The organism is Pseudomonas sp. NPDC087690, from assembly GCF_044743175.1.
In the GTDB taxonomy this organism is placed as follows: Bacteria; Pseudomonadota; Gammaproteobacteria; order Pseudomonadales; family Pseudomonadaceae; genus Aquipseudomonas.
The window spans coordinates 53,969-110,416 of record NZ_JBIUVX010000008.1; the positions used below are offsets into that span (position 1 = coordinate 53,969).

General features: G+C 60.5%; 53 protein-coding genes (2 of these 53 only partly in view). 20 read left to right on the forward strand and 33 right to left on the reverse strand.

All coding sequences use genetic code 11. The features are described from left to right. Positions 1-204: the 3' portion of an aldolase gene (locus ACIPIZ_RS11985; RefSeq protein WP_064388534.1), read on the forward strand. 579 nt of this gene lie to the left of the window's left edge; 204 of the gene's 783 nt are visible here — the last part of the coding sequence; its start codon lies off the left edge, out of view; it ends in the stop codon at positions 202-204. Between the two features lie 23 nt (positions 205-227). Then, positions 228-1,109 carry a dihydrodipicolinate synthase family protein gene (locus ACIPIZ_RS11990; protein ID WP_401165452.1) on the forward strand — a complete coding sequence of 294 codons (882 nt, stop codon included), beginning with the start codon at positions 228-230 and terminating at the stop codon, positions 1,107-1,109. 129 nt (positions 1,110-1,238) lie between these two features. Here ACIPIZ_RS11990 and ACIPIZ_RS11995 read toward each other — a convergent pair whose 3' ends face one another. From ACIPIZ_RS11995 to ACIPIZ_RS12005, 3 genes are all read right to left on the reverse strand, one after another. Continuing rightward, positions 1,239-1,583 carry a YegP family protein gene (locus ACIPIZ_RS11995; protein ID WP_064388537.1) on the reverse strand — a complete coding sequence of 115 codons (345 nt, stop codon included), beginning with the start codon at positions 1,581-1,583 and terminating at the stop codon, positions 1,239-1,241. 192 nt (positions 1,584-1,775) lie between these two features. Then, positions 1,776-2,081 carry a ribbon-helix-helix domain-containing protein gene (locus ACIPIZ_RS12000; protein WP_007916314.1) on the reverse strand — a complete coding sequence of 102 codons (306 nt, stop codon included), beginning with the start codon at positions 2,079-2,081 and terminating at the stop codon, positions 1,776-1,778. A gap of 13 nt (positions 2,082-2,094) precedes the next feature. Further along, a complete protein-coding gene (locus tag ACIPIZ_RS12005) occupies positions 2,095-2,676 on the reverse strand; it encodes a DJ-1/PfpI family protein (RefSeq protein WP_064388539.1) in 582 nt (193 codons plus the stop codon). Between the two features lie 271 nt (positions 2,677-2,947). Here ACIPIZ_RS12005 and ACIPIZ_RS12010 point away from each other — a divergent pair, with 271 nt between their 5' ends. Further along, entirely contained in the window at positions 2,948-3,838 is an 891-nt protein-coding gene (locus tag ACIPIZ_RS12010; protein ID WP_105708396.1) for a DMT family transporter, read from the forward strand. Between the two features lie 95 nt (positions 3,839-3,933). On the opposite strand, the gene ACIPIZ_RS12015 is transcribed toward ACIPIZ_RS12010, so the two are convergent. The 4 genes from ACIPIZ_RS12015 to ACIPIZ_RS12030 all read right to left on the reverse strand — a co-directional run bounded on the left by ACIPIZ_RS12015 (position 3,934) and on the right by ACIPIZ_RS12030 (position 7,609). After that, positions 3,934-5,151 (reverse strand): SAM-dependent methyltransferase, encoded by a 1,218-nt coding sequence (locus ACIPIZ_RS12015; protein WP_122662732.1) that lies wholly within the window; start codon positions 5,149-5,151, stop codon positions 3,934-3,936. 323 nt (positions 5,152-5,474) lie between these two features. Then, entirely contained in the window at positions 5,475-6,092 is a 618-nt protein-coding gene (locus ACIPIZ_RS12020; RefSeq protein WP_064388544.1) for a TPM domain-containing protein, read from the reverse strand. A gap of 33 nt (positions 6,093-6,125) precedes the next feature. After that, positions 6,126-6,884, reverse strand: a complete 759-nt coding sequence (locus tag ACIPIZ_RS12025) for a TPM domain-containing protein (RefSeq protein ID WP_401165455.1) — start codon at positions 6,882-6,884, stop codon at positions 6,126-6,128. A gap of 116 nt (positions 6,885-7,000) precedes the next feature. Beyond that, positions 7,001-7,609, reverse strand: a complete 609-nt coding sequence (locus tag ACIPIZ_RS12030) for a LemA family protein (RefSeq protein ID WP_064393025.1) — start codon at positions 7,607-7,609, stop codon at positions 7,001-7,003. Between the two features lie 262 nt (positions 7,610-7,871). Here ACIPIZ_RS12030 and bglX point away from each other — a divergent pair, with 262 nt between their 5' ends. Next, positions 7,872-10,163, forward strand: a complete 2,292-nt coding sequence (gene bglX, locus ACIPIZ_RS12035; protein WP_105707528.1) for a beta-glucosidase BglX — start codon at positions 7,872-7,874, stop codon at positions 10,161-10,163. A gap of 176 nt (positions 10,164-10,339) precedes the next feature. Here the strand turns inward: bglX and ACIPIZ_RS12040 are convergent, their stop codons facing one another. From ACIPIZ_RS12040 to ACIPIZ_RS12080, 9 genes are all read right to left on the reverse strand, one after another. Continuing rightward, entirely contained in the window at positions 10,340-11,497 is a 1,158-nt protein-coding gene (locus ACIPIZ_RS12040; protein WP_401165457.1) for a phosphatidylserine/phosphatidylglycerophosphate/cardiolipin synthase family protein, read from the reverse strand. A gap of 1 nt (position 11,498) precedes the next feature. Next, a complete protein-coding gene (locus tag ACIPIZ_RS12045) occupies positions 11,499-12,089 on the reverse strand; it encodes a YceI family protein (protein ID WP_122662741.1) in 591 nt (196 codons plus the stop codon). Positions 12,090-12,342: 253 nt separating this feature from the next. Then, positions 12,343-13,113: an IclR family transcriptional regulator gene (locus ACIPIZ_RS12050; RefSeq protein ID WP_150647022.1), complete on the reverse strand. Its 771-nt coding sequence runs from the start codon at positions 13,111-13,113 to the stop codon at positions 12,343-12,345. 59 nt (positions 13,114-13,172) lie between these two features. Then, a complete protein-coding gene (locus tag ACIPIZ_RS12055) occupies positions 13,173-14,630 on the reverse strand; it encodes an amidase (protein ID WP_401165459.1) in 1,458 nt (485 codons plus the stop codon). Beyond that, entirely contained in the window at positions 14,627-15,937 is a 1,311-nt protein-coding gene (locus tag ACIPIZ_RS12060) for a citrate-proton symporter (RefSeq protein ID WP_064393031.1), read from the reverse strand. The genes ACIPIZ_RS12055 and ACIPIZ_RS12060 overlap by 4 nt, the downstream gene beginning before the upstream one ends. 81 nt (positions 15,938-16,018) lie before the next feature. After that, on the reverse strand, positions 16,019-17,194 hold the full coding sequence (locus ACIPIZ_RS12065; protein ID WP_064393032.1) for a M20 aminoacylase family protein: 1,176 nt from the start codon (positions 17,192-17,194) through the stop codon (positions 16,019-16,021). A 274-nt stretch (positions 17,195-17,468) separates the two neighbouring features. Continuing rightward, positions 17,469-17,765 carry an amidase gene (locus ACIPIZ_RS12070; protein ID WP_122853620.1) on the reverse strand — a complete coding sequence of 99 codons (297 nt, stop codon included), beginning with the start codon at positions 17,763-17,765 and terminating at the stop codon, positions 17,469-17,471. Beyond that, a complete protein-coding gene (locus ACIPIZ_RS12075; RefSeq protein ID WP_401165462.1) occupies positions 17,762-18,835 on the reverse strand; it encodes a serine hydrolase domain-containing protein in 1,074 nt (357 codons plus the stop codon). The genes ACIPIZ_RS12070 and ACIPIZ_RS12075 overlap by 4 nt, the downstream gene beginning before the upstream one ends. Positions 18,836-19,002: 167 nt before the next feature. Beyond that, positions 19,003-19,881 (reverse strand): acyl-CoA dehydrogenase, encoded by an 879-nt coding sequence (locus ACIPIZ_RS12080; RefSeq protein ID WP_401165464.1) that lies wholly within the window; start codon positions 19,879-19,881, stop codon positions 19,003-19,005. 153 nt (positions 19,882-20,034) lie between these two features. Between ACIPIZ_RS12080 and olsB the strand changes: the two genes are divergently transcribed. Further along, on the forward strand, positions 20,035-20,790 hold the full coding sequence (olsB, locus tag ACIPIZ_RS12085; RefSeq protein ID WP_007916280.1) for an L-ornithine N(alpha)-acyltransferase: 756 nt from the start codon (positions 20,035-20,037) through the stop codon (positions 20,788-20,790). Then, on the forward strand, positions 20,790-21,584 hold the full coding sequence (locus tag ACIPIZ_RS12090; protein ID WP_401165466.1) for a lysophospholipid acyltransferase family protein: 795 nt from the start codon (positions 20,790-20,792) through the stop codon (positions 21,582-21,584). The genes olsB and ACIPIZ_RS12090 overlap by 1 nt, the downstream gene beginning before the upstream one ends. A gap of 102 nt (positions 21,585-21,686) precedes the next feature. Here the strand turns inward: ACIPIZ_RS12090 and ACIPIZ_RS12095 are convergent, their stop codons facing one another. After that, entirely contained in the window at positions 21,687-22,271 is a 585-nt protein-coding gene (locus ACIPIZ_RS12095; protein ID WP_064393037.1) for an ACP phosphodiesterase, read from the reverse strand. Positions 22,272-22,440: 169 nt separating this feature from the next. Between ACIPIZ_RS12095 and ACIPIZ_RS12100 the strand changes: the two genes are divergently transcribed. Genes ACIPIZ_RS12100 through ACIPIZ_RS12110 form a run of 3 tightly spaced genes read left to right on the forward strand, consistent with a single transcriptional unit; the run spans position 22,441 to position 25,023 of the window. Further along, positions 22,441-22,743 (forward strand): helix-turn-helix transcriptional regulator, encoded by a 303-nt coding sequence (locus ACIPIZ_RS12100; RefSeq protein ID WP_007917068.1) that lies wholly within the window; start codon positions 22,441-22,443, stop codon positions 22,741-22,743. A gap of 34 nt (positions 22,744-22,777) precedes the next feature. After that, the gene (locus tag ACIPIZ_RS12105) at positions 22,778-23,944 is read left to right on the forward strand and encodes an MFS transporter (RefSeq protein ID WP_064119748.1); all 1,167 of its coding nucleotides are present in this window, start codon (positions 22,778-22,780) and stop codon (positions 23,942-23,944) included. Positions 23,945-23,973: 29 nt separating this feature from the next. After that, positions 23,974-25,023 carry an alkene reductase gene (locus tag ACIPIZ_RS12110; RefSeq protein ID WP_064393038.1) on the forward strand — a complete coding sequence of 350 codons (1,050 nt, stop codon included), beginning with the start codon at positions 23,974-23,976 and terminating at the stop codon, positions 25,021-25,023. Between the two features lie 401 nt (positions 25,024-25,424). Here ACIPIZ_RS12110 and emhR read toward each other — a convergent pair whose 3' ends face one another. Beyond that, complete coding sequence (gene emhR / locus ACIPIZ_RS12115; RefSeq protein WP_064393039.1) at positions 25,425-26,057, reverse strand: efflux system transcriptional repressor EmhR; 633 nt, start codon at positions 26,055-26,057, stop codon at positions 25,425-25,427. Between the two features lie 266 nt (positions 26,058-26,323). Between emhR and ACIPIZ_RS12120 the strand changes: the two genes are divergently transcribed. The 5 genes from ACIPIZ_RS12120 to ACIPIZ_RS12140 all read left to right on the forward strand — a co-directional run bounded on the left by ACIPIZ_RS12120 (position 26,324) and on the right by ACIPIZ_RS12140 (position 34,862). Next, positions 26,324-27,481, forward strand: a complete 1,158-nt coding sequence (locus ACIPIZ_RS12120) for an efflux RND transporter periplasmic adaptor subunit (protein ID WP_401165469.1) — start codon at positions 26,324-26,326, stop codon at positions 27,479-27,481. A 3-nt stretch (positions 27,482-27,484) separates the two neighbouring features. Then, entirely contained in the window at positions 27,485-30,634 is a 3,150-nt protein-coding gene (emhB, locus tag ACIPIZ_RS12125) for an efflux RND transporter permease subunit EmhB (RefSeq protein WP_064393041.1), read from the forward strand. Beyond that, positions 30,631-32,091 (forward strand): efflux RND transporter outer membrane subunit EmhC, encoded by a 1,461-nt coding sequence (gene emhC, locus ACIPIZ_RS12130; protein WP_064393042.1) that lies wholly within the window; start codon positions 30,631-30,633, stop codon positions 32,089-32,091. The genes emhB and emhC overlap by 4 nt, the downstream gene beginning before the upstream one ends. 441 nt (positions 32,092-32,532) lie before the next feature. Beyond that, positions 32,533-33,792, forward strand: a complete 1,260-nt coding sequence (locus ACIPIZ_RS12135; protein WP_401165472.1) for an OprD family porin — start codon at positions 32,533-32,535, stop codon at positions 33,790-33,792. Between the two features lie 266 nt (positions 33,793-34,058). Then, positions 34,059-34,862, forward strand: coding sequence for a methyltransferase domain-containing protein (locus ACIPIZ_RS12140; protein WP_401165474.1), 804 nt, complete (start codon positions 34,059-34,061; stop codon positions 34,860-34,862). 106 nt (positions 34,863-34,968) lie between these two features. Here the strand turns inward: ACIPIZ_RS12140 and pcaC are convergent, their stop codons facing one another. The 11 genes from pcaC to pcaR all read right to left on the reverse strand — a co-directional run bounded on the left by pcaC (position 34,969) and on the right by pcaR (position 46,038). Beyond that, positions 34,969-35,361, reverse strand: a complete 393-nt coding sequence (gene pcaC / locus ACIPIZ_RS12145; protein ID WP_025110738.1) for a 4-carboxymuconolactone decarboxylase — start codon at positions 35,359-35,361, stop codon at positions 34,969-34,971. A gap of 10 nt (positions 35,362-35,371) precedes the next feature. Next, a complete protein-coding gene (gene pcaD / locus ACIPIZ_RS12150; protein ID WP_401165476.1) occupies positions 35,372-36,163 on the reverse strand; it encodes a 3-oxoadipate enol-lactonase in 792 nt (263 codons plus the stop codon). Positions 36,164-36,175: 12 nt separating this feature from the next. After that, a complete protein-coding gene (locus tag ACIPIZ_RS12155; protein WP_401165478.1) occupies positions 36,176-37,540 on the reverse strand; it encodes a 3-carboxy-cis,cis-muconate cycloisomerase in 1,365 nt (454 codons plus the stop codon). 45 nt (positions 37,541-37,585) lie between these two features. Next, the gene (locus ACIPIZ_RS12160; RefSeq protein WP_064393047.1) at positions 37,586-38,881 is read right to left on the reverse strand and encodes an MFS family transporter; all 1,296 of its coding nucleotides are present in this window, start codon (positions 38,879-38,881) and stop codon (positions 37,586-37,588) included. Between the two features lie 263 nt (positions 38,882-39,144). Next, positions 39,145-39,711, reverse strand: a complete 567-nt coding sequence (gene pcaG / locus ACIPIZ_RS12165) for a protocatechuate 3,4-dioxygenase subunit alpha (protein ID WP_064393048.1) — start codon at positions 39,709-39,711, stop codon at positions 39,145-39,147. A 1-nt stretch (position 39,712) separates the two neighbouring features. Then, positions 39,713-40,417 carry a protocatechuate 3,4-dioxygenase subunit beta gene (pcaH, locus tag ACIPIZ_RS12170; RefSeq protein ID WP_105707497.1) on the reverse strand — a complete coding sequence of 235 codons (705 nt, stop codon included), beginning with the start codon at positions 40,415-40,417 and terminating at the stop codon, positions 39,713-39,715. Positions 40,418-40,453: 36 nt separating this feature from the next. Beyond that, a complete protein-coding gene (gene pcaF, locus ACIPIZ_RS12175) occupies positions 40,454-41,659 on the reverse strand; it encodes a 3-oxoadipyl-CoA thiolase (RefSeq protein ID WP_401165481.1) in 1,206 nt (401 codons plus the stop codon). After that, a complete protein-coding gene (locus ACIPIZ_RS12180; protein WP_064393051.1) occupies positions 41,656-42,435 on the reverse strand; it encodes a CoA-transferase subunit beta in 780 nt (259 codons plus the stop codon). Before ACIPIZ_RS12180 ends, pcaF begins: the two co-directional genes overlap by 4 nt. Next, positions 42,435-43,292: a CoA transferase subunit A gene (locus tag ACIPIZ_RS12185; RefSeq protein ID WP_064393052.1), complete on the reverse strand. Its 858-nt coding sequence runs from the start codon at positions 43,290-43,292 to the stop codon at positions 42,435-42,437. The genes ACIPIZ_RS12180 and ACIPIZ_RS12185 overlap by 1 nt, the downstream gene beginning before the upstream one ends. A 262-nt stretch (positions 43,293-43,554) precedes the next feature. Continuing rightward, complete coding sequence (locus ACIPIZ_RS12190; RefSeq protein ID WP_103307045.1) at positions 43,555-44,901, reverse strand: MFS transporter; 1,347 nt, start codon at positions 44,899-44,901, stop codon at positions 43,555-43,557. A gap of 294 nt (positions 44,902-45,195) precedes the next feature. Next, the gene (gene pcaR, locus ACIPIZ_RS12195) at positions 45,196-46,038 is read right to left on the reverse strand and encodes a pca regulon transcriptional regulator PcaR (RefSeq protein WP_007917109.1); all 843 of its coding nucleotides are present in this window, start codon (positions 46,036-46,038) and stop codon (positions 45,196-45,198) included. On the opposite strand from pcaR, the gene ACIPIZ_RS12200 reads away from it, so the two are divergent. The 3 genes from ACIPIZ_RS12200 to ACIPIZ_RS12210 all read left to right on the forward strand — a co-directional run bounded on the left by ACIPIZ_RS12200 (position 46,027) and on the right by ACIPIZ_RS12210 (position 48,740). After that, the gene (locus ACIPIZ_RS12200) at positions 46,027-46,230 is read left to right on the forward strand and encodes a hypothetical protein (protein WP_163024158.1); all 204 of its coding nucleotides are present in this window, start codon (positions 46,027-46,029) and stop codon (positions 46,228-46,230) included. The two genes, pcaR and ACIPIZ_RS12200, sit on opposite strands and share 12 nt — an antisense overlap. 459 nt (positions 46,231-46,689) lie before the next feature. Beyond that, a complete protein-coding gene (locus ACIPIZ_RS12205) occupies positions 46,690-46,890 on the forward strand; it encodes a hypothetical protein (RefSeq protein ID WP_008080067.1) in 201 nt (66 codons plus the stop codon). A gap of 374 nt (positions 46,891-47,264) precedes the next feature. Continuing rightward, positions 47,265-48,740: an inorganic phosphate transporter gene (locus ACIPIZ_RS12210; RefSeq protein ID WP_105707491.1), complete on the forward strand. Its 1,476-nt coding sequence runs from the start codon at positions 47,265-47,267 to the stop codon at positions 48,738-48,740. Between the two features lie 1,165 nt (positions 48,741-49,905). Here ACIPIZ_RS12210 and ccoM read toward each other — a convergent pair. From ccoM to ACIPIZ_RS12225, 3 genes are all read right to left on the reverse strand, one after another. Then, positions 49,906-50,019, reverse strand: coding sequence for a cytochrome c oxidase subunit CcoM (gene ccoM / locus ACIPIZ_RS12215; RefSeq protein WP_003222396.1), 114 nt, complete (start codon positions 50,017-50,019; stop codon positions 49,906-49,908). A 144-nt stretch (positions 50,020-50,163) separates the two neighbouring features. Next, a complete protein-coding gene (locus ACIPIZ_RS12220) occupies positions 50,164-50,325 on the reverse strand; it encodes a hypothetical protein (protein ID WP_007918490.1) in 162 nt (53 codons plus the stop codon). 118 nt (positions 50,326-50,443) lie between these two features. Then, positions 50,444-50,785: a hypothetical protein gene (locus tag ACIPIZ_RS12225; protein ID WP_003222394.1), complete on the reverse strand. Its 342-nt coding sequence runs from the start codon at positions 50,783-50,785 to the stop codon at positions 50,444-50,446. Between the two features lie 251 nt (positions 50,786-51,036). On the opposite strand from ACIPIZ_RS12225, the gene rapA reads away from it, so the two are divergent. Next, positions 51,037-53,883 carry an RNA polymerase-associated protein RapA gene (rapA, locus tag ACIPIZ_RS12230; protein ID WP_064393054.1) on the forward strand — a complete coding sequence of 949 codons (2,847 nt, stop codon included), beginning with the start codon at positions 51,037-51,039 and terminating at the stop codon, positions 53,881-53,883. 162 nt (positions 53,884-54,045) lie between these two features. On the opposite strand, the gene ACIPIZ_RS12235 is transcribed toward rapA, so the two are convergent. Then, on the reverse strand, positions 54,046-55,395 hold the full coding sequence (locus tag ACIPIZ_RS12235; RefSeq protein ID WP_401165485.1) for a spinster family MFS transporter: 1,350 nt from the start codon (positions 55,393-55,395) through the stop codon (positions 54,046-54,048). A gap of 301 nt (positions 55,396-55,696) precedes the next feature. Here ACIPIZ_RS12235 and ACIPIZ_RS12240 point away from each other — a divergent pair, with 301 nt between their 5' ends. Further along, entirely contained in the window at positions 55,697-56,065 is a 369-nt protein-coding gene (locus ACIPIZ_RS12240) for a YkgJ family cysteine cluster protein (RefSeq protein ID WP_105707487.1), read from the forward strand. A 149-nt stretch (positions 56,066-56,214) separates the two neighbouring features. Beyond that, positions 56,215-56,448, forward strand: the 5' portion of a protein-coding gene (locus ACIPIZ_RS12245; protein WP_401165487.1) for a putative bifunctional diguanylate cyclase/phosphodiesterase. 2,049 nt of this gene lie beyond the right edge of the window; only the first 234 of its 2,283 coding nucleotides appear in the window; the start codon lies at positions 56,215-56,217; its stop codon lies off the right edge, out of view.

Sequence of the window (56,448 nt, forward strand, 5' to 3'; positions counted from 1 at the left end):
GAAGAGGCGTGTGTCATCGCCCAACTGATCGAACGTGCGGCGAAGTTGCAACTGCTGGCGATGGCGGCGGGCACGATCAAACCGATCATCCCCGAGCTGGGCCGCGAGGCTCATGACTGGATTGCCAAGCCGAAACGCCACGCCGCTGCCTTCAATTACTACGCCCGGCAGAACCTGCGCCAACACGCCGATTGCCTGAACTGAACCCCCATTACGGAGACAACCTCATGTCCGATATTCACGGCATCATCGGCTACACCATCACCCCGTTCGGCGCCAACGGCGAAGGACTGGATCTGCCCGCCTTGGGTCAATCGATCGATCGCCTGATCGACAGCGGCGTCCACGCCATCGCGCCATTGGGCAGCACCGGCGAAGGCGCTTACCTGAGCGACGCGGAGTGGGATCAGGTCGCCGAATTCAGTATCAAGCATGTGGCCAAACGTGTGCCGACCATCGTCAGCGTTTCCGACCTGACCACCGCCAAAGCCGTACGCCGCGCGCGTTTCGCCGAAGCCCATGGCGCCGATGTGGTGATGGTGCTGCCGGCTTCGTACTGGAAACTCACCGAGGCGGAAATCCTCGCCCACTACCGCGCCATCGGCGAGAGCATCGGCGTGCCGATCATGCTCTACAACAACCCGGCCACCAGCGGCACCGACATGTCGGTGGATTTGATTCTGCGCATCGTCAACGCCGTGGAAAACGTGACCATGGTCAAGGAGAGCACTGGCGATATTCAACGCATGCACAAGCTGCAATTGCTCGGCGAAGGTCAGGTGCCGTTCTACAACGGCTGCAATCCGCTGGCGCTGGAGGCGTTTGCCGCCGGGGCGAAAGGCTGGTGCACGGCGGCGCCGAACCTGATCCCGCAGTTGAATCTGGATCTTTATGACGCGGCCATGGCCGGCGATCTGGATCGGGCGCGGGATCTGTTCTATCGCCAGTTGCCGCTGCTGGATTTCATTCTCAAGGGTGGCTTGCCGGCGACGATCAAGGCTGGCTTGCGGCAGACCGGGCTGGAGGTTGGCGATCCACGCTTGCCGGTATTCCCGCTGAGTGACGCGGGCCAGACTCAGCTGCAGACGATCCTGAAGACCCTGCGCTGATCTCACTGACACCGCAAAAACCACTGTAGGAGTGAGCCTGCTCGCGATAGCGGTGGGGCAGTTGAGCATGTGTCGACTGGCCCACCGCTATCGCGAGCAGGCTCACTCCTACAGGGGGATGTGGTGAGTTCAGAGGACAGGCAAGGTCTTGTCCTTGATCACTTTGCTCGGACCGTTCGTCTTCACACTGGCAATGCCCTTGTCGCACGCCGACTCCGAGGAATACGCCTCGCTGCTGCCGATGATCTGATGATTGGCCGCTTTCAGATTGAAGTACGGATGGCCGTCCTTCGTCGATTTCTTCTCGTAGCGCTCATCCAGCGGGCTATTGGTTTGCACCGCAGCGATGCCGCCGTCGGCCGCTGCGCGAGTGGTGTACAGCTCGCTGGTCAAAATGGTTTCGGCATTCGCTGCTTTCAACACGAACCTGAACTGGCCGTTGCTGCTTTTACTGATTTCGTACCATCCGGACATGCTCGTTTCTCCTTGGCAATTGAGAGATTTCGCGCTTCAGAGTAAAGACCAGTCCTGACTATCTGTCGCCTGTACCGGCCCTATCGCTGGCAAGCCAGCTCCCACAGGGGTCTCCTGTGTGCTCACTACCTGAGCCTCACCGCTAAACCTGTGGGAGCTGGCTTGCCAGCGATGGGGTCAACCCGGTCTCGACTATTTCACCACCGCCCGCACCACCGATAACTCCGGCGCACTCACCCGCCGCTGACTCAGATAGCGCATACAACTCACCCGCAAGAACGAGGCAAAATTCACCACCTCGCCGCGATAATCCATCACCTCTTCATACAGCTTGGCGATCAATTGATTGGTGGTCATGCCGTCGACTTCGGCGATTTCGCTGAGGATGTCCCAGAACTGATTTTCCAGGCGTAGCGTCGTCACCACGCCGCAGATGCGCAGCGAGCGCGAACGTGATTCGTAGAGAATCGGGTCAGCCTTGACGTAGAGCTCGCACATCGGCGATTCCTCGTTACAGGGTGATTTTGGTGCCGAGCAAACCGAGGAACCCGGCCAGCCAGTGCGGATGCGCCGGCCATGCCGGGGCAGTGGCCAGATTGCCTTGAACGTGGCCTGCCGTCACCGGGATATCGATGTACGTACCGCCCGCCAGTCGCACTTCCGGGGCGCAGGCCGGATAGGCGCTGCATTCGCGACCTTCCAGAACGCCCGCGGCTGCCAACAGTTGCGCGCCGTGGCAGACCGCGGCAATCGGTTTGCCGGCCTTGTCGAAGGCGCGCACCAGGTCGAGGACTTTTTCGTTGAGGCGCAGGTACTCCGGGGCACGGCCGCCGGGGATCAGCAGCGCGTCGTAATCGGCCTCGCCGACCTTGGCGAAATCGAAATTGAGGGCGAACAGGTGACCGGGTTTCTCGCTGTAGGTCTGGTCGCCTTCGAAATCATGGATGGCGGTGCGCACGGTCTGGCCGGCGGCCTTGTCCGGGCACACGGCATGGACGGTGTGACCAACCATTTGCAGGGCCTGGAACGGCACCATCACTTCGTAATCTTCGACGTAATCGCCGACCAGCATCAGGATCTTTTTCGCGGCCATGGGGAGGACTCCTCTGGGGGAATGCTTGGGAGTATTCAAGGTAGACCTTATCCGCGAGGTCGGGTAACAACCGGCTACTACCGAGTTGACGCCATCGCGAGCAGGCTCACTCCTACAGGGGGAACGCATTTCAAATGCAGGAGTGAGCCTGCTCGCGATGACGCCGGCAAACTGTACGCCTAAGTCTGTGCCCAGCTGTAACAGCCCGAACCACCCGGTTTATGGCTTTATAAAGGTCATTCCCTGCCACCTTCAATTCTGGTCCGCCATCATGTCCTCGCGCGAAAACACCGGCATGGCCCTCGGCCTGCTCGGCGTGGTGATTTTCAGCCTCACCCTGCCCTTCACCCGCATCGTGGTGCAGGAACTGCATCCATTGCTCAACGGTTTGGGTCGCGCATTGTTTGCAGCGATCCCGGCGGCGTTGCTGTTGCTGTGGCGTCGCGAGAAATGGCCGACGTGGCGGCAGGTCAAAGGCCTGAGCCTGGTGATCGCCGGAGTGATTCTCGGTTTCCCGGTGTTGTCGGCGTGGGCCATGCAAACCTTGCCGGCGTCCCACGGGGCGCTGGTCAACGGCTTGCAACCGCTGTGCGTGGCGCTATACGCCGCGTGGTTGTCCCATGAGCGGCCGTCGAAAGCCTTCTGGGCCTGCGCGGCGTTGGGCAGTGCGTTGGTGCTCGGTTATGCGCTGTACACCGGGGCCGGCAGTATTCAGGCGGGCGATCTGCTGATGCTCGGCGCGATTGCGGTCGGTGGGCTGGGTTACGCCGAAGGTGGCCGGTTGGCCAAGGAGATGGGGGGCTGGCAGGTAATCTGCTGGGCGCTGGTGCTGTCGACACCACTGTTGATCGGGCCGGTGCTGTATCTGGCGCTGCAGCATCACGGCGCGGTGTCGGCCAAGACCTGGTGGGCGTTTGGATATGTGGCGTTGTTTTCGCAGTTTCTTGGTTTCTTTGCCTGGTACGCGGGGTTGGCCATGGGCGGGATTTCCCGGGTCAGTCAGGTGCAGCTGTTGCAGATCTTCTTCACCATCGCGTTTTCGGCGTTGTTCTTTGGTGAGCATGTCGAGCCGATTACCTGGGTGTTTGCCTGCGGGGTGATTGCCACCGTCATGCTCGGCCGCAAAACCGCGGTGCAACCGGCCCGCATCGCCACCACATAAGCTGTAGGAGCTGCGGCACGCTGCGATCTTTTGATTTTGCCCTTAAAAACAAGATCAAAAAATCGCAGCGTGCCGCAGCTCCTACACGGATCGGATCAGGCCAGGAAGCCGTCGGCGCGCAATAGCGTTTCCAGGCAGTGCTCGCTGATGTTGTAGAAGTCTTTCAACTCCTGAATCTTCACCAACAGCTGAGCCGGATCCACCGGCTCGGCGCGTTTCACCGCCAGAATCATCTTGTTCTTGTTGGTGTGGTCCAGCGAGATGAACTCGAAAACCTTGGTTTCGTAACCGCAGGCTTCCAGAAACAGCGCACGCAAGCTGTCGGTGACCATTTCCGCTTGCTGGCCCAAGTGCAAACCGTATTGCAGCATCGGTTTGAGCAGCGCCGGGCTCTGGATCTGCAGGCGGATCTGCTTGTGGCAGCACGGCGAGCACATGATGATCGACGCACCCGAGCGAATACCGGTGTGGATCGCGTAGTCGGTGGCGATGTCGCAGGCATGCAGGGCGATCATCACGTCCAGTTCGCTCGGCGCCACGCTGCGCACGTCACCGCACTTGAACACCAGCCCCGGATGCTCGAGCTTTGCTGCCGCTGCGTTGCACAGGTTGACCATTTCCTCACGCAACTCGACGCCGGTGACTTCACCTTCGGCCTGCAAGGTATTGCGCAGGTAATCGTGAATCGCAAACGTCAGGTAACCCTTGCCCGAACCGAAATCGGCCACGCGCACCGGTTTGTCCAGCGCCAGCGGCGACGAGGTCAGGGCATGGCTGAACACTTCGATGAACTTGTTGATCTGCTTCCACTTGCGCGACATCGCGGGGATCAGCTCGTGCTGCGCGTTGGTCACGCCCAGGTCCCTGAGGAACGGTCGGCTCAGTTCAAGAAAACGGTTTTTCTCACGGTTATGCTCGGCGGACGGTGCTTCGCGCAATTGCTGAGGTTTGCTCTTGAACAGCGAAGATTTGCCCTTTTTGCTGTATTCCAGCTGAGCTTCGTCAGTGACCGCAAGTAAATGCGCATTTTTGAACGAGGCCGGCAGCAGCGCGGCAATCGTCGCCACGCCTTCGCTCAACGGCAGATTCTTGGTGATATCGCGAGTCTTGTAACGATAGACAAAGGACAGATTCGGCTGCGCCTTGACCGTCACCGCTTTGATGATGACCCGCTGCAGATCCGCTTCTTCACCGACGTACTTGGCCAGCACCAGTTTGATGAAGCCGTTCTGTTCGAGGCTGGTTTGCAGCAGCTCGATGAACTGGGCGTGGTGATCGGGCGCAGGCTGGGTGGCAGGGGCGGTAACGGACATGAAAAAGCGGCCTCGGACGGGCGAAATCGGGAATGGCGGGTATTTTAGGGGGGATGGGGGTTGGGGACACGCTCTTATTTACCCAACGGTTGTCAGAAGCACCCTCACCCTAGCCCTCTCCCAGAGGTAGAGGGGACTGATCGAGGTGTTTTCACGAGTTACGCCGACCTGAAATACCGAGTCGAACTCGGGTATTAAAAGCATCAAATCAAACGATCATCTGTTGATCCATAATCGACTCGGTCTTTCAGGTCGATGTCGAGCGCAAGACACCTCGGTCGGCCCCCTCTCCCTCCGGGAGAGGGCTGGGGTGAGGGTTTGTCTTACCCCAGCACAATCAACCGATTCGGCAACTCATTCCGAACCTGCGTCACCGGCACATGCACCTTCAGCAATTCCCCACACGCCTCGATACACGTCACAAACCCTTCCAGCGTGCGCCCCTGCCGCACCTGCTCAGTAAACGCCGCCACAATCGCATCCCAACTCTTGTTATCCAGCCGTTTGGAAATCCCCTCATCCACCAGAATCTCCACATACCGCTCCGCCTCACAGACAAAAATCAGCATGCCGGTACTGCCCACCGTGTGATGCAGGTTCTGCTCGAGGAACTGCCGGCGTGCCAGGTTCGACGCGCGCCAATGCCGCACGCGACGCGGGATTAGATGGGTAGTGATTTTCGGCAAACGAAACAGCAGGCACAGCACGATAAACGCGCCCCACTGCACCAGCAGCAAGCTGTGCATGGTCAACCACCCGGTCAGGTAGTGCACGACGCCGGGCACCACCAGCGCGAAAAGGCTCGCCCACAACAGCGGGATGTAAGCGTAGTCATCAGCGCGGGCGGCGAGTACCGTCACCAGTTCGGCGTCGGTGTCGCGCTCGACCCGGGCGATCGCTTCGGCGACTTTGCGTTGTTCGTGTTCAGTCAGTAATGCCATGTTGAAAAGTGCCTGCTCATTATTCTTTTAATGTCACCAGCCGCCGGATGAACCACCGCCGCCGAAACTGCCCCCGCCGCCGCTGAAGCCCCCGCCTCCACCACCGCCGCCACCAAAACCGCCACCACCGCCAAAGCCGCCCCCGCCTCCGGAGCCGCCACGGCCGGCAGGCAGGATACCGAGCATCTGGCAGACAAACACCGTCAGGATGAACAACATCACTAAAAACACGAACAATGCCGGATGCCGCGAGACGAAATCATCGGACGGATCACCGCTCGATTCATACACCGTCGACGGCTCATCCAGCGGATTGCCGCCGAGCACTACCAGCATCGCCGCGACGCCGTCGCTGATGCCTTTGCTGAAGTTGCCGGTCTTGAACGCGGGGGTGATGACTTGATGGATGATCACCGAACTCTGCGCATCGGTGAGCCGGTCCTCCAGACCATAACCGACTTCAATGCGCAGCTTGCGCTCGTCACGGGCGACGATCAGCAGCGCGCCGTTGTTCTTGTCCTTCTGGCCGATGCCCCAGTGCCGGCCCAGCTGGACGCCATAATCTTCAATGGTGGTGCCTTGCAGATCCGGCACGGTGACCACGACCAATTGCTCGCCGGTCGCCTGCTCGTGGGCCTGCAACTGCTGGCCCAGTTGCGCGCGCACCGACGGCTCGAGCATCTGCGCTTCGTCCACCACCCGCCCGCTCAGCGCCGGGAACGTCAACTCGGCCCGGGCGCTGAAGGTCAATACCCACAACAGCAACACCAGCCCCATCTTCAACACACGCATCTATTACCCCCACCGTCCGCTGTAGGAGCTGCCGCAGGCTGCGATCTTTTGATCTCGTTTTTACAAACCAACGTCAAAAGATCGCAGCCTGCGGCAGCTCCTCCACAGGTGTGTTTTCAGAACTTGACCTGAGGTGCCTTATCGGCATCCGGCGTGGTGGCTTCGAAGGTTTCGCGGATCGGCAGGTCGCTGTACATCACGCTGTGCCAGAGACGACCGGGAAAGGTGCGGATTTCGGTGTTGTATTTCTGCACCGCCAGAATGAAATCGCGGCGCGCCACGGCAATGCGGTTCTCGGTGCCTTCGAGTTGCGATTGCAGGGCGAGGAAGTTCTGGTTGGCCTTCAGGTCCGGGTAACGCTCGGAGACCACCATCAAACGGCTCAACGCGCCGGTCAGTTGATCCTGCGCCTGCTGGAACTGTTTGAGTTTCTCGGGATTGTCGAGGGTGCTGGCATCGACCTGGATCGACGTAGCTTTCGCCCGAGCCTCGATCACCGCGGTCAAGGTTTCCTGCTCATGAGCGGCGTAACCCTTCACCGTTTCCACCAGGTTGGGGATCAGGTCGGCGCGGCGCTGATACTGGTTCTGCACCTGGCCCCATGCGGCTTTGGCCTGTTCGTCGAGGGTCGGGATATTGTTGATGCCGCACGCGGTCAACAGCGTGGCCAGCACCAGCAGTGTGGCAACCTGCAAACGCGAGCGATTGGTTGGGCTTACATTCATCGCAGTGATGCTCCTTGGCACATTTCATTATAAAAACCGAGCGCGAAACATTCTCCGCCGGCTCTTGGGGCATAATCGGCCGCGCTGCTGGATTACGACGCGCCAATGGGCTAAAAAGTGCCCTGCGCGATCACGCTGCCGCCGTGTCGGCTGCCGTTTCTGGCTCTGCTTTTTTGAGCCTGTACCCGAACAACAATAGTCGCTCCCTAAATTTTGGCTGGCCGGCATTGCATTGCCGTTTGTGCCCTTGAGAAAAATATTCATGAAGAAGCTGTGTTTGCTGGGTCTGTTCGTCAGCCTGGCCAGTCATCAAGTATTGGCCGCCACGACCCCGGTCCCCCTGGAAAACAAGGACGCGTTCATCAGCAACCTGATGAACCAAATGACCCTCGATGAAAAGATCGGCCAGTTGCGCCTGATCAGCATCGGCCCGGAAATGCCTCGCGAGCTGATCCGCAAAGAGATCGCGGCCGGCAACATCGGCGGCACCTTCAACTCGATAACCCGCCCGGAAAACCGTCCGATGCAGGACGCTGCCATGCGCAGCCGCCTGAAGATCCCGATGTTTTTTGCCTACGACGTGATCCACGGTCACCGGACGATTTTCCCGATTCCGCTGGCCCTCGCCTCGAGCTGGGACATGGATGCCATCGGCCAGTCCGGCCGTGTTGCCGCGAAAGAAGCCGCCGCCGACAGCCTCGACATCACCTTCGCGCCGATGGTCGACATCTCCCGCGACCCACGCTGGGGCCGCAGCTCCGAAGGTTTCGGTGAAGACACCTACCTGACCTCGCGCATCGCCGGCGTGATGGTTCGTGCCTATCAGGGCGCCACCCCGAGCGCCGCCGACAGCATCATGGCCAGCGTCAAGCACTTCGCCCTGTATGGCGCGGTCGAGGGTGGCCGCGACTACAACACCGTCGACATGAGTCCGGTGAAGATGTATCAGGATTATCTGCCGCCGTACCGCGCCGCAATCGATGCCGGCGCCGGCGGCGTGATGGTCGCGTTGAACTCGATCAACGGCATTCCGGCCACGGCCAACACCTGGCTGATGAACGACCTGTTGCGTCGTGACTGGGGCTTCAAGGGCCTGGCGGTCAGCGACCACGGCGCGATCTTCGAACTGATCAAACACGGCGTCGCCCGCGACGGTCGTGAAGCAGCGAAACTGGCGATCAAGGCCGGTATCGACATGAGCATGAACGACACCCTCTACGGCAAAGAGCTGCCGGGACTGCTCAAGGCCGGCGAGATCGAACAGAAGGACATCGACAACGCGGTGCGTGAAGTGCTCGCCGCCAAGTACGACATGGGCCTGTTCAAGGATCCGTACCTGCGCATCGGCAAGGCTGAAGATGATCCGGTCGACACCTACGCCGAGAGCCGTCTGCACCGCGCCGAGGCCCGTGAAGTGGCGCGACGCAGCCTGGTATTGCTGAAGAACCAGAACGAAACCCTGCCGCTGAAGAAAGACGCAAAAGTCATGCTGGTCGGCCCATTGGCCAAAGCACCGATCGACATGATGGGCAGCTGGGCCGCAGCGGGTAAGCCGGCGCAATCGGTGACACTGTTCGATGGCATGAGCTCGGTGATCGGCAACAAGTCGAACCTGATCTACGCCCGTGGCGCCAACATCACCAGCGACAAGAAGGTGCTCGACTACCTGAACTTCCTCAACTTCGATGCGCCGGAAGTTGTCGATGACCCGCGCCCGGCCAAGGTGCTGATCGACGAAGCGGTAAAAGCCGCCAAGGACGCTGACGTGATCGTCGCCGCCGTGGGCGAATCCCGTGGCATGTCCCACGAATCCTCCAGCCGCACCGACCTGAACATCCCGGAAAACCAGCGCGAGCTGATCCGTGCGTTGAAAGCCACCGGCAAACCGTTGGTGCTGGTGCTGATGAACGGCCGTCCGCTGACCATCCTCGAAGAGAACCAGTCGGCTGACGCGATTCTGGAAACCTGGTTCAGCGGCACCGAGGGCGGCAACGCTATCGCTGACGTGCTGTTCGGCGACTACAACCCGTCGGGCAAACTACCGGTGACCTTCCCGCGCTCCGTGGGCCAGATCCCGACCTACTACAACCACCTGAGCATTGGCCGGCCGTTCACGCCGGGCAAACCGGGCAACTACACCTCGCAGTATTTCGATGACACCACAGGTCCCCTGTTCCCGTTCGGGTATGGCCTGAGCTACACCCAGTTCACCCTGAGCGACATGGCGCTGTCGTCGACCACCCTGAACGCCACCGGCAAGCTCGACGCCAGCGTCATGCTGAAAAATACCGGCAAGCGTGACGGCGAAACCGTGGTGCAGTTGTACATTCAGGACGTCACCGGTTCGATGATCCGCCCGGTGAAGGAACTGAAGAACTTCCAGAAAATCATGCTCAAGGCCGGCGAACAGAAAGTCGTGCACTTCACCATCACCGAGGATGACCTGAAGTTCTACAACGCCCAGCTCAAATACGCGGCAGAGCCGGGCAAGTTCAACGTGCAGATCGGCCTGGATTCGCAGGACGTGACGCAGCAGAGCTTCGAGTTGCTGTAACCGGTTTTTGCCCCGATGATCGTTCCCACGCTCCGCGTGGGAATGCCTCATGGGACGCTCCGCGTCCAGTGACGCGGAGCGTCACGGGCTGCATTCCCACGCAGAGCGTGGGAACGATCAAAAGATGGTGTACACCCTGTAGGAGCTGCCGAAGGCTGCGATCTTTTGATCTAGCTCTACCCGCGGCGGTCGAGGATATTGACCACCACCCGATCCACCCAGCCCCACACCCGCTGCTTGACCCGCCGCCACAACGGCCGGCGCTGCCACTCTTCCAGACTCACTTGCTGACTCAGCCCGAAGTCCTTCACAAAACTCGCCTCTACCGCTGCCGTCAACGCCGGATCCAGCGCCTCCAGATTCGCCTCCAGATTGAAGCGCAGGTTCCAGTGGTCGAAGTTGCACGAACCGATGCTCACCCAATCGTCCACCAGCACCATTTTCAAATGCAAAAAGCACGGCTGATATTCGAATATCTGCACCCCGGCCTTGAGCAGGCGCGGGTAGTAACGATGCCCGGCGTAGCGCACTGACGGGTGATCGGTGCGCGGCCCGGTCAGCAGCAACCGCACATCAACACCGCGCGCGGCAGCCTTGCGCAGGGAGCGGCGGATTTTCCACGTTGGCAGGAAATACGGCGTGGCCATCCAGATGCGTTTTTGCCCACTGTTCAAGGCGCGGAACAGCGACTGCAGAATGTCGCGGTGCTGGCGGGCGTCGGCATACGCCACGCGGCCCATGCCCTCGCCCTTGTCCGGCACGCGCGGTAACCGTGGCAGACCGAAATGTGCGGCCGGACGCCAGGCGCGGCGGTAGCGGTTAGCGATCCATTGGCGATCAAACAGTAATTGCCAGTCGATCACCAACGGCCCGCTGATCTCGACCATCACTTCGTGCCATTCGCTGCTGTCATGGCCCGGCGTCCAGAACTCATCGGTGACACCGGTGCCACCGACCACCGCCAGACATTGATCGACCAGCAGCAATTTGCGGTGATCGCGATAGAAGTTGCCGACCCAGCGCCGCCAGTTAAGCCGATTATAGAAACGCAGTTCCACCCCGGCATGAGTCAGGCGCTGACGCAAATTGAGGGTGAAGGCGAGGCTGCCGTAATCATCGAACAGACAACGCACACGCACGCCACGCTCCGCCGCCAGCACCAGCGCCTGGACGATGGTTTCGGCACAGGCGCCGGCCTCGACCAGATACAGCTCGAGTTCGATCTGCTCCTTGGCAGCGGCGATCTGCTCAAGCATGCGCGGGAAGAATTGCGGGCCATCGATCAACAGCTCGAACCGATTACCGTCACGCCATGGGAACACCGCGCCGCGCATGTCAGCGCGCCGTGAAGATCAGCACCGCACCCACCGGCACCGACAGGCTGATGGCCGACAGATCGGCGAGTTTGCGCAGGCTTTCCAGCCCCGGTGCCAGATCGAAATCTTCGGCGTTGATCACCAGCGGCTCAAGGGTGACCACTTGAAAGCGCCGGTCATCGAGGCGCGTCGCCAGCAGTTCGGCGGGATATTCGTGTTGTTTGCCGTGCAAATTGACCGTCAGTGGCAGGCGCAATTCCAGTTGCGCGCCGGGGGCCAGATCGTTGATCGGGCGCAGGTCAATCTGCGTGGTGATGGTCGCTTCGGGGAATTGCTCGATCTGGAACAGCTCCTTGCGCATGCGCTCGTCGCGCAGCGGGATGCCGCTGTTGATCGAGTCCAGCTCGATTTCGACTTCGGCGCGACCATTGGGATCGACCTTGCCGTGCAGCACCAGAAAACGCTGCACTTCGGAAATACTGGCGTTTTTCGTACTGACGAACGACAGCCGCGACGACTCGCCGTCCAGATACCAATTGGCCTGCGCCGGCAGCGCGAGGGTGGCCAGCAGCAGGCTGGACAGGGATGCAATGAGGGAGCGGTTGAACATTGAGGACTCGTGGGGGCGATAAACCTGCACGAACCTTAACTGGCCATGGGGTTATTGCAAACATCCAGAGCAAAAGATCGCAGCCTGCGGCAGCTCCTACAGGGGGAATACATTTCTAATGTGGGGGCGGGCTCGCACGGGGAAACGTACCGCCAGCCAATAGATATGCCTTCTGTCGAATCGTCACACCGCCGTTCTCACAGGGGAACAGTGCTTGATGTAGGAGCTGCCGCAGGCTGCGATCTTTTGGCTGTCAGGCCAATACCTGCTGCACATCGCCAATCGTCGCCGCCAGGCTATTCAAATGCAGGCTCAACACTCGCTCCACCGGCGCCTGATCCATCGGCCAGTGCAGCGCCATGCTGCCCACCAACTTCCCATCAGCACGGATCGGTAGTGCCACCGCGCGAATCAGAAAGGGCAAACGCACCGGGTATTCCCAATAGCCTTCGGTACGCTGACCAAAGCCTTGATGCAAGGCCTGCTCGGTCACACGAAACAAACCCTCATCGCTCAACTGCTCACGCTCGGCGAGCCGCTCGACCTCATCACTTTCCAACTCGCCAAGACACGCCCGCCCCATCGCCGAATGAAACAGACTGGCGTGATGCCCGACGATCTGGCAGTTGTTCGGATATCGCTTGCGCAACACCTGCGGAATCGCGCTCTCCATCACCTCAACCCGCTCGCCATCGAAGCACGACAGATCCGCGACCAGCCCGGTGCGCTCGCACAACTCCAGCAACATCGGCGCCGCGCTCTCCACCAAATGGCGCTTGAAGCGCTGCTGACGATCGCCAAACAGGCGCTTGGCACACAAGCGGTAACGGCGGTCACTGAGGCCGCGATAGATCCAGCCCTGTTCCTGCAACGTCGCCAGCATCCGTGACACCGTGGCTTTGGGCAGGCTGGTGAGGTAGTGCAATTCCTCCAGCCCCAGCGCCTGATGCTCGCCGAGCAATTCGACAATGGCCAGCGCCCGTTCCACCGAACGCACGCTGCCGGTATCCGCTTTGCTGCCCATGTGTTCGATCTCCCTGCGCGCAGATGGATGAGCACTTTTTGCAGCAAGATGCGAGCCGCTCAGGCTGATTGCAGGCATGGCGGCGGGCAGCGTTCGACCCAATGGGTCAGTTGTTCGTGGGCATACGCCAGTTGCAGCACCGCCCGGTCAGCCTGCGCCGGGCCGATGATTTGCAGGCCCATCGGCAGCCCCGCCGGGTTGAAACCGACTGGCACGCTGATGCTCGGCAACCCCGCCAACGTCGGGCCGATGACCACTTCCATCCAGCGGTGATAGGTGTCCATGGTCTGCCCGCCGACCACGCGCGGCCATGGCTGTTGTGCATCAAAAGGGAACACTTGCGCGGTCGGCAACAGCAGGAAATCGTAACGCTGGAACAATTCACTCAGTGCGCGATACCACTCACTGCGATCGACCGAGGCTTTGTAGACATCGGCAGCGCTCAGGCGTAAACCGCCCTCGATTTCCCACTGTGCCTCAGGTTTGAGCATTTCGCGTTTGCGCGGATCGGCATACGCCGCGCCAAGGCTGCCCTGCACCAGAAAATGCCGGTGGGTCAGCCAGGTTTGCCATAAACGCGCCATGGAGAAATCCGGCTGGCACGCCTCGACCTGACAACCCAACGCAGTGAAATCCGCCAGCGCCGATTCGCACAGACTCAACACCCCGTCGTCCATCGGCAGATAGCCGTTGTAGTCGCCGAGCCAGCCAATGCGTACGTCGCTGAAATCCTGTGGCAGGCCTTCAGCAAAATTGCGCGGCTCATCTTTCAGCGACAGTGGCACGCGGGGATCGTAGCCCGCCTGCGTCGACAGCAATCGTGCGACGTCGGTGACGCTGCGGCCCATCGGCCCTTCGGTGGCCAGTTGCTGAACGAACACTTCCGGCGTCGGCCCGTGTGGCACGCGGCCTTGCGACGGGCGAAAACCGAAGACGTTGTTGAACGCCGCCGGGTTGCGCAACGAGCCCATCATGTCGCTGCCATCGGCCACCGGCAGCAGACGCAAGGCCAGCGCCACCGCGGCGCCGCCGCTGCTGCCACCGGCAATCCGGCTTGCATCGTAGGCATTGGTAGTGGTGCCGAACACGCTGTTGTAGGTCTGCGAACCGAGGCCGAACTCCGGCACATTGCTCTTGCCGATGATGATCGCGCCGCAGGCACGTACGCGCGCCACGCTGATCGCATCGTGCTGCGACACCTGCTCGGCGAACAACGGCGAACCCATAGTAGTGCGCAGTCCGTCAGTGGCCGCCAAGTCCTTGATCGCCTGCGGCATGCCGTGCATCCAGCCTTTGGACTGGCCGCGATCGAGTTGCCGGTCGCACTCATCGGCCTCACGTAAAACGTCCTCGGCCGGACGCAGCGAAACCAGCGCATTGACCTGTGGGTTGAAGCGTTCGATATGCGTCAGATAGGCCTGCATCACTTCACGGCACGACACCTGGCGCGCATGGATTGCCCGGGACAGCGCATCGGCGTCGAGGGCGACAATCGGATCAATCGCTAAAGGTTTCACGGTTTCACTCCCACATTCAGCGCAACGGATTTCTTTGCGCGCGGCGCCTCTTGCAGACAGTAAGTACCGAGCAAGGTCAGCAGGCAAGCGAACAACACATAGAAGGACGGCGCCACCGGCGTGTTCAAGACCTTGCTCAGCCAGGTGACGATCAGCGGTGCGAAGCCGCCGAACACCATCACCGCCACGTTGTAGGCGACAGACACGCCGGTGGAGCGCACTTCAATCGGAAACTGCTCGGCGAGTGCCGTCGGCGCCGGGCCGAAGAAACCGCCAATTGCACTGCACAGCAGCAGTTGCATCACCAGCAAGCGCTCGATCGACGGGGCCGCCGCGACCCACACATACAGCGGATAAATCATCACGAAAAACGCTAACGTGAACGCCATCAACACCGGCCGACGGCCAACACGATCCGACAGTGCGCCGGAGAACGGAATTACCACCGTCATCAACGCCACCGCGAGCATCTGCACCAGCAGCACCTGATCCAACGGCAAGCCGAGGTTGGTGTGGGCGAAGGTCGGCATGTTCACCAGCACCACGTAAAACGACACCGTCGCGCCGCTGGCCAAACCCATCGACACCAGCAGGCTGCGGCGGTGCTCGCGGATCACTTGCCACAGGCCCGGCGCTGCGCCTTTGGCTTTTTTACGTGCTTGAAGAAACTCTTCCGGTTCTTCCATGTGCTTGCGAATCCACAAGCCGACCGGGCCGATCAACAGACCGATCACGAATGGAATACGCCAGCCCCAGGTGTCCAGCGCCTCGGGTGAAAACACATGGGTAACCAGCGCCACCATGGCCGCGCCGGCAAACACCGCCAGGCATTGCCCGACCAGTTGCCACGAACCGTACAAACCTTTGCGATGAGCCGGCGCGCTCTCCACCAGAAACGCCGTGGCGCTGGCGTATTCGCCGCCGGTGGCGAAACCTTGCAGCATGCGCGCAACGACGATCAGCAGCGGCGCGCCCATGCCGATGGCGGCGTAGCTTGGCGCAAACGCGATCAGGGCGATCGACACGGTCATCAGGCGGATGATCAGCTGCATCGCCGCTTTGCGGCCTTTGCGGTCGGAATACATGCCGAGCAGGATGCCGCCGACCGGGCGCATGAAGAAACCGACGCCGAAGGTCGCCAGCGCCATCAACAGCGAGGCGTAGCCATCTTCGGAGGGAAAGAACTGCCGAGCGATGATGCTCGCCAGAAAGCCGTAAACGATGAAGTCATACCATTCCAGCGCGTTGCCGATAACCGCAGCGACCACTTGCCGGGTACGCGAAACACCTGTGCTCGAAACCTGCATGGCGGATTCTCCATAAAGCTGTTGGGTGATCACCCGGGCGCACGTGGGCCCGGGGTTCAGCGGCAGCAAAAAGTGAAGAAGTCAGGCCGGCTTGAGCCAGCTCTCGGTCAACGCGCCCCAATACGCTGCGCCCGTCAGCAGGATGTCGTCGTTAAAGTCGTAGGCCGGGTTGTGCACCATCGGCCGTGACACGCCGTTGCCGATGAACAGGTAGGCGCCGGGGCAACGCTGAAGCATCCAGGCGAAGTCTTCGCTGCCCATCAGTTTGGGAGTGTTGCCGTCGACGGCATCGGCGCCCACCAGCTCGACGCCGACCTGGCGGGCGAACTCGGTTTCGGCGGCGTGGTTGACCAGCACCGGATAGGCCGGGCGGTGTTCGATTGTCGAGGTACAGCCGAAGCTTTGCGCCTGGGTTTCGATGATGTTGCGCACGCGATTGAGGGTCTGCTCGCGCACATCGGCATTCAGCGCGCGCAGGCTCAGGCGCAGGATTGCCTGTTGCGGGATAACGTTGGCCGCCTCCCCCGCTTGCAGCGCGCCGACGGTGACCACCGCCGCCTGCTGCGCATCGATGTTGCGCGCGACCACCGTTTGCAATGCCATCACCACACTGGCGGCGGCGACCAGCGGATCGACCGTCAGGTGCGGCATCGAGCCGTGACCGCCGACGCCTTCGATGACCACGTTGAGCAAGTCCTGCGAAGCCATCATCGGCCCTTCGCGAAAACCCAAGTGCCCGGCAGGCAGGCCCGGCATGTTGTGCATACCGAACAATGCATCGCACGGAAAGCGTTCGAGCAGACCGTCGGCGAGCATCGCTTCGGCGCCGCCCTGACCTTCTTCCGCCGGTTGGAAAATCAGCGTGAGGGTGCCGTCGAACTGCCGTGTCGCCGCCAGATAACGCGCGGCACCGAGCAGCATCGCAGTATGCCCGTCGTGACCGCAGGCATGCATGCAGCCCTGATGTTTACTGCTGTAGGCGGCGCCGGTGTTTTCAATGATCGGCAAGGCATCCATGTCGGCGCGCAAGCCGAGTTTGCGCGAACTGCTGCCATTGCGCAGCACACCGACGACGCCGGTTCTGCCGATGCCGGTGTGGACTTCGTAGCCCCAGCTTTCGAGGGATTTGGCGACCAGCGCCGAGGTACGGTTTTCTTCAAAACCCAGTTCGGGGTGGGCGTGGATGTCCTGGCGGGTGGCGTGCAGGTCGCGGGCCACATCGTTGAGCCAGGCCAGAATATGCTGATGTCGGGGCATGACGGTTCTCCTCGCGCGGGTGTTCCCGGTCTTGTTGTTTGCAATGAATTCACGACACGTTGAAAGGCAGGTCGTGCTCACCGCCAGATAACCGCGAGACGCGCGCAAGGACAATCGAATGTGGTTCCACAGAGTGGAACCCCGCTTCCAGGATCAACATATCCCCTTGTAGGAGTGAGCCTGCTCGCGATGGCGGTGTCTCAGATAACAATTATGTTGACTGACACACCGCCATCGCGAGCAGGCTCACTCCTACAGGGACGATTGGGTGTGGTCAGGGATTGAGGCGGCAGCCCCGGCGTTCGCTTTGCCACTGGGCGCTGTTGCTGCGGCCCATGCCGCTGACGGTGATGGTTTTACTGGCGCTGTCATCGCTGAAGTCGCTGGTCGGCAGCCACTGTTTCACGTAGCCACGGCAGTATTCGGCGTTGTTGTTCATCACGTAGCGGCACGAACAATATTCCTTGGCGGTGTAGGCACTGATGATGTCCGGGAAGGCCCACAGGTTTTCGCGTTCATAGACGATCCAGCCGAGCAACAAAACCAGCAGTAACAGCAAAAAGCGCTTCATGGCCGCACCGCCTTCAGCACACGTTTGAGCAATTCGTTGTGGCGGTAGCTGCCTTCGCGATCATCGGCGTAACGCACGATCACCAGTTTCTCGCTGGGGATCACGTACAGCGCCTGGCCCCAGTGACCGAGAGCAGCGAAGGTGTCGGGCGGTGCGTCGGGCCACGGAGAGCCGGCGCCATCGGCCGGCCGATTGAGCCACCATTGGCCGCCGGGCACCGCTTCATCCTGGTGGGCTTTGTAACCTTTGAAGGGGGTCAGGTTGAACGCGAGCCAATCCTTGGGTAGCAACTGCTGGTCATCCCAACGCCCGTCGCGGGCCATCAACAGCCCGACTCGCGCCAGATCCCGTGCGGTGAGATAGGCGTAAGACGAAGCGACAAAAGTGCCCATCGCATCGGTTTCCCACACGGCGTGGCGGATGCCCAAAGGCTCAAACAGCGCTGTCCACGGATAGTCGGGATAGAGCTGCGGGCCGACGATGTTTTTCAATGCGGCGGCGAGCAGATTGCTGTCGCCACTGGAGTAACGGAAGGCCTGCCCCGGCTCAGCGTAGCTGTCTTGCTCGGCAGTGAACGCGGCCATGTCGCGATGACCTCGGGTGTAGAGCATCGCCACCACCGAGGATTTCAGCGGCGCGTATTCGTAGTCTTCCTGCCAGTCGATGCCCGAAGCCCAGTGGAGCAAATCGGCGAATTTTATATCCGGGTGTTTTGCCAGTGGCGGGTAAAACTTTGCGGCCGGGTCTTCGAGTTTGAACAGGCCTTCGCTGTACGCCACACCGAGCACGGTGGCCATCAGGCTTTTGCTGATCGACCAGGTCAGGTGCGGGGTGTGTTCGCTGGTCGGGCCGGCGTAGCGTTCATAGATAATCTGGCCGTCGTGGATGATCAGCAGGGCATCGGTGCGGATGCCTTTGCGGGTTGCATCGTCGCGGGGCGGGAAGGCGTAATTTTCCAGTGACTCTGTATCAGTGACCTTCGGGCCGGTTGGCCAATCGTTACCCGGCCATTGTTCGGCGTGGACGGTGAAGCTGATCAGCAGCAGGAACAGCGACAGGCCTTTGCACATGGGGAGGGCTCTGGGAATGAACCTGCTGAGACTAGTCGGAGTTTATGACAGATGTGTGGTGATGATTAGATCGCTTTCGCGAGCAGGCTCGCTCCCACATTTTGAGCGCATTTCAATTGAAGAAACGCGGTCCCCTGTGGGAGCGAGCCTGCTCGCGAAGAGGCCAGTCAATTCACCGCCAAAGCCTTGGCCAACCGCTTGGCCCTGGCCCCCGCCGCCAACTGCATCACGCCTTGATCGCGTTGCCACATCTGCGCCCATTCTGCCGGCCCGTCAGCCAACGCCTGATCAACCTCAGCCTTGAGCGAATCAAACTGCGCAAACAACCCAGCCAACAACACATGCCCGGCCGGATTGTTCGGCGGTTGCCGGCTCGCCTCCGCACACCCGGCCAACAGCGCCAGCAAACGCAATTGCAGCGCTTGCGGCCAGTCGCTGTCCTGTCCGACGCCATACAGCCACGCGGTCATCGCGCTCAGCACATAGACATCTTCCAGCGTGCGAAACGGTTTGACGTAAGCATCCCAACCATCCCCCGCCAACAACTCGCACAACGCGCCATCAAGCAGCAAGCGGCCATGACTGATGTCCGGCATCAACGGCAGCGCCGGCAGTTTTTCCACGGTCACGCCGGGTTCGCCGGGATACACCACGGCCAGACTCAGTCGCGGCGTTTCGCCGGGCTCTTCGCTGCGCGCAGCAATCAGCAGCCAGTCCGCCGCATCGCCGGCCGTGACGAAATCCTTGCGCCCACTCAAGCGTAAATCGGTGAGGCGCGTGTGCATGTCTGCCGGGCGCAGACTGCGCTGCTCGGTCGCACACAACGCACCGAGGCTCAGCGGCGCGCTCGGCCAGAGCATGCGCAATGCCGCCTGATAACCGACCAGAAACGCCAGCCCCGGCGTCGCCATCCGCCGCCCGCCGGCGACCGCCAATTCGAACGGCGTGACGTTGCCCAACTGCTGCAACAACGTCGCAAAACCCTCGGCGAGGTCAGCGACGGCGGGCAATCGTTCACGGCTGTGCAGCAGATCTGGCCAGGGCATAGGAGGCTCCTTGTGGGCTGTCATATAAGCATCACCGAACGTTCATGGCGATGACACCGGGGCTACATAGCCTGACTTTGCACAACACGGCTGCATAAAGAAAGTCGATCGGCTGCAACCCACGACGGGTTAAAGGCCCGTACGGAGATTCACATGACTCAGATCGCCCGCATCAGCGACACCGGCAATGAACGCCGCCTGCAAGCCGAACGCCTGATCGGCGCCGAGGCCTTGCAGCAAGCCCAGGCCCTGCGATTCAACGTCTTCAGCGGCGAGTTCAACGCCAAACTGAAAGGCGCGGAACTGGGTCTGGACATGGATGATTATGATGTTCACTGCAGCCACATCGGCGTGCGTGACTTGAATACCGGCCGCCTCGTGGCGACCACCCGTTTGCTCGATCACACCGCCGCCAGCAGCCTCGGCAAGTTCTACAGCGAAGAAGAATTCAGCCTGCACGGCCTCGCGCATCTGCAAGGCCCGATCCTCGAAATCGGCCGCACCTGCGTCGACCCGGCGTACCGCAACGGTGGCACCATCGCGGTGTTGTGGGGCGAGTTGGCCGAAGTGCTGAATCAGGGCGGCTACAGCTATCTGATGGGTTGCGCGAGCATCCCGATGCAGGACGGCGGCATTCAGGCCCACGCGATCATGCAGCGTCTGCGCGAACGGTATCTGTGCACCGAACACTTGCGCGCCGAGCCGAAAAATCCGCTGCCGACGCTGGATATTCCGTCGAACGTGATCGCCGAAATGCCGCCGCTGCTCAAGGCTTACATGCGTCTGGGCGCGAAGATTTGCGGGGAGCCGTGCTGGGACGAAGACTTTCAGGTCGCCGACGTGTTCATCCTGCTCAAGCGCGACGAACTCTGCCCGCGCTACGCCAAGCACTTCAAGGCGGCCGTGTGATGAGCCGGTTGCGGGTGTACGCGCGGATCGCGCGGGTGCTGCTGGTGGTGTCGCTGGGTTTGACCATGGCCAGCGTCTTCGGCGTGTTTGAACGCATCGGTCTGGCGCATTCGATGGAGCGGCGCCAGCGCTGGTCGCGCTTCTTCATGGCGCGCCTGAGCAATGCCCTGCCCTTTCGCGTGACGGTTCATGGCGAGTTGCCGAAACAGCCGATGCTGTGGGTCAGCAATCATGTGTCGTGGACGGATATTCCGCTGCTCGGGATGCTCACGCCGCTGTCGTTTCTGTCCAAGGCTGAAGTGCGCACCTGGCCGGTGGCTGGTTGGCTGGCGGCGAAGGCCGGCAGCCTGTTCATCCGTCGCGGTTCGGGCGACAGCCAGTTGATCCGCAAGCAGATGACCCGTCACCTGCAAACCGCTCACCCGCTGCTGATGTTCCCGGAAGGCACCACCACCGATGGCCGCTCACTGCGTACCTTTCATGGTCGCTTGCTGGCGGCGGCGATTGATTCCGAGGTGATGCTGCAACCGGTGGCGATCCGTTATCTGCGCGATGGCGAAATCGATGGGCTGGCACCGTTCATTGGTGACGACGATCTGCTGTCGCACCTGATGCGCCTGTTCAGCAATGATTGCGGCGATGTTGAAGTGCACCTGCTCAAGCCGATGGCCTGTCAGGGGCGTGAGCGTGCGGCGCTGGCGTTTGAAGCGCAGCAAGCGGTGCAGAAGGCGTTGTTTGGCGAGGTGGCGAAACCGGCCGAACCGCGTCGTGCAGGCGAATTGATTGCCGCCTGAAAACACAAATCCCCTGTAGGAGTGAGCCTGCTCGCGACAGCGGTGGGTCAGTCACATCGATGTTGCCTGATGTACCGCTTCGCGAGCAGGCTCACTCCCACATTAGATCTGCGATGTCTGGGGGGATTGTGCGAAGTCCTGAAGTTGTGGGTAAAACAAAGCGAAATCCTCACTCAACGGCTCATATAACCGCCGCAATTCCTGCATCGCCCCCGCCAGTTCCTCGGGCCGGCTCAACCGCCGCGAGATCCCGCGCAGCACCTGCTCCAGCACTTCAAACTGCTGATACGAACCCAACCAGTCATTGGCCACCATGTGCGGGGCGATCTTCGCCAGGCGGTCGGGCAACTGCCGTTCGTGGGTCAATACCCGATAAACGTCAGCGGTGAAAACCTCCAGCGGCTGCTCGGCATACAGCTTCCAGTCCCGCGCCAGGCAATGATCGAAAAACACATCGAGCACGATCCCGGCATAACGCCGCCGCGTCTCGGTAAACCGCCCCAAGGCGATGTCCACCAACGGATGGCGATCGGTAAATACGTCAATTCGGCGATGCAGTTGAATCGCCGCTTCCACCTCCGGCGCAAACTGCCCTTGCAGCCGGCCTTTGACGAAATCGCCATACAGACTGCCGAGCAGTTGCCCCGGGCGCTGGCCACCAAGGTGTAAATGTGCGAGATAGTTCATGGGCGCAGCTTAGCACTGCGGCCCATAAGCCATACACCCCTGTATCGTTATAACGCGATATACCAATTTATGCTGACGTCAGATCAAAATCATATTGGTGTATCGCGATCTAACGATTTATATTTCGCCACATCGCGATATAGCGTTGTACACATTGTGAGCACCTGCCATGAACCTCGACCTCGACGAAATAATAAAAGCCCTGGCGCACCCAGTACGGCGAGACATCCTCAACTGGCTGAAAGACCCGAAGAACGAATTTCCGGAACAGTTGCACAACCACGAGTACGGCATCTGTGCCGGGCAGATCGATCAACGCTGCGGCCTGTCGCAGTCGACTGTTTCTGCGCACCTCGCAACGTTGCAACGCGCCGGTCTGATCAGCAGCCAGAAGGCCGGTCAGTGGCATTTTTTCAAACGTAACGAGGACGTGATCCAGGCGTTCCTCAGCACCCTCAGTAAAGAGCTCTGACCCTTAACGTCAGCCAGCCGACAAGGAAACACGCATGCCCCTCTCGCTACTCATCCTCGCCTTGAGCGCCTTCGCCATCGGCACCACCGAATTCGTCATCATGGGCCTGTTGCCCGATGTGGCGGCCGACCTCGGTGTGTCGATCCCCGGCGCCGGCTGGCTGGTGACCGGTTACGCCCTCGGCGTGGCAATCGGTGCACCGTTCATGGCAATGGCCACCGCCAAGTTGCCGCGTAAAGCAGCACTGGTCGCGTTGATGGGCATTTTTATTGTCGGCAACCTGCTCTGCGCCATCGCCAGCGATTACAACGTGCTGATGTTTGCCCGCGTGATCACCGCGCTGTGCCACGGTGCGTTCTTCGGTATCGGTTCGGTGGTGGCGGCCAATCTGGTGCCGGCCAACAAGCGTGCGTCGGCGGTGGCGTTGATGTTTACCGGCCTGACCTTGGCCAACGTCCTCGGTGTACCGCTGGGCACTGCGCTGGGTCAGCAATACGGCTGGCGCTCGACCTTCTGGGCGGTGACCGTCATTGGTGTGATTGCGCTGATCGGCCTGATCCGCTTCCTGCCGGCCAAGCGTGATGAAGAAAAACTCGACATGCGCGCCGAACTCGCCGCCCTTAAAGGTGCGGGGATCTGGCTGTCGCTGAGCATGACCGCACTGTTCGCCGCATCCGTCTTCACTCTGTTCACCTACGTCGCCCCGCTGCTCGGTGAAGTCACCGGCGTGTCGCCGCGTGGCGTGACCTGGACGCTGATGCTGATCGGCCTGGGCCTGACCGTCGGCAACATCATCGGCGGCAAGCTCGCCGACAAAGGCATGGCCGCCACGCTGATCGGCGTGTTCATTGCGATGGCCGTGGTTTCCACCGTGCTGACCTGGACCAGCGTCGCGCTTATCCCGACCGAAATCACCCTGTTCCTCTGGGCCACCGCGTGTTTCGCCGCCGTGCCGGCGCTGCAAGTCAACGTGGTGACCTTCGGCAAAGCCGCACCGAACCTGGTTTCGACCCTGAACATCGGCGCCTTCAACGTCGGCAATGCTCTCGGCGCCTGGGTTGGTGGCAGCGTCATCGCCCACGGCTACGGCCTGACCAGCGTGCCGCTCGCAGCCGCCGCCCTGGCCGTGCTCGCCCTGCTGGTGACTTTGATTACTTTCCGTCAGAACGGCAACGCCGATCTGGCCCCCGCTACTCACTGATTAACTTTTCACTTACGAGGGTTGTAGACATGGCAACTATTTTTGATCCGATCAAACTCGGCGACGTCGAGCTGGCCAACCGCATCATCATGGCCCCGCTGACCCGCTGCCGCGCCGACGAAGGTCGCGTGCCAAACGCGCTGATGGCTGAATACTACGTACAGCGCGCGTCCGCTGGCCTGATCCTCAGCGAAGCCACTTCGGTAACGCCGATGGGCGTTGGCTACCCGGACACCCCGGGCATCTGGTCCAACGACCAAGTGCGCGGCTGGGCCAACGTGACCAAAGCGATTCACGGCGCGGGCGGCAAGATCTTCCTGCAACTGTGGCACGTCGGCCGGGTTTCCCACCCTTCGTACCTCAACGGTGAAGCACCGGTGGCACCGAGCGCCATCCAGCCGAAAGGTCACGTCAGCCTGGTCCGTCCATTGGCCGACTACCCGACTCCACGTGCACTGGAAACCGCTGAAATCGCCGACATCGTCGACGCCTACCGCACCGGTGCCGAGAACGCCAAGGCCGCCGGTTTCGACGGCGTGGAAATCCACGGCGCCAACGGTTACCTGCTCGACCAGTTCCTGCAAAGCAGCACCAACCAGCGCACCGACAACTATGGTGGCTCGCTGGAAAACCGTGCGCGTCTGCTGCTGGAAGTGACTGACGCTGCGATCGAAGTCTGGGGTGCCGGCCGTGTCGGTGTGCACCTGGCACCGCGCGCTGACTCCCACGACATGGGTGACGACAACCTGGCGGAAACCTTCACTTACGTCGCACGTGAACTGGGCAAACGCGGCATCGCGTTCATCTGCTCCCGTGAGAAAGAAGGCGCCGACAGCCTCGGCCCGCAATTGAAAGAAGCGTTCGGTGGCCCGTACATTGCCAACGAAAAGTTCACCAAAGACAGCGCCAATGAATGGCTGGCCAGTGGCAAGGCTGACGCTGTGGCGTTTGGTGTGCCGTTTATTGCCAACCCGGATCTGCCGGCGCGCTTGAAGGCGGATGCGCCTTTGAATGATGCGCGTCCGGAGTTGTTCTACGGTAAAGGGCCGGTCGGTTATATCGACTACCCGGCGCTGTAATAGGCAACACGCAGAAACGCAAAAGCCCCCGACTTGTGATGAGTCGGGGGCTTTTTTGTGTTCGCCGGAAGATTGATTGCGCGGCTGAGTACGTAGCCCCTCATCGGAACGCCGCCCGCCCAACCCTCTCCCGAGGGAGAGGGAGAGGGAGCCAATTTGCGTAGTTTTCAAATTCGGAGTTCGACTGGATATTCCACGTCGGTGTAACTCGCAAGAACACCTCGGTCAGTCCCCTCTACCTCTGGGAGAGGGTTAGGGTGAGGGCAAGCGGCTCACACTCATTCACACAGACGACACAAATTCCCTACAAAATGCCTAGCTCGCTACGTTTAAACTCCCCGCCGCAAACGTATGTAAAGGCAGGCCAATTGACATAAGCTGTGCCAATTACGCATTTTGTTTCATTTGCGCAGGCTGGGGCTCAGGCGCAGCATATCCAACCCTGTATCGACCCAACGCTCAGCCTCGGCATGCAGCTCAAAGCTGTCCGGCGCCAGAAGCCATCCATACAGCAGGCCATCGATGTAAGCGTGAATGCTGATGGCCGCGCGGGCAGTGTCGAGATCTTCCGGCAACTGGCCGCGATTCACCGCATTACGCAGGGTCAGCCCGATGCGCTCGTTGCAGTCGAGACTGGCCACCCGGCGCTGCTGGCGCAAATCGCACATTTCATCGGTGAACTCGCACTTATGAAACAGAATTTCGTTGATGCGGCGGGTCTTCGGGTCCAGCGCAACTTGATGAAACAAATGAATCAGCAATTTGCGCATGCAGCCCAGCGGGTCCAGTTCGTCTTCGCTCTCGCTGGCCTTGGCCAATTCATCCAGTGGCTCATGCAGGCTGTCGAGCATCGCCTGGACCAGGTCCGCTTTATTGCTGAAATGCCAGTAGATGGCACCACGGGTGACACCGGCCATTGTCGCGATATCGGCCAGCGTCGTACGAGCGACGCCCCTTTCATAAAAGGCTTTCTCCGCCGCTTCCAGAATCTGGCTACGGGTTTCTTGAGCTTCCTCTTTGGTACGACGGACCATGACAGTAAAACCTCAAACAGGATGTTTCAGGGATGGCTGAATATCCGCTGAATAAAGAGGGGGCGATCTCTCGCGGATCGGCTCCCCGGCCTACAATTTCAAACCTTGCAACGACTTTTGTAACGGGCTGGGTACGCGGCAAAGGTATTTACAAACAACCATGAACGTAAGTATATTACTTAGCAAGCTACTTATCCACCCGGTATCCTTTTTTTACCCTTACACACTTCTTGTGCGCTCTTTGCGCGCCTGACCCGAGGATCTTCATGCAATTCAAGCCAGCTGTTACCGCTCTGGTCACTGCCGTCGCCCTGGCATCGCTGCTCAGCGGATGTAAAAAGGAAGAAGCGGCACCGGCCGCTCCGCCCCCTCAGGTCGGCGTCGTCACCCTGCAACCACAAGCGTTTACCCTCACCTCCGAACTCCCGGGCCGCACCAGTGCGTTCCGCATCGCTGAAGTTCGACCGCAGGTCAACGGCATCATTCTCAAGCGTCTGTTCAAGGAAGGCGGCGATGTCAAAGCCGGCCAGCAGCTGTACCAGATCGATCCGTCGGTCTATGAAGCGACCCTGAAAAGCTCCGAAGCCAACCTGCGTTCGACCAAGTCGATCTCCGATCGCTACAAGCAACTGGTCGACGAGCAGGCCGTGAGCCGTCAGGAATACGACACCGCAGTGGCCAACCGCATGGAATCGGAAGCGTCGTTGCAGACCGCACAGATCAACGTGCGTTACACCAAGGTGTACGCGCCGATCTCCGGCCGCATCGGTCGTTCTTCGGTCACCGAAGGTGCACTGGTCAGCAATGGCCAGACCGACGCGATGGCAACGATCCAGCAACTGGACCCGATCTACGTCGACGTCACCCAGTCCTCGGTTGAATTGCTGGAACTGCGTCGTGAGCTGGAAAGCGGTCGCCTGCAGAAGTCCGGCGATACCGCCGCAGCGGTCAAACTGACGCTGGAAGACGGCAGCCAGTACAAGCTCGACGGTAAGCTGGAATTCTCCGAAGTCACGGTCGACCCGACTACCGGTTCCGTGACCTTGCGCGCGGTGTTCCCGAACCCGGATCACACCCTGCTGCCAGGCATGTTCGTCCGCGCCCAGTTGCAGGCCGGTGTCAACGCCGCCGCCATTCTGGCGCCGCAACAAGGCGTGACCCGTGACCTCAAAGGCACCCCGACCGCACTGGTCGTCGGCGCCGACAACAAGGTCGAACTGCGTCAGCTCAAGGCCAGCCGCACCGTTGGCAGCCAGTGGCTGATCGAAGACGGCTTGAAAGCGGGCGATCGCTTGATCACCGAAGGGCTGCAGTACGTGCGCCCGGGTGTTCAGGTCAACCCGTCCGAAGCCACCAATGTCGGCAACAAGAACCCGGCCCCCGCTCAGGCAGCTGACAAAGCCGCCGGCGGCAAAGGGGAGTAATTCATGTCAAAATTCTTCATCGACCGTCCGATTTTCGCCTGGGTAATTGCCCTGGTGATCATGCTGGTCGGGGCACTTTCGATCCTGAAACTGCCGATCAACCAGTACCCGAGCATTGCGCCGCCGGCCATTGCGATCTCCGTGACCTACCCGGGCGCTTCGGCGCAAACCGTGCAGGACACCGTGGTCCAGGTGATCGAGCAGCAGCTCAACGGTATCGACAACCTGCGTTATGTGTCGTCGGAAAGTAACTCCGACGGCAGCATGACCATCACCGCGACCTTCGAGCAAGGCACCAACTCCGACACCGCGCAGGTACAGGTTCAGAACAAACTGAACCTCGCTACCCCGCTGTTGCCGCAGGAAGTGCAGCAACAAGGTATCCGCGTGACCAAGGCAGTGAAAAACTTCCTCCTGGTTATCGGTGTGGTATCGCGTGACGGCAGCATGACCAAGGACGACCTGTCCAACTACATCGTGTCGAACATGCAGGATCCGATCTCGCGGACCGCCGGTGTCGGTGACTTCCAGGTCTTCGGTGCCCAGTACGCGATGCGCATCTGGCTCGACCCGGCCAAGTTGAACAAGTACAACTTGACCCCGGGCGATGTCAGCACCGCGATCTCGGCACAGAACGTCCAGGTGTCTTCCGGTCAACTCGGCGGCTTGCCGGCATTGCCGGGCCAGCAACTGAACGCGACGATCATCGGCAAGACCCGTCTGCAGACTGCCGAGCAGTTCAAGGCGATTCTGCTGAAGGTTAACCAGGACGGCTCGCAAGTGCGTGTCGGCGACGTCGCTGACGTCGGTCTGGGCGGTGAAAACTCGAGCATTTCTGCGCAGTTCAACGGCAGCCCGGCCTCTGGTCTGGCGGTAAAACTGGCCAACGGTGCCAACGCCCTCGACACCGCCAAAGCGCTGCGCAAGACGATTGACGACCTCAAGCCGTTCTTCCCGGAAGGCATGGAAGTGGTATTCCCGTACGACACCACTCCTGTGGTGACCGAGTCGATCAAAGGTGTGGTTGAAACCCTGGTCGAAGCGATCGTGCTGGTGTTCCTGGTGATGTTCCTGTTCCTGCAGAACTTCCGCGCCACCGTCATCACTACGATGACCGTGCCGGTGGTATTGCTCGGTACATTCGGCATCCTCGCGGCGTTCGGTTTCAGCATCAACACCCTGACCATGTTCGGTATGGTGCTGGCCATCGGCTTGCTGGTGGACGACGCCATCGTCGTGGTGGAAAACGTCGAGCGGGTGATGAGCGAAGAAGGCTTGTCACCGAAGGAAGCGACCAAGAAGTCCATGGGCCAGATCCAGGGTGCACTGGTCGGTATCGCGCTGGTGCTGTCGGCGGTATTGCTGCCGATGGCGTTCTTCAGCGGTTCCACCGGTGTGATCTACAAGCAGTTCTCGATCACCATCGTGTCGGCCATGGCCCTGTCGGTACTGGTCGCGCTGATCTTCACCCCGGCGCTGTGCGCGACCATGCTCAAGGCGATTCCGAAAGGCGAGCATGGCACGCCGAAGAAGGGTTTCTTCGGCTGGTTCAACCGCAATTTCGACCGTGGTGTGCAGAGCTACGAGCGCGGTGTCGGCAACATGCTGTCGCGCAAAGCGCCATACCTGCTGGCTTATCTGCTGATCGTGGTCGGCATGATCTGGCTGTTCACCCGCATCCCAACCGCGTTCCTGCCGGAAGAAGACCAAGGCGTACTGTTCGCCCAGGTGCAGACCCCGGCCGGTTCGAGTGCCGAGCGTACTCAGGTGGTGATCGACGAAATGCGCAGCTACCTGCTGGATAAAGAAGCAGGCGCAGTGTCCTCGGTGTTCACCGTGAACGGCTTCAACTTCGCCGGTCGCGGTCAGAGCTCTGGCCTGGCGTTCATCATGCTCAAGCCGTGGGACGAGCGTAACGCGGACAACAGCGTGTTTGCCCTGGCCCAACGTGCCCAGCAACACTTCTTCACTTTCCGCGATGCCATGGTGTTCGCGTTCGCCCCGCCTGCGGTACTGGAGTTGGGTAACGCCACCGGTTTCGACGTGTTCCTGCAAGACCGCGCCGGTATCGGTCACGACAAACTGATGGAAGCGCGTAACCAGTTCCTCGGCCTCGCCGCGCAGAGCAAAGTGCTCTATCAGGTGCGTCCGAACGGCCTGAACGATGAACCGCAATACCACCTGGAAATCGACGACGAGAAAGCCCAGGCCCTTGGCTTGAGCCTCACCGACATCAACAGCACGCTGTCGATCTCCTTCGGTAGTAGCTACGTCAACGACTTCATCGATCGCGGTCGTGTGAAGAAGGTCTACGTGCAAGGTCAGGCCGGTGCTCGCATGAGCCCTGAAGACTTGAAGAAATGGTACGTGCGCAACAACGCCGGGACCATGGTGCCGTTCTCCGCCTTCGCCAAAGGCGAGTGGATCTACGGTTCGCCGAAACTGGCGCGTTACAACGGTGTGGAAGCGATGGAGATCCTCGGTTCTCCGGCGCCGGGTTACTCCACCGGTGATGCGATGGCCGAAGTCGAAGCGATTGCCAAGAAGCTGCCGGCGGGTGTCGGTATCTCCTGGACCGGTCTGTCCTATGAGGAACGTCTGTCGGGTTCGCAAGCGCCCGCGCTGTACGCCTTGTCGCTGCTGATGGTGTTCCTGTGTCTGGCGGCGCTGTACGAGAGCTGGTCGATTCCGATCGCGGTTATGCTCGTGGTGCCGCTGGGGATCATCGGTGCGCTGCTGGCCACCAGCCTGCGCGGTCTGTCCAACGACGTGTACTTCCAGGTGGGCCTGTTGACGACCATTGGTCTGGCGGCTAAAAACGCCATTCTGATCGTCGAGTTCGCCAAAGAATTGCATGAACAAGGGCGTAGCCTGCGTGATGCGGCGATCGAAGCCTGCCGCATGCGTCTGCGCCCGATCATCATGACCTCGCTGGCCTTCGTCCTCGGTGTTGTACCGCTGGCGATCTCCACTGGCGCCGGTTCAGGCAGTCAACATGCGATCGGTACGGGTGTGATTGGCGGTATGCTCACGGCCACGATCCTGGCGATCTTCTGGGTCCCACTGTTCTTCGTTACGGTTTCGTCCATCGGCCAGCGTAAGATCGCTGACGAGGATGAGACTACTGAAACTCCTAAAGAGGCTGGCCAATGAGCAAGTCGCTACTCTCCATCGCAGTCGCCGCCTTCGTGCTGAGCGGTTGCTCGCTGATACCTGACTATCAGCAGCCTGAGGCTCCGGTCGCAGGTCAGTACCCACAGGGGCCGGCGTATTCGCCGGCCCAGGCTCCGGCGCAGGCCGCTGCCGAGCAGGGCTGGAAGCAGTTTTTCCATGACCCGGCGCTGCAACAGCTGATCCAGGTTTCGCTGGAAAACAACCGTGACCTGCGTGTCGCGGCGCTGAACATCGATGCTTACGCGGCTCAATACCGCATCCAGCGTGCCGACCTGTTCCCGGCCGTTTCGGCCAATGCCAGCGGCAGCCGTCAACGTCTGCCGGCTCGCGCGTCGACGACGGGCGACTCGATGATCAGCAGTTCGTATTCCGCCACCGTCGGCATCAGCGCCTACGAACTCGACCTGTTCGGTCGGGTGCGCAGCCTGAGCGAGCAGGCCTTGCAACAATACTTCGCCACTGAAGAAGCACGCCGCAGCACCCAGATCAGTCTGGTCGCCAGCGTCGCCAATGCTTACCTGACCTGGCAAGCGGACAAGGAACTGCTCAAGCTGACGCAAGACACCCTCGGTGCCTTCGAAGAAAGCTACAAGCTGACCAGCCGCAGCAACGAAGTCGGTGTGGCTTCGGCGCTGGATCTGGCGCAGTCGCGCACCTCGGTCGAGAACGCCCGTGCACAACTGGCGCGTTACACCCGTCAGGTCGCACAGGACGAAAACAGCCTGACGCTGCTGCTCGGCACCGGTATCCCGGCCAATCTGCAAGCGGCCAAACCGCTGTCGGATGACCTGCTCAGCGATGTACCGCCGGGTCTGCCTTCGGACTTGCTGCAACGTCGTCCGGACATCCTGCAAGCCGAGTACAACCTGAAAGCGGCCAATGCCAACATCGGCGCGGCCCGTGCGGCGTTCTTCCCGAGCATCAGCCTGACCGCCAACGCGGGCAGCCTGAGCCCGGACCTGTCCGGTCTGTTCAAGGGTGGTTCGGGGACGTGGCTGTTCCAGCCGCAGATCAACCTGCCGATCTTCAACGCCGGCAGCCTGCGCGCCAGCCTCGACGCCGCCAAGATCCAGAAGGACATTGGCGTGGCGAACTACGAGAAGTCCATTCAGACGGCCTTCCAGGAAGTCGCCGACGGCCTGGCCGCACGCCAGACCTACACCGAACAGCTGCAAGCGCAGCGTGACTTCGTTCAGGCCAACCAGGATTACTACCGTTTGGCCGAACGTCGCTACCGCATCGGCGTCGACAGCAACCTGACCTTCCTCGATGCCCAGCGTCAGCTGTTCAGCGCGCAACAAGCGCTGATCACCGACCGCCTCGCGCAGCTGACCAGTGCGGTCAACCTGTACAAGGCCCTGGGTGGTGGCTGGAATGCGCAGACCGCGCAGAACGAACCGCTGAAAGAAGAAGCGCCGAAGATGAAGTTGTTCTGATCATCATCGGCTGAATACAAGGAGCCCACCGATTGGTGGGCTTTTTGTTGTGTCTGAGAAAGTTGTGGTGTCTGGACTGGCCCCATCGCTGGCAAGCCAGCTCCCACAATGTTCTGTGGTGTACCCAACATTGTGAACGACACAAAAACCTGTGGGAGCTGGCTTGCCAGCGATGACGCCCTCACATTCACCCAATACACCGACCAAATCTTGCGTTCGATAATCGCCCAAAACCCGCTTCCGCCGATTGAATCTCCACCACCGCCCCCCGCACCATTCGAGCCACAAAACCAATAACAACAGGTTCGCCACATGCTCCCGCGCCCTGCTCCATCCGGCTGATCGCCGCCGCTTCATTCCCTGAATCCATGCATTTCTGCACCGTAAAAAACGGCCGCAGCGCCCCCGTTCGCCCTAAAAAAACAAGAGAGACCCGAGCCCATGACCACCTCCCCTGCGCCTTATGCATTTCCTGGCCTGATCGCCCTGGCCCTGGCCGGTGCAGCCCTTCCCGCTGCGGCTGAAGAAGCCGGTTTCGTCGAAGGCGCCAAGGTCAACCTCAACCTGCGCAACTTCTACATCAACCGCAATTTCACCAACCCGACCAAAGCTCAGGGCAAGGCCGAAGAGTGGACGCAGAGCTTCATCCTCGACGCCAAGTCCGGCTTCACCCAAGGCACCGTCGGTTTCGGCATGGACGTGCTCGGCCTGTATTCGGTGAAACTCGATGGCGGCAAAGGCACGGGTGGCACGCAGTTGCTGCCGCTGGATCACGACGGTCGCCCGGCGGACAACTTCGGCCGCACCAACGTCGCCTTCAAAGCCAGGCTTTCCCAGACCGAAGTGAAAGTCGGCGAGTGGATGCCGGTGCTGCCGATCCTGCGTTCAGACGATGGTCGCTCGCTGCCGCAAACCTTCCGTGGCGGGCAGATCACCTCGAAGGAAATCGACGGCCTGACCCTCTACGGCGGCCAGTTCCGCGCCAACAGCCCGCGCGACGACAGCAGCATGAGCGACATGTCGATGACCGGCAAAGCGGCGTTCACCTCTGATCGATTCAACTTTCAAGGCGGTGAGTATGTTTTCAACGAAAAACGCACGCAGATCGGTTTGTGGAACGCTGAACTCAAAGACATCTACAGCCAGCAATACGTCAACCTGATCCACAGCCAACCACTGGGCGACTGGACCCTCGGCGCCAACCTTGGCTTCTTCTACGGCAAGGACGATGGCAGCGCCCGCGCCGGCGATCTCGACAACAAGACCTGGTCGGGCATGTTCTCGGCGAAGTACGGCGGCAACACCTTCTATGTCGGCCTGCAGAAGCTCACCGGCGACAGCGCCTGGATGCGCGTCAACGGCACCAGCGGCGGCACCCTGGCCAACGACAGTTACAACGCCAGTTATGACAATGCGCAGGAACGCTCCTGGCAAGTGCGCCATGACTACAACTTCGTGGCACTGGGCATCCCCGGCCTGACCCTGATGAACCGCTATATCAGCGGCGACAATGTGCACACCGGGACGATCACCGACGGCAAGGAATGGGGCCGCGAATCGGAACTGGGCTACACCGTGCAGAGCGGCGCATTGAAGGATCTCAACGTCAGATGGCGCAACTCGACCATGCGCCGGGATTTCAGCAACAACGAGTTCGACGAGAACCGCTTGATCGTCAGCTACCCGATCAGCCTCCTCTAATCACCGATCAAAACTGTAGGAGCTGCCGAAGGCTGCGATCTCTTGATCTTGTTTTTAAGATCAACAGATCGCAGCCTTCGGCAGCTCCTACATTGGATTTGTGCCATTGGTCAGGAGAAGTGGCACTTTGCCGGTCGGCAGGTAAAGTGACAAAACCTGAAGGACTCAGGTGCTTCACCTTTCCGCTTCCGTCGTCGTAGTCGGTCCTCAAGCTGGGAGCCAGGTTGTCATCGGAAGACACCAACGATCACCGGAGGACCACCTCAATGATCTCTCGTCTTGCAACACCCGACTGGGACGCCAAGGCGTACCAGCAGTTTTCCCGTCTCAGGCAACGACCGGTCCATGAACTGCTTGACCGTGTGGACCTGCCGAACCCGCAACGCATTTACGACCTTGGCTGCGGCACCGGCATTGCTACGCAATTGTTGGCCAAACGCTGGCCGCGCGCGCAGTTGCAGGGGATCGATAGCTCGGCACAGATGCTCGCCGAAGCGCGCTGTCTGCCGGTCAAAGCGTTGTGGAAACAGTGCGATCTGCTCGACTGGCAACCGGAGCAACCGGCAGATCTACTGCTCGCCGCCGCCGTGCTGCACTTTATCGATGGCCATGAAACGCTGCTGCCGCACCTGCTCGGTTATCTGAATCCCGGCGGTTGTCTGGCGGCGCACATGCCGGACTGGCGCGATGCGCTGTGGTATCGGCTGATGCTCGACACCCTCGAAAACGGCGGCCCCGGTGGCACGCCGATGGGCACCCCTGAGCTGCGTCAGCGCATGGCGGCGCGGCCGTTGTTGGCGCTGGAAGATTACTACCGCTTGCTCGCGCCGCTGACCTCGTCGCTGGATATCTGGGAGACCGAGCAATTGCAGGTAGTCGACGGCAAATCACCGGTGTACGACTGGGTGAAGGTTTCGGCGCTACGGCCGGTGATGCAGGCGCTGAATTCTGCGGAACAGGCGCGGTTTATTTATCACTATCTGATGCGCGTGCATAAGCATTATCCGCAGGAGAGCGATGGGCATACGTTGTTTGCGTTCAAGCGGATATTTATTGTGGCCACCGTCTGATTTGTCGCGGCCACTATCGCTATCGCGAGCAGGCTCACTCCTAAAGGGGAACGCATTCCAAATGTAGGAGTGAGCCTGCTCGCGATGGCGTCAGCCCGGCCAACGACTATTCCCGGGATTCGACTCCTAGCTCATCCCAAACCGATTCAGCCAAATGAAACGTCGCATTCGCCGCCGGTATCCCGCAATAAATCGCACTCTGCATGATCACTTCCTTGATCTCGCCCCGGCTCACACCATTATTGGCCGCCGCACGCAGGTGCAGTTTCAGCTCACCTTCGCGGTTCATGCCAATCAGCATCGCGATAGTGATCAGGCTGCGCGTGTGCCGAGGCAAGCCCGGACGTGTCCAGATATCGCCCCAGGCATGCCGGGTGATCATCTCCTGGAACTCCGAGTTGAACTCGGTCAGCGTGGTCAGGCTGCGATCGACATGCGCATCACCGAGCACCGCGCGGCGCACTTGCATGCCGTCGTCGTAACGTTGTTTCTCGTCCACAAAAACTTCCTCACTTAGCCTGCAAAAACGCCAACACACGATCACTGAAATCCGCGTCAGCCTGCACGTTGGACAGGTGCGCCGCATAGAACTCGGCGTACTCGGCACCGCGTACATGCTCCTGAATGAAATGCCCACCGGCCGGCGGCGTCACCGCATCTTCGGTGCCGGCAATCACCAGCAACGGCACGTTGATCGAAGCCAGTTGCTCGCGGAAATCGGCATCACGCACCGCCGCGCAATTGGCCGCGTAACCCTCAGGCGAAGTGGCCGCGAGCATGTCGGTGATCTGCTTGGCTGCGGCCGGATGTGCAGCGGAAAAATCAGGGGTAAACCAGCGGGCGATCGACGCATCACGCAGGGCAACCATCGCCGCCGCGCCGTCACGCAGTACGGTTTCGATGCGTGGATTCCACACCGACGGATCGCCGATTTTTGCTGCCGTGTTGCAGACGATCAGCTTGTGCAGACGATGCCCGGCGTTGATCCCCAGCCACTGGCCGATCAGGCCGCCCATCGACAATCCGCAGAAATGCGCGCGCTCGATGTGCAGTGCATCCAGCAAACCGAGCACGTCATAACCCAGTTGCTCGATGCTGTAAGGCCCCGGCGTCACCAGCGATTTGCCGTGGCCACGGGTGTCGAAACGCAGCACGCGAAAATGCTCGGTGAACGCTGGCATCTGCGCGTCCCACATGTGCAGATCAGTGCCCAGCGAGTTGGACAGTACCAGCACCGGCGCATCGACCGGGCCCTCGATTTGATAGTGCAGTTCGCCATCGGCGAGTTGAACGAAAGCCACAGCCCTCTCCTTTCAGTCAGACAATGCGTTGTGTTCGGCCACCGCGCGCTCGACCCAGGTTTTCGCCTGACCGAGGTAATGAGCGGGGTTCAAAAGATGATCCAGTTCAGCGCTGCTCAGCTCAGCGTTGACCTTCGGTTCGTCACCGAGTACGGCGCGCAAATGGCGCTGTTCGGCCACCGCGCGTTTGCAGCATTGCTCAAGCAAGTGATGCGCAGTGTCGCGGCCGACACGCTGGGCGAGGACGATGCTCACGGCTTCGGCGAGCACCAGCCCTTGGGTCAGTTCGAGGTTGTGCGCCATGCGCTCAGCGTCGACTTCCAGACCCTCAGCGAGCAATTTCGCCTGTTGCAGCGAACCCGACACCAGGCAGCAGATTTCCGGCAGGGTTTCCCACTCGGCATGCCACAAACCGAGACTGCGTTCGTGTTCCTGCGGCATCGCGCTGAACAACGTCGAGACCAGACCTGGCACGCGCGTCGCTGCGCCGATCAACACCGCAGCACCGACCGGATTGCGTTTGTGCGGCATGGTCGACGAACCGCCTTTGCCCGGCGCCGATGGCTCAAACACCTCAGCCGCTTCAGTCTGCATCAACAGGCTGATGTCGCGGCCGAACTTGCCGAGGCTGCCGGCGATCAAACCGAGCACCGCGCCGAACTCCACCACACGATCGCGCTGGGTGTGCCACGGTTGTTCCGGCAAGGTCAGTTGCAGTTCTTCGGCCAGCGCTTCGGCAATCGGCAGCGCCTGTTCGCCCAGCGCCGCGAGGGTGCCGGAGGCGCCGCCGAATTGCAGCACCAGCAGACGCGGCTTGAGTTCGCGCAAGCGCTGACGGCTGCGAGTCACAGCGCCCAGCCATCCGGCGATTTTCATGCCGAGGGTCACGGGCGTCGCGTGTTGCAGCCAAGTGCGTCCGGCCAGCGGTGTCGCTGCATGGCGTTGTGCTTGAACAGCGAGAGAGTCAGCCAGTTGCGCCAGATCGCTTTCAATCAATTCCAGCGCCTGACGCAATTGCAGCACCAGCCCGGAATCCATCACGTCCTGACTGGTCGCGCCCAAATGCACATAACGCTCGGCTTCGGCACTGGTCGCGGCAATCTGCTTGCCCAACGCTTTGACCAACGGAATCGCCGAATTGCCGGCCGTGGCAATCGCCTCGCCCAGTGCCGCGAAGTCATACAGACCAGCGCTGCACGCCGCCGCAATCGGTGCCAGCGCAGAGGCAGGAATCAACCCGACCCGCGCTTCGGCCCGAGCCAGCGCCGCTTCGAAGTCGAGCATCGCCTGCACGCGGCCCTGATCGCAGAACACCTCGCGCATATCGCGGGCAGTGAAGTAGGCATCGAACAATTGATTGCCCGGTCGCTGAGTCATAAAAGTCCTTGCCGGCGCGGGCCATCACGGCCCGCGCGCATCGGGTTAGAGATCGTGGTGCAAATACGCCGCCTGTTTCGGCAGGCGCAGGCTGAACAGGAAGGCGATCGCCATCATGGCCGTCACGTACCAGTAGAAGGAGTTTTCCATGCCGATGTTCTTCAGGCTCAGCGCGACGAATTCCGCCGAACCGCCGAAGATCGCATTCGCCACCGCATAGGCCAGACCGACGCCGAGCGCGCGGACTTCCGGCGGGAACATTTCGGCTTTCACCAGGCCGCTGATCGAGGTGTAGAAACTGACAATCGCCAGCGCCACGGTGATCAACACAAAGGCCAGAAACGGGCTGCTGACGCTTTTCAGGCTCAACAGAATCGGTACGGTGAACAGCGTGCCGAGCGCGCCGAACCAGAGCATCGAGTTACGTCGACCGATCTTGTCGGCGAGCATGCCGAACAGTGGCTGCATGCACATATACAGGAACAGCGCACCGGTCATGATGTAGCTGGCGGTCTTGGCGTGCATGCCGGCGGTGTTCACCAGGTACTTCTGCATGTACGTGGTGAAGGTGTAGAAAATCAGCGAGCCACCGGCGGTATAACCGAGCACGGTGATGAACGCGGCTTTGTGATCGCGGAACAGCGCGGCGATGCTGCCGGCGTCCTTGTGCGCGCGGGTTTCCTTGTTGGTGGTTTCTTTCAGCGAACGGCGCAGGAACAGCGAAATCAGCGCCGCCACCGCACCGACCACAAACGGAATCCGCCAGCCGTAGGCACGCAGGTCTTCTTCGCTGAGGAACTGCTGCAGGACCACTACCAGCGACACCGCCAGCAGTTGCCCGCCGATCAGGGTCACGTACTGGAACGAGGCGAAAAATCCACGCTGGCCCTTGAGCGCGACTTCGCTCATGTAGGTCGCGGTGGTGCCGTACTCACCGCCGACCGACAGGCCTTGCAGCAAGCGTGCGAACAACAGCAGGACCGGTGCCCAGACGCCGATGTCCTTATAGGTTGGCAGACAGGCGATCAGCAACGAGCCGAAGCACATCATCAGAATCGAGATGAGCATCGAGTTCTTGCGCCCGTGCTTGTCGGCGACACGGCCGAAAATCCAGCCGCCGATTGGACGCATCAGAAAGCCGGCGGCGAACACGCCAGCGGTGTTGACCAGTTGCACCGTGGGGTTGTCGGAGGGGAAAAACGCCGGGGCGAAATAGATCGCGCAAAAGGCGTAGACGTAGAAGTCGAACCATTCGACGAGGTTGCCGGACGAGGCGCCGACAATGGCAAAGATGCGCTTGCTGCGCTCTTCACCGGTGTAATGGGAGGTGGTGGTTGTCATTGTTTTTCACTCGATAGGGACAGTGAGAGTCTAGACATACTTTGCAACAGTCCCGTTCCTCAAGGCGAAACATCAAAAGATCGCAGCCTTCGGCAGCTCCTACATGGGTCTGCATTCTCCTGTTGATCGTTCCCACGCTCCGCGTGGTAACGCATCCTGTGACGCTCCGCGTCACGGTGGACGCGGAGCGTCCATGGCGGCATTCCCACGCAGAGCGTGGGAACGATCATGTAGGAGCTGCCGCAGGCTGCGATCTTTTGATCTTAATAATCGAAGAACACCGTCTCGGCATCAGTGCCCTGCAGAATCACATTCCACTGGTAAACACCCGATTCATCCTTCTTCGCCAGCAAGGTCGGGCGACGTTCAGCCGGTACGCATTCGAGCAACGGATCATCAACATTCGCCGGCTCGCCTTCAAAGTAGATCCGCGTCAGCAAGTGCTTGACCAAGCCACGGGCAAACACCAGCACCACCAGATGCGGTGCCTGAGTCGAACCTTTCAGCCCTTCAACCGTACCCGGTTTGATCGTGGTGAAACGGAAACGCCCTTCAGCATCCACCGGCACACGGCCAAAGCCTTCAAAGTTCGGATCGAGCGGTTTTTCCTGCTCGTCTTCCGGGTGGTCGTATTTACCGGCGGCGTTGGCCTGCCAGACTTCAAGCATGGCGTCGTTGACGACATCGCCGTTGCCATCCACCACCTGCCCGGTGATCGCCACGCGCTCGCCGAGGGTCTGCTCAACGGTGAGATCTTCACGGTTCAGCCAGGTCAGGCCGATGTGGTAGTACGGCCCGACGGTGTGGGACGTGGTCGCAGTCAGCGTCATCTTATTTCTCCATCGGCGTGGCTTCACGCCCGCGCAGCACGATGTCCCAGCGATAACCGAGGGCGTAGGACGGAATGGTTTTTTCCAGATCGAAACTGGCGATCAGGCGTTCCTTGGCCGAAGTGTCCGGCACGCAGTTGTAGATCGGGTCGTAAGCCAGCAGCGGGTCGCCCGGGAAATACATTTGCGTGACCAAGCGGGTGAGAATGCTCGGCCCGAACAGCGAAAAGTGGATGTGCGCCGGACGCCAGGCGTTGTGGTGGTTGCCCCACGGGTAGGCGCCGGGCTTGATGGTCTGGAACTGATACCAGCCGTCGGCGTCGGTGACGGTGCGGCCGGTGCCGGTGAAGTTCGGGTCCAGCGGCGCGTCATGCAGGTCGCGTTTGTGGTTGTAGCGACCGGCGGCGTTGGCCTGCCAGATCTCCACCAGAATCCCCGGCACCGGCAGACCGTTTTCGTCGAGCACGCGGCCGTGAATGATGATGCGTTCGCCCTGCGGCTCGCCTTCATGCTGGGCGGTCAAGTCATTATCGGTGTCGCCCACACGCTCAGCGCCGATGGTCGGGCCGGTGATTTCCGACAGCGAGTGCGGCAGAAACACCAACGGCTTCGACGGCGAGCGCAGGTTGGTGGATTGATACGTCGGGTGCAGGTAATCAGGCTGAGTGCCTTCCTGCGGACGACGGTAACCAGGCTTGTCAGACATGTCGCTTTCCTCTGTTCTTTTTCGTCACGGCTGGCGTCAGACGCGTTCGATGGCCAGGGCCAGACCTTGGCCGACACCGACGCACATGGTCGCCAGACCTTTCTTGCCGCCGGTCTTTTCCAACTGATGCAGCGCGGTCAGCACCAGACGTGCACCGCTCATGCCCAACGGGTGACCAAGAGCAATCGCCCCGCCGTTCGGGTTGACCTGCGCGGCGTCGTCCGCCAGCCCCAGTTCACGCAGCACTGCCAAGCCTTGGCTGGCAAACGCTTCGTTGAGTTCGATCACGTCGAAATCGCTGACCGCGACGCCCAGGCGCTCGATCAGTTTGCGCACCGCCGGCACCGGGCCGATGCCCATCACGCGCGGCGCTACACCGGCGCTGGCCATGCCGAGCACTTTGGCGCGGGCGGTCAGACCATGTTTTTTGACCGCTTCGGCGGACGCCAGAATCAGTGCGGCAGCACCGTCGTTGACCCCGGAGGCATTGCCGGCGGTGACGGTTTTATCCGGACCGTTGACCGGTTTCAACTTGGTCAACGCTTCAATCGTGGTATCGGCACGCGGATGTTCGTCCTGGCTGACCACGGTTTCGCCCTTCTTGTGGGCAATCCGCACTTCAACAATTTCTTCGGCGAAGTAGCCGGCGGCCTGCGCGGCGGCGGTACGTTGCTGACTGCGCAAGGCAAACGCGTCTTGGTCTTCGCGCGAGACTTTATAGTCGTCGGCGACTTTGTCGGCAGTCTGCGGCATCGCGTCGACGCCGTACTGCGCCTTCATCAACGGGTTGATGAAACGCCAGCCGATGGTGGTGTCTTCCAGCTTCATGTTGCGCGAGAACGCCGCGTCAGCCTTGCCCATCACGAACGGTGCGCGGGACATCGACTCGACGCCGCCGGCAATCGCCAGCTCCATCTCACCGCTGGCAATCGCACGGAATGCAGTGCCGATCGCGTCCATGCCCGAAGCGCAGAGGCGATTGAGGGTCACGCCCGGTACGCTGTCCGGCAGGCCGGCCAGTAGCAGCGCCATACGCGCGACGTTGCGGTTGTCTTCGCCGGCCTGGTTGGCGCAGCCGAGGAACACTTCGTCGATGGCGTTCCAGTCCACCGATGGATTGCGCTCCATCAGGGCCTTGATCGGCACCGCGGCCAGGTCATCGGCGCGAACGGCGGACAATCCGCCGCCGAAACGGCCGATCGGCGTGCGAATCGCGTCGCAAATATAAACCTCACGCATCATGCTTCTCCCGGTGCCTGGCCGTGGGCCGCGGCGGTGCGCGCTTCAAGATCGCGCAGTGCAGTCAGTTCGACTTCAGTCGGTTCAGCGGTGTTTTCAACATGTTCGGCAAAACGGATCGCCCAACCGGTGGCCGCGACCACTTGCTCGCGGGTTACGCCCGGATGCAAAGCGGTGACGACGAATTCGTGGGTACCTTCTTCCGGTTCCATGATGCACAGGTCGGTGATGATGCCAACCGGCCCGGCGCCCGGCAGGCCCAGACGTTTGCGCGAATCGCCGCCCTCGCCATGACCGACCGAGGTGATGAAATCGAGCTTGTCGACAAACGAACGCGCCGACTGTTTAAGGATGATCAACACGCTTTTCGCCGAACCGGCAATCTCCGGCGCGCCACCGGCACCCGGCAGACGCACTTTTGGCGAGAAGTAATCGCCAACCACGGTGGTGTTGATGTTGCCGAAACGGTCGACCTGCGCGGCGCCGAGAAAACCGACGTCGATGCGCCCGCCCTGCAACCAGTAGCGAAAAATCTCACCGGTCGGCACGACGGTGTCAGCGGTTTCCGCCAGCTCACCGTCACCGATCGACAGCGGCAGCACGCTTGGCTTGGCGCCAATCGGGCCCGACTCATAGATCAGCACCACGTCCGGCGACGAGGTCAGGCGCGCAAGGTTGGCGGCTTTCGACGGCAGGCCGATGCCGACGAAGCATACCGAGCCGTTCTTCAGGCGACGGGCCGCCGCGACGGTCATCATTTCATTGGTGGTGTAAGTCATTACTTGGCCTCCGAAGCAGCGGCCAACTTGGCCTGGAACGCACTGAAGTCAGCGCAGCCATGGATGTATTCGTTGATCCACGCGGTAAACGTCTCACGGTCGCGGGCGATCGGATCCCACGCCTGATAGAAACGATTGTCGCGCTCGGTGTAACCGTGGGCGTAGGACGGGTGTGCACCACCGGGCACGTGGCAGACCGCGCTCAAGGCCCAGGTCGGCAGTACACAGGCGTTCATCGGTGCCTTGAGGTCATCGACGATTTCTTCGACGGTGACGATGCAGCGCTTGGCGGCCAGTGCGGCTTCTTTCTGCACACCGAGAATGCCCCACAGCAGGACGTTGCCTTGGCGGTCGGCTTTCTGTGCGTGGATCACGGTCACGTCCGGGCGCACCGACGGCACCGCCGCCAACACTTCACCGGTAAACGGGCAGGTCACGGTTTTGATCAGCGGATTGACCTTCGGCAGGTCGGAACCGGCGTAGGCACGCAGCACCGCGAATGGCAGTCCGGAAGCGCCGGCGACGTAGGCATTCGCCAGGTCAGCGTGGCTGTGTTCTTCGATTTCCAGCGCGTGCGGCCATTGCTTCTCGACCGCGTCACGCAGACGATGCAGCGAACCGACGCCCGGGTTGCCGCCCCAAGAGAAAATCAGTTTGCGTGCGCAACCGGCACCGATCAGTTGGTCGTAGATCAGGTCAGGCGTCATCCGCACCAGCGTCAGATCTTTCTTGCCCTGACGAATGATTTCATGACCCGCAGCCGTAGGGATCAAGTGAGTAAAGCCTTCGAGCGCGACGGTGTCGCCGTCGTTGACGAATTGCTTCACCGCGTCGTGCAGCGAAAGGATCTCAGCCATGGAGCGGGCTCCTGTTTTTGTAATGAATCGCCAGTGATAAAAAGGCGCGAGGTTCAGCGCCGGAGTCACTGCAGATTAAGCCTGGGGAATTGGCCAAACAATCCGATAATCGACTGAGCGTTCGTTTATCGAACAGATTGTTGTCAGCCTATCGGTTCGTGTTGCCTGCAAAAGATCGCAGCCTTCGGCAGCTCCTACAGGGTTACGCGTTCACATGTAGGAGCTGCCGATGGCTGCGATCTTTTCGCTTTACATCGAAATATCAGGTCGCATCCGCATGACTGACCATGCCTTTGATCACCACCGCCGTGGTGGCCAATGCCGCCGGAATCACCAACGCCGTCAGCACCTGCTCGAAATTCCAGCCCAGGCCCAACAACGTGGCGCCCATCCATGCCCCGAGAATCGCGCCAAAGCGGCCAATCCCCAGCATCCACGACACACCAGTCGCCCGCCCTTGGGTCGGATAAAACCGCGCCGCCAGTGACGGCATCGCCGATTGCGCACCGTTCACGCACATCCCCGCCACCAACACCAAGGTTGCCAGCAAGGTGATATTTCCAAGGCTCTGCCCTACCGCGTAGGCAAACACCCCGGCCAACAGGTAGAAAATGCCGATGACCTTGTGCGGATTGAAGCGGTCCATTGCCCATCCCACAGCCACCGCGCTCAAAACCCCGCCGAACTGGAACAATGCGCCAATGAAAGCGGCTTGCTCCATGCTCGCGCCGCTGTCACGCATCAGCGTCGGCAGCCAACTGGTCAGCAGGTAGACGATCACCAGGCCCATGAAATAGGTCAGCCACAGCAGCAAGGTGCCGGTGCTGTAGGTGCCGGAGAAGATCACCGCAAACACGTTGCGCGCCTTGACGGTCTTCTGTTCAGGCACGCTGAAACTGGAGGCTTGAGCGACGGTGACCGGATCAATCGGCGCCAGGGTCTTGCGCACCTTGTCGGTGCCACGGTTACGCACGACCAGGTAGCGCGCCGATTCCGGCAGCCAGAACAGCAGCACCACCGCGAGGATCAGCGGCAGGATCCCGCCAATCAGCAGCAGGCTGTGCCAGCCGAACGCCGGGATCAGCTTGGCGGAAATGAACCCGCCGCCGGCCATGCCGAGGTTGAAACCGCAGAACATGCTGGTCACCAGCAGCGACTTTTTGCGCTCCGGGGTGTATTCCGAAAGCAGCGTGGTTGCGTTCGGCATCCCTGCGCCCAAGCCAAGGCCGGTCAAGAAGCGCAGCACCAGCAGTTGTTCGACGTTGGTGCTGTACGCCGACGCGAGACTGAAGGCCCCGAACAGAACCACGGCGCCGACGAGTACGACTTTTCGCCCGAAGCGGTCAGCCAACGGGCCGGAACCCAGTGCGCCGAAGACCATGCCGATCAACGCGGCACTCATCACCGGGCCGAGGCTGGCGCGGTCGATGCCCCAATCCTGCGACAGCGCCGGGGCAATGAAGCCCATCGCGGCGGTGTCGAGGCCATCGAGGAAGACAATCAGGAAACACAGAATCACCACCCGCCACTGATAGCGCGAGATCGGTTGGGCATTGATGAAGGTCTGCACGTCGAGGCAGTTACCCACAGCGGACTGAGGCTGGTTCATTATTTTTATTCCACGCAAAAAACGCAGTCGAACGGCGGCCGGCCAAGGAGCGGCACGGTCACAAGAATAGAAGAGCTGGATCAGGCGTTGCGGCGAACCCGGCAACAGCGGTTGGAGCGGAGACAGTCGGGGAGCGTGCGCATGGTGAGTTGCCTCTTGTCATTATTATGGGGGTCGACAGTCCGGCGGGCTCATTCACATCAGCGCCGGATGACGCTGCCGCGACATTAATGATCCGGGGGTTTTAGCGTCAATTCGATAAACGCAACACTGTGCGTTTATCGAACAGCTTCATCAGGCAAACAACTGCGCACTGAGGTCGCGGCTGGCACTGAGCAGGCCCGGCAGGAAGCGCTGCTCCAGCTCGGTACGGCTGACGCGACCGGCGTGGGTACTGACGTTGAGCGCCGCGACGACTTGGCCCGAGGCGTCGTAAACCGGCACAGCAATCGAGCGCAAACCTTGCTCCAATTCCTGATCGACGATGCACCAGCCCTGCTGCCGCACTTCCTGCAGGCATTCGAGCAACGCGTCAGGGGTGTGGATCGTGCGGCTGGTCTTGGCGACCAGTTCGGCGTGATCGAGATACTCACGCAGCGACGTATCGTCGAGCGCGGCCAGCAGAATCCGCCCCATCGACGTGCAGTACGCTGGCAGGCGCCCGCCCACCGACAGGTCCACCGAAATCAGCCGCTGCGTGGTTGCCGAACGCGCGATGTAGAGAATGTCGTCGCCCTCGAGCGTGGCCATGTTGCAGGCTTCGTGCAATTGCTCGCTCATGCGGTCGAGGTAGGGTTGCGCCGACACCGCCAGAGGCGTTGACGATAAGTAGGCGTGACCGAGGGTCAGCACTTTCGGCAGCAATGAATAGGTGCGGCCGTCGGTGGTGGCGTAGCCGAGTTTGATCAGGGTGTGCAGGCAACGGCGCACGGCGGCGCGGGGAATTTCCGTGCGGTGGCTGATCTGCGCGATGGTCAGATGACGTTTGCGTTCCTGGAAGGCCTGGACCACGGCCAGACCACGGGCCAGCGAGGTCATGAAATCCGGGTCGCCCGTCAGCGCCTGAATCCGCTTGGCTGGCGAGGCGACAATCGGTGGCGCCACGGAGGTGAAGGAGTTGCGCATTTGATCGTTCATTTCCTGTCCTTATTTCCGGATACCGCACGGATCAATGGCTATACAAGCGACTGGCCAACAGATGCACAAGGGCTGGGACGCCAAGATTGGGCGATTATCGAACGGCAGACCGATAATCGCAATGCAACCTACGCCGCAATCCGCACAACCGAGACGCTTGTGCAACTTCAGCAGCAAACTGAACCTTCTTAGTTGATCGACTAAATGGCGCCAAAAACAGATCGGTCAGTAAATAACGCTCGGCTTGCAGTTCAACTAGTAATAAAAGTTGCGAGTAACAAAACGATCACACATCCGGAACCGTTTTTAACTTGGCAAAGATAGTCATTCCCGAATCGACCGCTATAATGCACTCAGTGACAACCTGTTTTAATCACCGAGGTTGCCACCCGCTGACGCGATGCCATCGCTGTCGGACCCGGCCAGCGCCTGACGTTCATTACTCATGCAACGCCAACGCTCGCTGAAACAGGAAACTGATGCTGCGTCAGTTTTAATCTGGTGCCGTAGCCGCCTGTAACACGGAAGTCTTGATCGCCCTGTCGATGACACCAATGCCTGCACAGGCGTTGCGCACTCGACGGGGTCGCTCAATCGATCTGTTGCAGTGCGTTTCACCAGACATTCAACTCAAATCAAACAGGTAGCACTGTGACGAAAGACGAACTGCGCGCGGAACTTGAGCGCCAGGAACAACGTTACAAGGAAGTTTACGGCGGGGAAGTCACCACCTACGCCGCCCAGCCCGAACCAGAACGCAAAGCGTGGCGTAAACGCCCCACCGTTCAGGATCAGGTGTTCAAGCAGGAAATAGAAAAGATCGAAAAGGAACTCAAAGCCGAAGAGCCATGAGCCCCGCTGCTTGAATTCTTCGGGGGCAAGCGTGCGCACCGGTTACAAGCGCGGTGTATAGACCTTGCCTTGCGCGCCCGCTACCCGCGGGCAGCGGCTATCTCCCCGTCCTACAGGGTGAAGGGGAGCTTCCTACAGGTTTCACAGATATTTCAGACAAGCGTTTGAGCCTCCAATGCGCCGGCAAAAGCGACCTGAAAAAAAGCGCTTTCCCAATAAAATCAACAGGTTGAAAAACCCTGTGTGACGCTTGGTTTTAACGCGCTGCAACAAATTAAATCGAAGAAGATTGTTACCGACGAGCAGGTAGGGCATCGATTTCCAGTCTTTTCTGGCATAATCGCGCCCCCTTACGACCGGGTCAGAAAACCTTCATGATCGATTTATTCAGCGGACTGGATGCTTGGGTGCTTGTGAGCCTCTTGCTCGCCCTGACGTTTGTCCTCGCCTTCGAGTTCATCAATGGATTTCATGACACCGCTAACGCGGTAGCCACTGTTATCTACACCAAAGCCATGCCGCCTCACCTGGCGGTGTTCTTCTCCGGTGTGTTCAATTTCCTCGGCGTACTGCTGGGTGGCGTTGGCGTGGCGTATGCCATTGTCCACTTGCTGCCGGTTGAGCTGCTGATCAATGTGAACACCGGCCATGGTCTGGCGATGGTGTTCTCGTTGCTCGCCGCGGCAATCGCCTGGAACCTTGGCACGTGGTACTTCGGTATCCCGGCGTCCAGCTCGCACACGCTGATCGGTTCGATCCTCGGTGTCGGCCTGGCCAACGCCCTGATCAACGACATTCCGTTGGCAGATGGCGTGAACTGGCAGAAAGCGATCGATATCGGCGCCTCGCTGGTGTTCTCGCCGATGGCCGGCTTCCTGATCGCCGCGCTGATCCTGATCGGCCTGAAATGGTGGCGCCCGCTGTCGAAGATGCACAAGACACCGGAACAGCGTCGCAAGATCGACGACAAGAAGCACCCACCGTTCTGGAACCGTCTGGTCCTGGTGATCTCGGCCATGGCCGTGAGCTTCGTACACGGTTCCAACGATGGCCAGAAAGGCATCGGCCTGATCATGCTGGTGCTGATCGGTATCGTTCCGGCGCAGTTCGTGCTCGACCTGAACAGCACCACCTATCAGATCGAACGCACCCGCGACGCGACCCTGCACCTGAGCCAGTTCTACCAGCGCAACGCCGATTCGCTGGGTGAATTCCTGGCCCTGGGCAAGAGCGTGGAAGGCGACCTGCCGGAGAAATTCCGCTGCAACCCGCAGCAGACCGAACCGACCATTTCCGCCCTGCTGCACACCCTCAAAGGTGTAGCGGACTACCATTCGCTGTCGTCCGATAGCCGCATCGAAGTGCGTCGTTACCTGCTGTGCCTGGACGACACCGCGAAGAAGGTGGGCAAGCTGCCTGGCCTGGAACCCCGTGAAAAGGCTGACCTCGACAAGCTGCGCAAAGACCTGACCACCACCACCGAATACGCGCCGTTCTGGGTGATTCTGGCGGTTGCACTGGCTCTGGGCCTGGGCACCATGGTCGGCTGGAAGCGCGTTGTTCTGACCATTGGTGAGAAGATTGGCAAGCAAGGCATGACCTATTCCCAGGGCATGTCGGCGCAGATCACTACTGCCAGCCTTATCGGTATGGCCAACATCTTCAGCCTGCCGGTGTCGACCACTCACGTGCTGTCTTCGGGCGTGGCTGGCACCATGGTCGCCAACAAGAGCGGCCTGCAGGGTGGCACGGTGCGGACCATTCTGTTGGCTTGGGTGTTGACCTTGCCGGCGACTGTTGCGCTGTCGGCCGGGTTGTTCTGGCTGGCGTCGAAGGCATTGGGTAGTTGATAGATAGCTGTGCATGAGAAAGGCGCGATTCGTGAGGATCGCGCCTTTTTTTGTGTTTGGGGGGTTGGGATTGGGGGCATATCCGTTGCTGCGGGTGCTGCCGCTGGCGGTTTCGCTCTTACAGCGAGTCACCTTTTCCAGACGCCGGAATGCCGGCCCAGCGAAAAGTAACCAAAAAGGCTTGCCCCGGCGTACGGCACTTCGCTGAGGCTCAGTGTTCCCTCGCTACGGTGTCCATCCGGGGGCATCGCCTACGGTTTGCTTCGCTGCACCTCCTCTCGATGTATGCGGCTACGCCGCACGGCGCTGCGCGCCTACCCCCGGATGAACACCTACGCTCGGCCTGCCGATGGGGCAAAAGATCAAAAACCAAAGCCAAAGCCAGATCAAAAGCCCCTCACCCTAGCCCTCTCCCAGAGGGAGAGGGAACTGATCGAGGTGTTTGGGCGAGCTACGCTGACATGAAATACCGAGCCGAACTCAGACTTTGAAGCTTTGAAGCTTTGAAGCAAGAGCCCCTCACCCTAGCCCTCCCGAAACGTCGGACCGCCCGTAGGGAGAGGGGACTGACCGAGGTGTTTGGGGAAGGTACGCCGACGTGCGATACCGCGTTGAACTCAGATCTTGAAAAGCCCAGAAATCGGCCCCCTCTCCCTCCGGGAGAGGGCTGGGGTGAGGGGCAGCAACAACGCAAATCAAAAGTCGAACACCCATGCTCTTCACCACTCAATAGGCCGAGTGTCAGCTCGCCTGCTCTTGATCTTGATCCACGGGCGACGTCGGAAGGCTGAGTGGAGGGATTGATCCGGGCGTGGGAGCGCAGCGACCGTTTGGCGCAGCCAAACACAGCGAGAGGAGGTGCAGCGAAGCAAACCGTAGGCGCTGCGCCCGGATCAATCCCGGAGCGAAGGAACCCCGAGCCCCAGCGAGCGGGCCGCACGTAGGAGCAAGCCTTTTTGGTTACTTTTTTCTGGGCCGGCATTCCGGGCGTCTGGAAAAAGTGACCCGCCGTAAGGGCGGAACCAAAATCAGCAACACCCGAAGCAACGGATATTCACACAAAACAACCCCAAACCTGGTCGGCCCAAAGGCCGCCAAGACACAAAAAAAAAGGGGCAACCGAAGTCGCCCCAAAATGCCTTGCGTGCTCATCAATCCAGAAGAATCACTTCTTGCGCTTATTCGCATCCTTCCAGATAAAAAATCCAAACCCTGCAAAAAACAGAACCATCAGCCCTACAGTCAGGACCCCGGCAAACACCACGTTATCGAAAAACATGATTGGCCTCCTGGCCCCTGCTCTGCTGCGATGGACCTAAGTTACCAAACACACAGACGCACAAATTGACCGGGATCAATACCAGCAAGGAAGGGAGATAAAGGAGGGAAAATAACTGACCTGCATCAACGGATGCAGGGGAGATCAACGCTTTTTCGGCTTGTTCTTCGACTTTTTCTTTGCTTTGCCCAACGGCATCGCCTGCTCGAAAGCCTGGCGCACCTCATTCAGGCGCTTCTCTTTAATGTCATGCACGCGCTTGGCGCGTTCAGTGCTGAGGTCAATCAGTTTGTCGTCTTGGCTCATGGCGTTCGGAACATCGCTTGAAAGAATCACAACTGCCAAAATCACCGGCAGGACTGCGCCAATAATGCAGCTTCAGGCCGGCGCTGACCAGCCGGCTAGCCACACGCGGTAAAACGCCTCAGATCTCGATATCGACCCACAAGCCCTGACGCGGCTGATCTTCCATCAGCGGCACCACCGGCACAGTGTTGTCGGCATTCAACTCGGTACCCGGCACGGCCAGATGTTCTTCCGGGTCTTCATCGGCTTCGCGACGGCGACGATCACGCTCTTGCTGACGGCGCTGTTCCTCACGCGCCAGCAGTCGATCCTCTTCCGGATCGCGCTTTTGCAGATCGATCGTACTTTCGTTGGAGCTTTCCTGCACCGGCACCACCGGAGGAATGTCCGGCCGCTGGCGGATCGGATCCTGCTGGGAAGTGATCGGCACAGCGCTCAGGGGGAGCATCGGTGGCAACATATAAAGGGTCTCCTGTCTGCAGGCTATCGGCTGCGGCAAAGGCGCCTTGAGCCATCCGTCGTAAATCTGTGACGCACTTGGCACCTGTAGGAGCTGCCGCAGGCTGCGATCTTTATCAGACAGCTCAAACCTCAAGGGTTCTCAAAGATCAAAAGATCGCAGCCTTCGGCAGCTCCTACCCAGTAATCTTTGGCCCTGAAGCCCTGATTCCGTTAAGATAGCCCGCTTTTTCAAGGTGGGAGTCAGGCAGCATGGCGCAGCAGTATCAACCGGGGCAACGCTGGATCAGTGACAGCGAAGCAGAGCTTGGTTTAGGCACCGTTCTGGCACAGGACGGCCGCTTGTTGACCGTGCTTTACCCGGCCACTGGCGAAACCCGCCAGTACGCGCTACGGAATGCGCCCCTTACCCGCGTGCGATTCTCGCCGGGTGACAGCATCACCCACTTCGAAGGCTGGAAGATGACCGTGCAGCAAGTCGACGATGTCGACGGGCTGATGGTCTATCACGGTCTCAACGGGCAGAACGAAGCCGTCACCCTGCCGGAAACCCAGCTGTCGAACTTCATTCAGTTCCGTCTGGCCAGCGACCGTCTGTTCGCCGGTCAGATCGATCCGTTGGCGTGGTTTTCGCTGCGTTACAACACGCTCGAACACACCAGCCGCCAGTTGCAATCTTCGCTCTGGGGCCTGGGTGGCGTGCGTGCGCAACCGATCGCGCACCAATTGCACATCGCCCGTGAAGTCGCCGACCGTATCGCGCCACGCGTATTGCTGGCGGACGAAGTAGGTCTGGGGAAAACCATCGAGGCCGGTCTGGTGATCCATCGCCAACTGCTCTCGGGCCGCGCCAACCGCGTGCTGATCCTCGTTCCGGAAAACCTCCAGCACCAGTGGCTGGTGGAGATGCGTCGTCGCTTCAACCTGCAGGTCGCGCTGTTCGACGAAGAACGCTTCATCGAGAGCGATGCCAGCAACCCGTTCGAAGACACCCAGCTTGCATTGGTGGCCTTGGAATGGCTGGTCGACGACGAGAAGGCGCAAGACGCGCTGTTCGCTGCCGGCTGGGATCTGCTGGTGGTCGACGAAGCGCACCACCTGGTCTGGCACGAAGAAAAAGCCAGCCCGGAATACACCTTGGTCGAGCAACTGGCTGAAACCATCCCGGGCGTGCTGCTGCTCACCGCCACCCCGGAACAACTCGGTCAGGACAGCCACTTCGCCCGTCTGCGCCTGCTCGATCCAAACCGTTTCCACGACCTGGCCGCCTTCCGCGCCGAGAGCGACAACTATCGCCCGGTGGCCGAAGCCGTTCAGGAACTGCTCGACAAGGGCCGTCTCTCGGCCAAGGCACACAAAACCATTCAGGGTTTCCTCGGCAACGAAGGCGAAGCGCTGCTGACTGCGGTCAACGATGGCGACACAGAAGCCAGCGCCCGCCTCGTGCGCGAATTGCTTGACCGTCACGGCACCGGCCGTGTGCTGTTCCGTAACACCCGCGCCGCCGTGCAGGGGTTCCCGGAGCGCAAACTGCACCCGTACCCGCTGCCATGCCCGGACGAATACCTCGAACTGCCGCTGGGTGAACATGCCGAGCTGTACCCGGAAGTCAGCTTCCAGGCCCAGCCGGACGCCAGCGAAGAAGAGCGCTGGTGGAAATTCGACCCGCGCGTCGAATGGCTGATCGATCAGTTGAAAATGCTCAAACGCACCAAAGTGCTGGTGATCTGCGCCCACGCCGAAACCGCGATGGACCTGGAAGACGCCCTGCGCGTGCGTTCCGGCATCCCGGCCACGGTGTTCCACGAAGGCATGAACATCCTTGAGCGTGACCGCGCCGCCGCGTACTTCGCCGATGAAGAGTTCGGCGCGCAAGTGCTGATCTGCTCGGAAATCGGCAGTGAAGGTCGCAACTTCCAGTTCGCTCACCACTTGGTGCTGTTCGATCTGCCGTCGCACCCGGATTTGCTCGAGCAGCGTATCGGTCGTCTCGACCGGATCGGCCAGAAGCACATCATCGAACTGCACGTGCCGTACCTGGAAACCAGCCCGCAAGAGCGCCTGTTCCAGTGGTACCACGAAGCGCTGAACGCGTTCCTCAATACCTGCCCGACCGGCAACGCCTTGCAGCACCAGTTCGGCCCACGCCTGCTGCCGCTGCTCGAAGAAGCCGATGACAGTGAGTGGCAAGCGCTGATCGACGAAGCGCGCAGCGAGCGCGAGCGTCTGGAAGCCGAGTTGCACACTGGTCGCGACCGTCTGCTGGAGCTCAACTCCGGCGGCGCCGGCGAAGGTGAAGCGCTGGTCGAGGACATCCTTGAGCAAGACGATCAGTTCGCCCTGCCGATCTACATGGAAACTCTGTTCGACGCGTTCGGCATCGACAGCGAAGACCATTCGGAAAACGCCCTGATCCTCAAGCCGAGCGAGAAGATGCTCGACGCCAGTTTCCCGCTGGGCGACGACGAAGGCGTGACCATTACCTACGACCGCAACCAGGCGCTGTCGCGCGAAGACATGCAGTTCATCACCTGGGAACACCCGATGGTGCAGGGCGGCATGGACCTGGTGCTGTCCGGTTCGATGGGCAATACCGCCGTCGCGCTGATCAAGAACAAGGCGTTGAAACCGGGCACCGTGCTGCTCGAATTGCTCTACGTCAGCGAAGTGGTTGCCCCGCGCTCGCTGCAACTGGGCCGTTACCTGCCGCCGGCCGCCCTGCGCTGCCTGCTTGATGCCAATGGTAACGATCTGTCGCCACGCGTCTCGTTTGAAACACTGAACGATCAACTGGAAAGCGTGCCGCGTGCCAGCGCCAACAAGTTCATCCAGGCGCAGCGCGATCAGCTGACGCCACGGATCAACGCCGGCGAGGACAAGATTGCCCCGCGTCACGCCGAACGCGTGGCCGAGGCCCGTCGCCGTCTGGCGGCCGACACCGACGAAGAACTGGCGCGCCTGACCGCGTTGCAAGCGGTCAACCCGACCGTGCGTGACAGCGAACTGGTGGCGTTGCGTGAACAGCGCGAGCAGGGTCTGGCGATGCTGGACAAGGCGGCGTTGCGTCTGGAAGCGATTCGGGTGTTGGTGGCGGGCTAAACCGCCCCGCTCCAGCGCTGAAAACAACAAGGCCCGCAGTGATGCGGGCCTTGTTGTTTGCCTGTTATTTACTTGCCGATGCTAAGGGCCCTATCGCGAGCAGGCTCACTCCTACAGTTGGAATGCGTTCCCCTGTAGGAGTGAGCCTGCTCGCGATAGCGGTTATGCAGTCGCCGCAGCCACTTCTGGCTCAACCACAGCAACCAGCCCCTCCTTCATCCGCTGCGCATCCCGGACAAAACACCGCGCCGCCAGAAACAGAAACACCATGGTCAAAAACAGCGCCACTGGAATCAAATACATCGCGTCATGCAGCCCGACGGCTTTGAACGCCTCGGTCATCTGCTCAGCCCCCGCCGCCAGCATCGCCGTGTGCGCGAAATGATCCGACAAGCCACCGACCACCACCGGCCCCAAACCACCACCCAGCAAATACAACCCGGCAAAGAACAACGCCATCGCCGTCGCCCGCAAACGCGGTTCGACCACATCCTGAATCGCCGTATAAACACAGGTATAAAAGTTGTAGGCAAACAGCCAACCAACACTGAACACCGCGACAAACACACCAATCTCAATGCGCCCGGAATGCAGGGCCCACGCCGTGCACAGGGTCGAAATGATCAGACTGAACGCGGCAAACAACAGCCGCCCGTTGGCCACGCGCTGGTGAATCTTGTCGGCGATCAAGCCGCCCAGGGTCAAACCGACCAGCCCGGTCACGCCAACAATCACGCCCGTGGCCACTGCCGCCTCCTGCAACGGCATGAGGAAATAGCGCTGCAGCATCGGCACCAGAAACGAGTTGCAGGCATAGGTGGCGAAGTTGAAGCACAACCCGGCCATCACCAGCCACAGAAAGGTCGGCACGGCCAGAATCCGCCGGATCGGCTTGTCGACTTTTTCCTGCGAGACCTGCACGGTTTCCGCCGCGCCGCGCTTCGGTTCTTTAATGAAGAACATGAAGATCGCCAGAATCAGCCCCGGCACCGCCGCAATGAAGAACGGCGCGCGCCAGCTGTCGAACGCCTTCACCATCCAGCCAATGGTGAAGAACGCCAGCAACAGGCCCAGCGGCAAACCGAGCATGAAAATACCCATGGCCCGCGCCCGACGATGCGCCGGAAACAAATCACCGATCAATGAGTTCGCCGCCGGTGCATAACTGGCTTCGCCGATGCCGATGCCCATGCGCACGATCAGGAAACTCCAGAAACTGCCGACCAGGCCGTTGACCGCCGTCAGTGCACTCCACGTCGCCAGACCCCAGCCCATCAGTTTGCTGCGCGAACCGGTGTCGGCCATGCGCCCCAGCGGCAGGCCGGCGATGGCATAAACGATGGTGAACGCGGTGCCGACGATCCCCAACTGGAAATCGCTGAGGTGCCATTCCATGCGGATCGGCTCGATGATGATCGCCGGAATGGTGCGGTCGAAGAAATTGAACAGGTTGGCGAGGAACAGCAGGAACAGAATGCGCCAGGCATTCGCCGCTTGGGTCGAGTTCTGCATGGGTCCGTCTCTTTATTGTTATAGGGCTTCACTGCCAACGCATCCGAGCCCGGAACCTGCAATCTAGTCAGCCCGTCGGGAGCTGTCTGTGATCATTCGTCTGCCTGATATCGGGCCATGGCACTGTAACGAAACGTAAGCCTTTGATAAGTCAGCGATCCCCCGAAAACCGGGGCTTTTGCGGCAAAACCTTGCCACAAAAAAATAGTTTCGCGCCCCCCTTCCCAAGTCTGCGGCAAAGCCTAGAATGGCCGCCGGATCCGTCCGGATCTTTCGATCAATCCCTTTGATACCCTCGCCCATGTCCGAAGTCAGTCCGTGTCTGAATTGCGGTGCCTGCTGTTCCCATTTTCGCGTGTCTTTTTTCTGGGGTGAATGCGCTTCCTCCGGTGGTACGGTGCCTGATGAACTGGTCACGCAGATCAGCCCGAGCCGGGTGGCGATGAACGGTACCGACTGCAAATCGCCGCGTTGCACGGCATTGGTCGGTGAAGTCGGCAGCGAGGTGAAGTGCTCGATTTACGAACAACGCTCCAGCCCGTGTCGTGAATTCGAATCGTCTTGGGAAAACGGCGAACAGAATGTCGATTGCGACAAGGCTCGTGCACGCTTCGGCTTGCCGCCGCTGCAACCGGACTGGGCGCAAATCCCTTTCGAACAGAGCGCTTGAGCCTTTAGCGCCAATCGCTATGAGGCTAATGACGAAATCATTAGCGCCAATGTGCCACTACCGCTTGCTCTCTGAAAACCGCCTCTATACTCCAGACATTCGCCTGCGTTCATCACGCAGTCAGGACGACTTCAAAGACGGGGCATGCTATGGAGTGGCTTGGTTTGCAGTTTGTTACCGAGCTGCCGGAGAGCGGGCAGGTCATTCTCAATTGCACTCATAATCCCTTGCTGGTGCTGGTGGCCTATCTGGTCGCTTGCGCGGCAAGCTTTGCCACCCTCGACATGGCCGAACGGGTGGGCCACGCGGAAGATCCCGGCTCGCAGCGCGTCTGGCGCTGGATCGGCGCAACCTGCCTGGCCGGCGGCATCTGGGCGATGCAT

What these genes read in the sequence shown, in the direction of transcription:
- ACIPIZ_RS11990 (WP_401165452.1), top strand. Translation starts at nt 228, where the DNA reads ATGTCCGATATTCACGGCATCATCGGCTACACCATCACCCCGTTCGGC.
- ACIPIZ_RS11995 (WP_064388537.1), bottom strand. Translation starts at nt 1,583, where the DNA reads ATGTCCGGATGGTACGAAATCAGTAAAAGCAGCAACGGCCAGTTCAGG.
- ACIPIZ_RS12000 (WP_007916314.1), bottom strand. Translation starts at nt 2,081, where the DNA reads ATGTGCGAGCTCTACGTCAAGGCTGACCCGATTCTCTACGAATCACGT.
- ACIPIZ_RS12005 (WP_064388539.1), bottom strand. Translation starts at nt 2,676, where the DNA reads ATGGCCGCGAAAAAGATCCTGATGCTGGTCGGCGATTACGTCGAAGAT.
- ACIPIZ_RS12010 (WP_105708396.1), top strand. Translation starts at nt 2,948, where the DNA reads ATGTCCTCGCGCGAAAACACCGGCATGGCCCTCGGCCTGCTCGGCGTG.
- ACIPIZ_RS12015 (WP_122662732.1), bottom strand. Translation starts at nt 5,151, where the DNA reads ATGTCCGTTACCGCCCCTGCCACCCAGCCTGCGCCCGATCACCACGCC.
- ACIPIZ_RS12020 (WP_064388544.1), bottom strand. Translation starts at nt 6,092, where the DNA reads ATGGCATTACTGACTGAACACGAACAACGCAAAGTCGCCGAAGCGATC.
- ACIPIZ_RS12025 (WP_401165455.1), bottom strand. Translation starts at nt 6,884, where the DNA reads ATGCGTGTGTTGAAGATGGGGCTGGTGTTGCTGTTGTGGGTATTGACC.
- ACIPIZ_RS12030 (WP_064393025.1), bottom strand. Translation starts at nt 7,609, where the DNA reads ATGAATGTAAGCCCAACCAATCGCTCGCGTTTGCAGGTTGCCACACTG.
- bglX (WP_105707528.1), top strand. Translation starts at nt 7,872, where the DNA reads ATGAAGAAGCTGTGTTTGCTGGGTCTGTTCGTCAGCCTGGCCAGTCAT.
- ACIPIZ_RS12040 (WP_401165457.1), bottom strand. Translation starts at nt 11,497, where the DNA reads ATGCGCGGCGCGGTGTTCCCATGGCGTGACGGTAATCGGTTCGAGCTG.
- ACIPIZ_RS12045 (WP_122662741.1), bottom strand. Translation starts at nt 12,089, where the DNA reads ATGTTCAACCGCTCCCTCATTGCATCCCTGTCCAGCCTGCTGCTGGCC.
- ACIPIZ_RS12050 (WP_150647022.1), bottom strand. Translation starts at nt 13,113, where the DNA reads ATGGGCAGCAAAGCGGATACCGGCAGCGTGCGTTCGGTGGAACGGGCG.
- ACIPIZ_RS12060 (WP_064393031.1), bottom strand. Translation starts at nt 15,937, where the DNA reads ATGCAGGTTTCGAGCACAGGTGTTTCGCGTACCCGGCAAGTGGTCGCT.
- ACIPIZ_RS12065 (WP_064393032.1), bottom strand. Translation starts at nt 17,194, where the DNA reads ATGCCCCGACATCAGCATATTCTGGCCTGGCTCAACGATGTGGCCCGC.
- ACIPIZ_RS12070 (WP_122853620.1), bottom strand. Translation starts at nt 17,765, where the DNA reads ATGAAGCGCTTTTTGCTGTTACTGCTGGTTTTGTTGCTCGGCTGGATC.
- ACIPIZ_RS12075 (WP_401165462.1), bottom strand. Translation starts at nt 18,835, where the DNA reads ATGTGCAAAGGCCTGTCGCTGTTCCTGCTGCTGATCAGCTTCACCGTC.
- ACIPIZ_RS12080 (WP_401165464.1), bottom strand. Translation starts at nt 19,881, where the DNA reads ATGCCCTGGCCAGATCTGCTGCACAGCCGTGAACGATTGCCCGCCGTC.
- olsB (WP_007916280.1), top strand. Translation starts at nt 20,035, where the DNA reads ATGACTCAGATCGCCCGCATCAGCGACACCGGCAATGAACGCCGCCTG.
- ACIPIZ_RS12090 (WP_401165466.1), top strand. Translation starts at nt 20,790, where the DNA reads ATGAGCCGGTTGCGGGTGTACGCGCGGATCGCGCGGGTGCTGCTGGTG.
- ACIPIZ_RS12095 (WP_064393037.1), bottom strand. Translation starts at nt 22,271, where the DNA reads ATGAACTATCTCGCACATTTACACCTTGGTGGCCAGCGCCCGGGGCAA.
- ACIPIZ_RS12100 (WP_007917068.1), top strand. Translation starts at nt 22,441, where the DNA reads ATGAACCTCGACCTCGACGAAATAATAAAAGCCCTGGCGCACCCAGTA.
- ACIPIZ_RS12105 (WP_064119748.1), top strand. Translation starts at nt 22,778, where the DNA reads ATGCCCCTCTCGCTACTCATCCTCGCCTTGAGCGCCTTCGCCATCGGC.
- ACIPIZ_RS12110 (WP_064393038.1), top strand. Translation starts at nt 23,974, where the DNA reads ATGGCAACTATTTTTGATCCGATCAAACTCGGCGACGTCGAGCTGGCC.
- emhR (WP_064393039.1), bottom strand. Translation starts at nt 26,057, where the DNA reads ATGGTCCGTCGTACCAAAGAGGAAGCTCAAGAAACCCGTAGCCAGATT.
- ACIPIZ_RS12120 (WP_401165469.1), top strand. Translation starts at nt 26,324, where the DNA reads ATGCAATTCAAGCCAGCTGTTACCGCTCTGGTCACTGCCGTCGCCCTG.
- emhB (WP_064393041.1), top strand. Translation starts at nt 27,485, where the DNA reads ATGTCAAAATTCTTCATCGACCGTCCGATTTTCGCCTGGGTAATTGCC.
- emhC (WP_064393042.1), top strand. Translation starts at nt 30,631, where the DNA reads ATGAGCAAGTCGCTACTCTCCATCGCAGTCGCCGCCTTCGTGCTGAGC.
- ACIPIZ_RS12135 (WP_401165472.1), top strand. Translation starts at nt 32,533, where the DNA reads ATGACCACCTCCCCTGCGCCTTATGCATTTCCTGGCCTGATCGCCCTG.
- ACIPIZ_RS12140 (WP_401165474.1), top strand. Translation starts at nt 34,059, where the DNA reads ATGATCTCTCGTCTTGCAACACCCGACTGGGACGCCAAGGCGTACCAG.
- ACIPIZ_RS12155 (WP_401165478.1), bottom strand. Translation starts at nt 37,540, where the DNA reads ATGACTCAGCGACCGGGCAATCAATTGTTCGATGCCTACTTCACTGCC.
- ACIPIZ_RS12160 (WP_064393047.1), bottom strand. Translation starts at nt 38,881, where the DNA reads ATGACAACCACCACCTCCCATTACACCGGTGAAGAGCGCAGCAAGCGC.
- pcaG (WP_064393048.1), bottom strand. Translation starts at nt 39,711, where the DNA reads ATGACGCTGACTGCGACCACGTCCCACACCGTCGGGCCGTACTACCAC.
- pcaH (WP_105707497.1), bottom strand. Translation starts at nt 40,417, where the DNA reads ATGTCTGACAAGCCTGGTTACCGTCGTCCGCAGGAAGGCACTCAGCCT.
- pcaF (WP_401165481.1), bottom strand. Translation starts at nt 41,659, where the DNA reads ATGATGCGTGAGGTTTATATTTGCGACGCGATTCGCACGCCGATCGGC.
- ACIPIZ_RS12180 (WP_064393051.1), bottom strand. Translation starts at nt 42,435, where the DNA reads ATGACTTACACCACCAATGAAATGATGACCGTCGCGGCGGCCCGTCGC.
- ACIPIZ_RS12185 (WP_064393052.1), bottom strand. Translation starts at nt 43,292, where the DNA reads ATGGCTGAGATCCTTTCGCTGCACGACGCGGTGAAGCAATTCGTCAAC.
- ACIPIZ_RS12190 (WP_103307045.1), bottom strand. Translation starts at nt 44,901, where the DNA reads ATGAACCAGCCTCAGTCCGCTGTGGGTAACTGCCTCGACGTGCAGACC.
- pcaR (WP_007917109.1), bottom strand. Translation starts at nt 46,038, where the DNA reads ATGAACGATCAAATGCGCAACTCCTTCACCTCCGTGGCGCCACCGATT.
- ACIPIZ_RS12210 (WP_105707491.1), top strand. Translation starts at nt 47,265, where the DNA reads ATGATCGATTTATTCAGCGGACTGGATGCTTGGGTGCTTGTGAGCCTC.
- ccoM (WP_003222396.1), bottom strand. Translation starts at nt 50,019, where the DNA reads ATGTTTTTCGATAACGTGGTGTTTGCCGGGGTCCTGACTGTAGGGCTG.
- ACIPIZ_RS12220 (WP_007918490.1), bottom strand. Translation starts at nt 50,325, where the DNA reads ATGAGCCAAGACGACAAACTGATTGACCTCAGCACTGAACGCGCCAAG.
- ACIPIZ_RS12225 (WP_003222394.1), bottom strand. Translation starts at nt 50,785, where the DNA reads ATGTTGCCACCGATGCTCCCCCTGAGCGCTGTGCCGATCACTTCCCAG.
- rapA (WP_064393054.1), top strand. Translation starts at nt 51,037, where the DNA reads ATGGCGCAGCAGTATCAACCGGGGCAACGCTGGATCAGTGACAGCGAA.
- ACIPIZ_RS12235 (WP_401165485.1), bottom strand. Translation starts at nt 55,395, where the DNA reads ATGCAGAACTCGACCCAAGCGGCGAATGCCTGGCGCATTCTGTTCCTG.
- ACIPIZ_RS12240 (WP_105707487.1), top strand. Translation starts at nt 55,697, where the DNA reads ATGTCCGAAGTCAGTCCGTGTCTGAATTGCGGTGCCTGCTGTTCCCAT.